The sequence below is a fragment of the Flavitalea antarctica genome (genome assembly GCF_054461535.1).
Window position 1 is genome coordinate 1 of sequence record NZ_JBTLQG010000030.1, and the last position, 57,671, is coordinate 57,671.

At 44.0% G+C, this 57,671-nt stretch carries 46 protein-coding genes and 2 tRNA genes (1 of these 48 running past the window's edge); 20 read left to right on the top strand and 28 right to left on the bottom strand.

What is annotated here, in order from left to right:
- Window positions 1-163 precede the first annotated feature (163 nt).
- The 3 genes from ACX0G7_RS20790 to dnaA form a co-directional block, all read right to left on the bottom strand.
- Window positions 164-237 (bottom strand) — tRNA-Pro (locus ACX0G7_RS20790).
- Between the two features lie 167 nt (window positions 238-404).
- Window positions 405-495, bottom strand: a tRNA-Ser gene (locus tag ACX0G7_RS20795).
- A 93-nt stretch (window positions 496-588) separates the two neighbouring features.
- Window positions 589-2,022, bottom strand: coding sequence for a chromosomal replication initiator protein DnaA (gene dnaA / locus ACX0G7_RS20800; protein WP_458925449.1), 1,434 nt, complete (start codon window positions 2,020-2,022; stop codon window positions 589-591).
- A gap of 656 nt (window positions 2,023-2,678) precedes the next feature.
- Here dnaA and ACX0G7_RS20805 point away from each other — a divergent pair.
- Window positions 2,679-4,247, top strand: a complete 1,569-nt coding sequence (locus ACX0G7_RS20805) for an NAD(P)/FAD-dependent oxidoreductase (RefSeq protein ID WP_458925450.1) — start codon at window positions 2,679-2,681, stop codon at window positions 4,245-4,247.
- Here ACX0G7_RS20805 and ACX0G7_RS20810 read toward each other — a convergent pair.
- Complete coding sequence (locus ACX0G7_RS20810; RefSeq protein WP_458925451.1) at window positions 4,210-5,265, bottom strand: zinc dependent phospholipase C family protein; 1,056 nt, start codon at window positions 5,263-5,265, stop codon at window positions 4,210-4,212. The genes ACX0G7_RS20805 and ACX0G7_RS20810 overlap by 38 nt on opposite strands.
- 206 nt (window positions 5,266-5,471) lie before the next feature.
- Here ACX0G7_RS20810 and ACX0G7_RS20815 point away from each other — a divergent pair, with 206 nt between their 5' ends.
- The 4 genes from ACX0G7_RS20815 (at window position 5,472) to ACX0G7_RS20830 (ending at window position 9,302) form a co-directional block, all read left to right on the top strand.
- Window positions 5,472-6,407 (top strand): ABC transporter ATP-binding protein, encoded by a 936-nt coding sequence (locus ACX0G7_RS20815; protein ID WP_458925452.1) that lies wholly within the window; start codon window positions 5,472-5,474, stop codon window positions 6,405-6,407.
- A 9-nt stretch (window positions 6,408-6,416) separates the two neighbouring features.
- The gene (locus ACX0G7_RS20820) at window positions 6,417-7,724 is read left to right on the top strand and encodes an ABC transporter permease (RefSeq protein WP_458925453.1); all 1,308 of its coding nucleotides are present in this window, start codon (window positions 6,417-6,419) and stop codon (window positions 7,722-7,724) included.
- 156 nt (window positions 7,725-7,880) lie between these two features.
- Window positions 7,881-8,756 (top strand): coiled-coil domain-containing protein, encoded by an 876-nt coding sequence (locus ACX0G7_RS20825; RefSeq protein WP_458925454.1) that lies wholly within the window; start codon window positions 7,881-7,883, stop codon window positions 8,754-8,756.
- 414 nt (window positions 8,757-9,170) lie between these two features.
- Window positions 9,171-9,302: a hypothetical protein gene (locus ACX0G7_RS20830; protein WP_458925455.1), complete on the top strand. Its 132-nt coding sequence runs from the start codon at window positions 9,171-9,173 to the stop codon at window positions 9,300-9,302.
- Between the two features lie 114 nt (window positions 9,303-9,416).
- Here the strand turns inward: ACX0G7_RS20830 and ACX0G7_RS20835 are convergent, their stop codons facing one another.
- Window positions 9,417-9,839, bottom strand: coding sequence for a carboxypeptidase-like regulatory domain-containing protein (locus ACX0G7_RS20835; RefSeq protein WP_458925456.1), 423 nt, complete (start codon window positions 9,837-9,839; stop codon window positions 9,417-9,419).
- A 127-nt stretch (window positions 9,840-9,966) separates the two neighbouring features.
- The gene (locus ACX0G7_RS20840; RefSeq protein WP_458925457.1) at window positions 9,967-10,965 is read right to left on the bottom strand and encodes a sugar phosphate nucleotidyltransferase; all 999 of its coding nucleotides are present in this window, start codon (window positions 10,963-10,965) and stop codon (window positions 9,967-9,969) included.
- Window positions 10,966-11,174: 209 nt separating this feature from the next.
- Here ACX0G7_RS20840 and ACX0G7_RS20845 point away from each other — a divergent pair, with 209 nt between their 5' ends.
- The gene (locus tag ACX0G7_RS20845; RefSeq protein ID WP_458925458.1) at window positions 11,175-12,455 is read left to right on the top strand and encodes a serine hydroxymethyltransferase; all 1,281 of its coding nucleotides are present in this window, start codon (window positions 11,175-11,177) and stop codon (window positions 12,453-12,455) included.
- Between the two features lie 55 nt (window positions 12,456-12,510).
- Window positions 12,511-12,930, top strand: coding sequence for a DUF4293 domain-containing protein (locus ACX0G7_RS20850; protein ID WP_458925459.1), 420 nt, complete (start codon window positions 12,511-12,513; stop codon window positions 12,928-12,930).
- 47 nt (window positions 12,931-12,977) lie between these two features.
- Here ACX0G7_RS20850 and ACX0G7_RS20855 read toward each other — a convergent pair whose 3' ends face one another.
- Entirely contained in the window at window positions 12,978-13,436 is a 459-nt protein-coding gene (locus ACX0G7_RS20855) for a hypothetical protein (RefSeq protein ID WP_458925460.1), read from the bottom strand.
- Window positions 13,437-13,887: 451 nt separating this feature from the next.
- Between ACX0G7_RS20855 and ACX0G7_RS20860 the strand changes: the two genes are divergently transcribed.
- The gene (locus tag ACX0G7_RS20860; protein ID WP_458925461.1) at window positions 13,888-14,766 is read left to right on the top strand and encodes a T9SS type A sorting domain-containing protein; all 879 of its coding nucleotides are present in this window, start codon (window positions 13,888-13,890) and stop codon (window positions 14,764-14,766) included.
- Between the two features lie 127 nt (window positions 14,767-14,893).
- Here ACX0G7_RS20860 and uvrA read toward each other — a convergent pair whose 3' ends face one another.
- A complete protein-coding gene (gene uvrA / locus ACX0G7_RS20865) occupies window positions 14,894-17,719 on the bottom strand; it encodes an excinuclease ABC subunit UvrA (protein WP_458925462.1) in 2,826 nt (941 codons plus the stop codon).
- Between the two features lie 264 nt (window positions 17,720-17,983).
- Between uvrA and ACX0G7_RS20870 the strand changes: the two genes are divergently transcribed.
- A complete protein-coding gene (locus ACX0G7_RS20870) occupies window positions 17,984-18,565 on the top strand; it encodes an RNA polymerase sigma factor (RefSeq protein ID WP_458925463.1) in 582 nt (193 codons plus the stop codon).
- 396 nt (window positions 18,566-18,961) lie between these two features.
- Here ACX0G7_RS20870 and ACX0G7_RS20875 read toward each other — a convergent pair whose 3' ends face one another.
- The 5 genes from ACX0G7_RS20875 to ACX0G7_RS20895 form a co-directional block, all read right to left on the bottom strand.
- Window positions 18,962-20,899 carry a protein-disulfide reductase DsbD family protein gene (locus ACX0G7_RS20875; protein ID WP_458925464.1) on the bottom strand — a complete coding sequence of 646 codons (1,938 nt, stop codon included), beginning with the start codon at window positions 20,897-20,899 and terminating at the stop codon, window positions 18,962-18,964.
- An 82-nt stretch (window positions 20,900-20,981) separates the two neighbouring features.
- Window positions 20,982-21,434, bottom strand: coding sequence for a protein-disulfide reductase DsbD domain-containing protein (locus ACX0G7_RS20880; protein WP_458925465.1), 453 nt, complete (start codon window positions 21,432-21,434; stop codon window positions 20,982-20,984).
- 75 nt (window positions 21,435-21,509) lie between these two features.
- Window positions 21,510-22,235, bottom strand: coding sequence for a phosphoribosylformylglycinamidine synthase subunit PurQ (gene purQ / locus ACX0G7_RS20885; protein WP_458925466.1), 726 nt, complete (start codon window positions 22,233-22,235; stop codon window positions 21,510-21,512).
- A 37-nt stretch (window positions 22,236-22,272) separates the two neighbouring features.
- Window positions 22,273-23,259 carry a DUF6427 family protein gene (locus tag ACX0G7_RS20890; protein ID WP_458925467.1) on the bottom strand — a complete coding sequence of 329 codons (987 nt, stop codon included), beginning with the start codon at window positions 23,257-23,259 and terminating at the stop codon, window positions 22,273-22,275.
- 109 nt (window positions 23,260-23,368) lie between these two features.
- Window positions 23,369-24,898, bottom strand: coding sequence for a hypothetical protein (locus tag ACX0G7_RS20895; RefSeq protein WP_458925468.1), 1,530 nt, complete (start codon window positions 24,896-24,898; stop codon window positions 23,369-23,371).
- A 259-nt stretch (window positions 24,899-25,157) separates the two neighbouring features.
- Between ACX0G7_RS20895 and ACX0G7_RS20900 the strand changes: the two genes are divergently transcribed.
- The 5 genes from ACX0G7_RS20900 to ACX0G7_RS20920 all read left to right on the top strand — a co-directional run bounded on the left by ACX0G7_RS20900 (window position 25,158) and on the right by ACX0G7_RS20920 (window position 29,775).
- Window positions 25,158-27,146 carry a KUP/HAK/KT family potassium transporter gene (locus ACX0G7_RS20900; protein ID WP_458925469.1) on the top strand — a complete coding sequence of 663 codons (1,989 nt, stop codon included), beginning with the start codon at window positions 25,158-25,160 and terminating at the stop codon, window positions 27,144-27,146.
- A gap of 78 nt (window positions 27,147-27,224) precedes the next feature.
- On the top strand, window positions 27,225-28,007 hold the full coding sequence (locus tag ACX0G7_RS20905) for an alpha/beta hydrolase (protein WP_458925470.1): 783 nt from the start codon (window positions 27,225-27,227) through the stop codon (window positions 28,005-28,007).
- 1 nt (window position 28,008) lies between these two features.
- The gene (locus ACX0G7_RS20910; protein ID WP_458925471.1) at window positions 28,009-28,821 is read left to right on the top strand and encodes an alpha/beta hydrolase; all 813 of its coding nucleotides are present in this window, start codon (window positions 28,009-28,011) and stop codon (window positions 28,819-28,821) included.
- A 296-nt stretch (window positions 28,822-29,117) separates the two neighbouring features.
- Complete coding sequence (locus ACX0G7_RS20915; protein WP_458925472.1) at window positions 29,118-29,570, top strand: hypothetical protein; 453 nt, start codon at window positions 29,118-29,120, stop codon at window positions 29,568-29,570.
- Window positions 29,571-29,574: 4 nt separating this feature from the next.
- Complete coding sequence (locus ACX0G7_RS20920; RefSeq protein ID WP_458925473.1) at window positions 29,575-29,775, top strand: helix-turn-helix transcriptional regulator; 201 nt, start codon at window positions 29,575-29,577, stop codon at window positions 29,773-29,775.
- A gap of 276 nt (window positions 29,776-30,051) precedes the next feature.
- On the opposite strand, the gene ACX0G7_RS20925 is transcribed toward ACX0G7_RS20920, so the two are convergent.
- From ACX0G7_RS20925 to ACX0G7_RS20935, 3 genes are all read right to left on the bottom strand, one after another.
- Complete coding sequence (locus ACX0G7_RS20925) at window positions 30,052-30,960, bottom strand: S66 peptidase family protein (protein WP_458925474.1); 909 nt, start codon at window positions 30,958-30,960, stop codon at window positions 30,052-30,054.
- A 98-nt stretch (window positions 30,961-31,058) separates the two neighbouring features.
- The gene (locus tag ACX0G7_RS20930; protein ID WP_458925475.1) at window positions 31,059-32,081 is read right to left on the bottom strand and encodes a S66 peptidase family protein; all 1,023 of its coding nucleotides are present in this window, start codon (window positions 32,079-32,081) and stop codon (window positions 31,059-31,061) included.
- Between the two features lie 26 nt (window positions 32,082-32,107).
- On the bottom strand, window positions 32,108-32,539 hold the full coding sequence (locus ACX0G7_RS20935; protein WP_458925476.1) for a VOC family protein: 432 nt from the start codon (window positions 32,537-32,539) through the stop codon (window positions 32,108-32,110).
- A gap of 265 nt (window positions 32,540-32,804) precedes the next feature.
- On the opposite strand from ACX0G7_RS20935, the gene metG reads away from it, so the two are divergent.
- Window positions 32,805-35,018, top strand: coding sequence for a methionine--tRNA ligase (gene metG, locus ACX0G7_RS20940; protein ID WP_458925477.1), 2,214 nt, complete (start codon window positions 32,805-32,807; stop codon window positions 35,016-35,018).
- Here the strand turns inward: metG and ACX0G7_RS20945 are convergent.
- The gene (locus ACX0G7_RS20945; RefSeq protein ID WP_458925478.1) at window positions 35,011-36,354 is read right to left on the bottom strand and encodes a glycerate kinase type-2 family protein; all 1,344 of its coding nucleotides are present in this window, start codon (window positions 36,352-36,354) and stop codon (window positions 35,011-35,013) included. The two genes, metG and ACX0G7_RS20945, sit on opposite strands and share 8 nt — an antisense overlap.
- A 359-nt stretch (window positions 36,355-36,713) precedes the next feature.
- On the opposite strand from ACX0G7_RS20945, the gene ACX0G7_RS20950 reads away from it, so the two are divergent.
- The 4 genes from ACX0G7_RS20950 to ACX0G7_RS20965 all read left to right on the top strand — a co-directional run bounded on the left by ACX0G7_RS20950 (window position 36,714) and on the right by ACX0G7_RS20965 (window position 41,655).
- Window positions 36,714-39,119 (top strand): 3-hydroxyacyl-CoA dehydrogenase NAD-binding domain-containing protein, encoded by a 2,406-nt coding sequence (locus ACX0G7_RS20950; RefSeq protein WP_458925479.1) that lies wholly within the window; start codon window positions 36,714-36,716, stop codon window positions 39,117-39,119.
- Between the two features lie 49 nt (window positions 39,120-39,168).
- On the top strand, window positions 39,169-39,837 hold the full coding sequence (locus tag ACX0G7_RS20955; protein WP_458925480.1) for a peptidase M10: 669 nt from the start codon (window positions 39,169-39,171) through the stop codon (window positions 39,835-39,837).
- Between the two features lie 70 nt (window positions 39,838-39,907).
- Window positions 39,908-40,804 (top strand): ABC transporter ATP-binding protein, encoded by an 897-nt coding sequence (locus tag ACX0G7_RS20960; RefSeq protein WP_458925481.1) that lies wholly within the window; start codon window positions 39,908-39,910, stop codon window positions 40,802-40,804.
- Between the two features lie 68 nt (window positions 40,805-40,872).
- Window positions 40,873-41,655, top strand: a complete 783-nt coding sequence (locus ACX0G7_RS20965; RefSeq protein ID WP_458925482.1) for an ABC transporter permease — start codon at window positions 40,873-40,875, stop codon at window positions 41,653-41,655.
- Window positions 41,656-41,843: 188 nt separating this feature from the next.
- On the opposite strand, the gene ACX0G7_RS20970 is transcribed toward ACX0G7_RS20965, so the two are convergent.
- Entirely contained in the window at window positions 41,844-42,764 is a 921-nt protein-coding gene (locus ACX0G7_RS20970) for a TIGR01777 family oxidoreductase (RefSeq protein ID WP_458925483.1), read from the bottom strand.
- 157 nt (window positions 42,765-42,921) lie between these two features.
- Entirely contained in the window at window positions 42,922-45,039 is a 2,118-nt protein-coding gene (ftsZ, locus tag ACX0G7_RS20975) for a cell division protein FtsZ (RefSeq protein ID WP_458925484.1), read from the bottom strand.
- A gap of 329 nt (window positions 45,040-45,368) precedes the next feature.
- Between ftsZ and ACX0G7_RS20980 the strand changes: the two genes are divergently transcribed.
- Window positions 45,369-45,509 carry a hypothetical protein gene (locus ACX0G7_RS20980; RefSeq protein ID WP_458925485.1) on the top strand — a complete coding sequence of 47 codons (141 nt, stop codon included), beginning with the start codon at window positions 45,369-45,371 and terminating at the stop codon, window positions 45,507-45,509.
- Between the two features lie 339 nt (window positions 45,510-45,848).
- Here ACX0G7_RS20980 and ftsA read toward each other — a convergent pair whose 3' ends face one another.
- The 9 genes from ftsA to ACX0G7_RS21025 form a co-directional block, all read right to left on the bottom strand.
- A complete protein-coding gene (gene ftsA / locus ACX0G7_RS20985) occupies window positions 45,849-47,219 on the bottom strand; it encodes a cell division protein FtsA (RefSeq protein WP_458925511.1) in 1,371 nt (456 codons plus the stop codon).
- A 162-nt stretch (window positions 47,220-47,381) separates the two neighbouring features.
- Entirely contained in the window at window positions 47,382-48,386 is a 1,005-nt protein-coding gene (locus tag ACX0G7_RS20990; RefSeq protein ID WP_458925486.1) for a cell division protein FtsQ/DivIB, read from the bottom strand.
- Window positions 48,387-48,580: 194 nt separating this feature from the next.
- Window positions 48,581-49,966: a UDP-N-acetylmuramate--L-alanine ligase gene (gene murC / locus ACX0G7_RS20995; protein WP_458925487.1), complete on the bottom strand. Its 1,386-nt coding sequence runs from the start codon at window positions 49,964-49,966 to the stop codon at window positions 48,581-48,583.
- A complete protein-coding gene (murG, locus tag ACX0G7_RS21000; RefSeq protein ID WP_458925488.1) occupies window positions 49,963-51,075 on the bottom strand; it encodes an undecaprenyldiphospho-muramoylpentapeptide beta-N-acetylglucosaminyltransferase in 1,113 nt (370 codons plus the stop codon). Before murG ends, murC begins: the two co-directional genes overlap by 4 nt.
- Before the next feature lie 45 nt (window positions 51,076-51,120).
- On the bottom strand, window positions 51,121-52,368 hold the full coding sequence (locus tag ACX0G7_RS21005; RefSeq protein ID WP_458925489.1) for an FtsW/RodA/SpoVE family cell cycle protein: 1,248 nt from the start codon (window positions 52,366-52,368) through the stop codon (window positions 51,121-51,123).
- A 66-nt stretch (window positions 52,369-52,434) separates the two neighbouring features.
- Window positions 52,435-53,775, bottom strand: coding sequence for a UDP-N-acetylmuramoyl-L-alanine--D-glutamate ligase (murD, locus tag ACX0G7_RS21010; RefSeq protein WP_458925490.1), 1,341 nt, complete (start codon window positions 53,773-53,775; stop codon window positions 52,435-52,437).
- Between the two features lie 5 nt (window positions 53,776-53,780).
- Window positions 53,781-55,061 (bottom strand): phospho-N-acetylmuramoyl-pentapeptide-transferase, encoded by a 1,281-nt coding sequence (gene mraY / locus ACX0G7_RS21015; protein ID WP_458925491.1) that lies wholly within the window; start codon window positions 55,059-55,061, stop codon window positions 53,781-53,783.
- 5 nt (window positions 55,062-55,066) lie between these two features.
- Window positions 55,067-56,533 (bottom strand): UDP-N-acetylmuramoyl-L-alanyl-D-glutamate--2,6-diaminopimelate ligase, encoded by a 1,467-nt coding sequence (locus ACX0G7_RS21020; protein WP_458925492.1) that lies wholly within the window; start codon window positions 56,531-56,533, stop codon window positions 55,067-55,069.
- A 9-nt stretch (window positions 56,534-56,542) separates the two neighbouring features.
- Window positions 56,543-57,671 carry the 3' portion of a penicillin-binding protein gene (locus ACX0G7_RS21025; protein WP_458925493.1) on the bottom strand. The gene runs 1,013 nt beyond the window's last position, so the window shows 1,129 of its 2,142 coding nt (coding positions 1,014-2,142); the start codon falls outside the window, past its right edge; it ends in the stop codon at window positions 56,543-56,545.

The window sequence follows — 57,671 nt, forward strand, 5'->3', positions numbered from 1 at the left end:
CCGTATCCAAGTGTTAATCTGTTTTATCCGCAAAAAAACACCTTCATTCAAAATCCCCCAAATTTTCTACCTGATCCAAAAAAGGCGAAAGTTTTTATACCGCTCGCGGCAGAGTCATGTAAAGTAAAAAAAGGCGGCACAATAGCCACCTTTTTCACTTTAGTCGGGGCGGCAGGATTCGAACCTGCGGCCTCCAGGTCCCAAACCTGGCGCGATACCGGGCTACGCTACGCCCCGATCCTGTTATCGCTTTTTTATATTAGACTCTTACTCTGCAATCATTGCCACCTACAAATCTAACTCTTCACTTTCCCACCGGCGGACCGCGTCCGCCATAGCTCGCCTCATACAACCCTCATCCTGTTTATCAACATACCCGCCTGGCAAAAGTCGGCGAGCGACGGCGGAGAGGGAGGGATTCGAACCCTCGGTACAAGTTTAAGCTCGTACAACGGTTTAGCAAACCGGCCCTTTCGGCCACTCAGGCACCTCTCCGAGCCCTTTTTTCGGGAGGGCAAAAATAGGGAAAAGTATTGTCAATTGTAATTGTTGAACGACTATTTCCGAGTTTTTTTTTAGAGAGCCCTTTTACATAGCAGCCAACTGAACCTTTTGCTGTAGTTCAACCACGCTTTCGCGGAATGTGCTATCAGTGTCCATCAGGTCCTTCACTGTCTGGCACGAATGGATCACTGTTGTATGATCACGTCCGCCAAAGTGTTCACCGATGGTTTTCAGCGAATTTTTTGTAAAAGCTTTGGCGAGATACATGGTGATCTGCCTTGCCTGGACAATTTCCCGCTTGCGGGTCTTCTGAAGAAGTTTATCGTAAGGAACATCGAAGTATTCGCATACCATTTTCTGGATGGTCTCGATGGTTATTTCTTTACTGCTTGTCTTCACAAAATTTCTCAACACCCTTTTTGCCAGGTCGAGGTCGATTTCCCGCTTGTTGAGCGAAGACTGTGCCAACAATGAGATGAGCGCTCCTTCAAGTTCACGCACATTGCTGTTTATATTATAGGCAAGATATTTGACCACTTCACGCGGCATATCCAGCCCATCATTTTTCATTTTGCGTTCCAGGATCTCGATCCGGGTCTCATAATCCGGGATCTGGAGATCAGCACTCAAACCCCAGCGGAAACGGCTTAATAATCTTTCCTGGACACCTTCGAGATCTTTTGGCGGCTTATCTGATGAAAGGATCAGTTGCTTGCCACTCTGATGCAGGTGGTTAAATATGGCAAAAAATGCATCCTGTGACTTTTCAGCACGATTGAAGAACTGGACATCATCAATAATCAGTACATCAACCAGTTGATAAAAATGTATAAAGTCATTGATGGCATTGTTGCGGCTATGATCCTGGAACTGATTGATAAACTTTTCAGAACTAACGTAAAGCACCACCTTGTTTGGCATTATTCTTTTTGTCTCATTGCCGATGGCCTGGGCAAGATGCGTTTTACCCAAACCTACACTACCATATATAACAAGTGGATTGAAAGAACTCGACCCCGGTTTTTCAGCTACTGTTTTACCTGCCCTGCGCGCAACCCTGTTTGAATCTCCCTCTATGAAATTGTCAAATGTATAAATCGGATTCAATTGCGAATCGATCTGCATTTTTTTCAGACCGGGAATTACAAATGGATTCTTAACAGGATTATGTATGATTAAGGGGAAATCCATTTCATTATTTGAAAAGGTTTTATACCCATGTGCAGGAACATCCATTGTAAGCGGTTTGTGGGCATGATTGCCACTATCAACCATTATGCGATATTCTAACTGAGCATCTTTGCCAAGAACACGACGCAAAGTTTTTGCCAATAAATTCACATAGTGTTCTTCAAGATACTCATAAAAGAACTGACTCGGAACCTGTATTACAAGAATGTTAGATTTTAATTCAACTGGCGTGATTGGTTCAAACCAGGTTTTGTAATGCTGCCATTCGACAATATCTTTGATTATTTCCAGACAATTACTCCAAACTTTATCGAAGGACTTAGCCATTATGTAAGAGCGATTTTTAGATTGAGTTAAAGCTTTTTACTCCTCCATTAACACAATTTCACAAGACTCAGATAATAAGTTCTCCACAAAAAATTAACGTAGGGGAGCGAATATCAAAACTTTTTTTTGAAAAAAAAATTTTTTATTCCCCTGGTTGTTAAACTATACAAGCATGTAGTGAAATCATATTTTGTAAACGTTTGGATGTTAATGTACGCACTGGACTGAAACACTGACTGGTAGCGGGTTTTATTAAAACCGTCGTTTAAGAAAGAAATAAGAAAAATAAGTCAGCATAATATCTTTTTAAAATAGTCTTGACAATTATCAAGTAAAAAAACGGTTATGGATTTATGCAACAAAATGTGTTTAGAAGGGACTTTAAAACACGAAAAAAAAATCTAAATACTAACCAGAAGTGCGACGGGATTTTTTTTTCTATATCTCTTGAAGATACAAATTATTTTAGTCGGCGGAAGGTTAAAATTTCATTTTAAAAAGAAATAGACAAACCCCAAGCTTTGCGATGTTTTCATCTGGATTTTGCAAAAAAAATCGAAACTTACTCCATAACTATTTACAATTCAATAAGGCAAAATCGGGAACGATAGATAGCGTATTTTTGCAGCAATATTTTAGGATAAATACCTAACCACATGCAGAAATCAGTGTCTTTAAAATTGCTTCCCTCAGAAGCAAATGATCACAATGTTATACAACAGTATGCTGCTCAATCACTCAGCATACCAACCAGTGAAATTTCCGGCTTCGTCATCAAAAAAAAATCAATCGACGCTCGCGGTCGACAAACTTATATTCTACTCAATCTGCTGATATATATCAATGAACCCTTCCATGATGAAAAAGTGATCAGGATCAATTTTCCCGATGTTACCCACTCACCCCAGAAAGTAATTATTGTCGGTGGCGGCCCTGCAGGGCTGTTTGCGGCACTTAAGCTTATTGAAAATGGCATTCAACCGATAGTTCTTGAACGGGGGAAAGATGTGAGGGCCAGGCGGCGCGATCTTGCCGCGCTTAATAAAGATGGGATAGTGAACCCTGAAAGTAATTATTGTTTTGGCGAAGGAGGAGCTGGAACATATAGCGACGGAAAGCTATATACACGCAGCACGAAAAGAGGAGATTTACAACGAGTGTTATCCCTTTTGTTTCAATTCGGTGCACCCGAATCAATTTTGTACGAGGCTCATCCACATATCGGTACCAATAAGCTTCCCCAGATCATCACTGCCATGCGAAAACAGATTGAAGATGTGGGAGGATTGTTCCTGTTCGAAAAAAAAGTCACCGACTTTATTATGCAGGACAATCATATCAGTGGTGTAATAGTATCAGGCGGTGAGCAGTTTCATGCGGATGCGGTGATCCTGGCAACTGGTCATTCGGCACGTGATATTTTCGTGTTGCTTCATCAGAAGAACATACTCGTGGAATCAAAACCTTTTGCGTTGGGTGTCCGGATCGAACATCCTCAACAACTCATCGACTCGATCCAGTATCATTGCCCAACGCGCGACGAAGCACTACCACCTGCCGCTTACAGTCTTGTACAGCAGGTCAGTAACCGTGGCGTATTTTCCTTTTGTATGTGTCCCGGCGGCATTATTGCGCCAGCTGCCACAAATCCGGGAGAGATTGTAGTCAACGGTTGGTCACCTTCAAAACGTAATAATCCATTTGCGAATAGCGGTATGGTTGTATCTGTTGAACCTAAAGACTACTTCGATGGAAAAAATAATGACCCGCTGGCCGCAATGAAATTCCAGGCAGCGGTTGAACAGAAGGCTTATGAGGCGGGTGGAGGCAAACTTGCTGCCCCTGCACAACGCGTAGTTGATTTCGTAGAGAGAAAAATTTCGGCGTCTCTACCGGCTTGCTCATATCTTCCTGGTATCCATTCAGCAGACATAAGCGCTGTTCTGCCGGCATTTGTCAGCGATGCTTTACGCGCTGCACTTCCTTTGTTTGGAAAAAAGATGCGCGGTTATTTCACCAATGAAGCAGTTATTGTTGCAACTGAATCAAGAACTTCCTCCCCGGTCCGTATTCCGCGTGATCCTGTTTCACTGCAACACCCACAGGTGAAAAATCTTTACCCCTGTGGTGAGGGAGCAGGCTATGCAGGCGGTATTGTAAGTGCTGCAATGGACGGCGAACGCGTGGTTAGCGCGATCCTTTCCGTGCTGAGTCCGGCTGGCTAACAGGTTTTTCTTTTGTTTCGCTATCTGTATTCTTCTTTGCAATCAGCTTTTGCTTCCTGATAAGCGTATTTTTTTTATGGTAAATTTTTTCCGCCCTCAGATCACGCATGTTATGGACATTTTTATCCGATATGATCTCCAGCGAAGGCTCCCCGGCATCTACCCAGCTGGTGTACCAGAAATCAGCCACGAGGTTCACAGCCAACAGTAACTGGGCATTAACGCTCTTGCCTATGCGCTGATAATATGCCTTTGCAAACTCGGTATTGTAGCTTTTAACTGTCTTTCCGTTCCTTACCTGGATCCGGTACTTTGTGTCACCGGGAAAATTTTTGGCTGTCAGCTCCTCTTTTTTCAACATATCATCTACCAGGAGGTATGAGGACCGCAGCGCGCCCCAGATCGCCTGTTCCGGATCTTTGAGGTAGGTAACCTTGTATGGTGTGTACAATTCAAACTGATCAATGTATAATTCAGGCATCATTGATTCCCATAAACTATGCAGGCCAGGCTGCCCCGTTAGCTGGCCATCGTAATTCAGGGTAGTATGCAGAGGCACATGTGCATCTGCCACATAATGTGCAAGATCAGCCGCGTGAAAAAGGATCGAATCCTTGTCCCAGGATTTGAAGGCTGCAGTCAGCCTGTTTTTGGATTCAATCACCTGGTAAGGCAGGTATCCGTATTTTGAAAGTGAATCTTTGCCATATTTTGCCACGGCCTCTTCAAACTTAAAGGGCATTTTCCAGGCGCCCAGCTGATCGGGATCATAGGCTTCAAAATCGACAAAGTGTTTTGGGGCCTCAAGAGAATCCTGGTCTCTCCGCAAGTCGGCTCTTACCGATTCTTTCACCAGGTAACCGAGGTTCTGATGGAAAAACACTGCCATCGAGTTGGGCAAAAGATAAACAGCCAACTGATTTACAGATCGGTGCACGAGAAATCCCCAGCTTGTACAACAAAAGCTGATGATCACAATAAGCGTTAAAGAACAATAGCGGTAAAATGATTGTTTCATAGCAGTGACAAATAAAACACAAATCCTCCACCGGGGAGTTTCGAATTTGTAAAATTTCTTTTTTAAAAACAAACGAAGGGATGTCTAAATAATTTTTCGATCACTCAATAATAAAAACCGAAATTGCGATGCACTCATCCTTAGTTTGTGTATTATAATAAAATCACTGGGTCAAATGCCAGCCTCCCTCACTAAACCTTACTGAAATGAATATTCTCGAAGTAAAAAATCTTAAAAAATATTATGCTACCCAGAAGGCAGTGGATGATATAAGTTTCACGCTCGCGCCGGGCAGCATATTCGGGCTGCTGGGACCAAACGGCGCAGGTAAAACGACGCTGATCCGGATGATTACCGGTATTTTCTATCCCGATGAAGGTGAAATACTTTTCCAGGGTAAGCCATTTAATGTAGCTGATCATGTGATCAACATTGGCTATATGCCCGAAGAACGCGGGTTATATAAAAAGATGAAGATTGGTGAACAGGCAGTTTACCTAGCACAACTGAAAGGACTTAGCAAGTCAGACGCCCTGCGAAAAGTAAAAGAATGGTTTGTTCGTTTCCAGATGGAAAGCTGGTGGAACAAAAAAGTCGAAGATCTGAGTAAAGGAATGGGGCAAAAACTCCAGTTTGTTACTACGGTTTTACACGAACCAAAACTGATTATCCTCGATGAACCCTTCAGCGGTCTCGATCCGGTTAACTCAAACCTCATCAAGGACCAGATCTATCAACTCGCAAAAAACGGAAGCAGTATCATATTCTCCACACATCGCATGGAACAGGTGGAAGAGATCTGCGATCATATCATCCTTGTAAACAAAGGTAAAAAAGTGGTCGACGGCACCGTGCATGATGTCAAACAGCGGTATAAAGAAAACCTCTATTCGATCAGTGTTGACCATCTGCCTGCCATCACAGACTCTTCGAAGTTCGAGGTGATCGGCCACAAAGACAAACATACTCTGATCGTTAAAATACTGGATGGCTACAGCTCAAATGATGTGTTAAGGCATTTCATAGACGGGCAATCCAATGTAAACAGCTTTCATGAAATCCTGCCTTCCCTGAATGATATCTTTATCAAGCTTGTTGAAGGAACCCCACTTACCCGCCAATTTCAAAAAGTAACTGCTTAAAACAACTTCATGAATAAAACCTGGCTAATTGTACAAAGAGAATATTTCTCCAGGGTACGTAAAAAATCATTTTTGCTCACAACCATACTGGTACCTCTCGTCATTATTGGTTTTTACGCGGCTATCATCGCCATATCTGTGAGCGACAACTCCGAAACCGTCAAAGTTGCCGTACTTGATGAAGCCAACCTGTTCAACAGTAGTGTGCCGAAGAGTAAAAATGACGTCATTGTCTATGACCTGATCAAAAGCGAAAATGAACAGGCCTTTAAATCGAAGTACAAAGCTTCCGGATATAACTACTTTCTTTATGTGCCAAAGATCGATTTGAATAAACCGGTTGGGATCAGGCTGCACAGTGAATCGGCAGTAAGCCTGGGTAATAAAGGAAAAATTGAGAAAACAGTCAACCAGGCGATCGAAGCGAAAAGGCTGGAGGAAGCTAATATCGACCCGGAGAAATACAAAGCGATTAATGCAGATATCAACCTTCAGAATATAATTGACTCCGGGAAGGGCGAAAAAAAGAGTGTTGCCGGTGTGGCCTATGCTATCTCCTTTGCCTGCGGACTTCTCATTTATATGATCCTGATGATCTATGGTACTATGGTGATGCGGGGTGTGATGGAAGAAAAAACAAACCGGATCGCAGAGGTGATCGTCAGTTCAGTTAAGCCATTCCAACTGATGATGGGCAAGATTCTCGGGATTGGTGCAGTAGGCATCACGCAATTTGTTATCTGGATCATCCTGCTTGCGGCATTACAGCTGCTGATGCCTGTTCTTTTCCCTGCAATGGGCCAGGAACTTGCACAACAGGCGGCTGCCGGTGCCACACAGCCTGAATCCTCAGGCATGTTACTTACCATCACTGAAGGGCTGAGCTCGATAAATGTTCCGCTCAATATATTTTGTTTCCTGTTTTATTTCGTTGGTGGATACCTGTTATATGCTTCACTTTTCGCAGCAATCGGCAGCGTGGTAAGCGAAGACCAGTCAGAAGCACAGCAACTGGTTTTCCCGGTAATGATGCCAATTATACTCGCCTTCGTCATTATGACTAAAGCGATCGCAGAGCCTAATAGCAGTCTTGCAGTTTTCGGCAGTCTTTTTCCCCTAACCTCTCCTATCGTAATGATGGCGCGGATAAATTATGATGTGCCTGCCTGGGAACTTATATTGTCGATGCTCTTCCTGGTAATCGGCTTCCTGCTGTTCACCTGGCTCACCGCAAAAATTTACCGCACGGGTATCTTATTATATGGCAAACGGGTTACCTGGAAAGAAATGGTGAAGTGGGCGTTTAAAAAAGCTTAATAAGTTATCCTCCTGATAGATCGCCGTGGAATTTTAGTTAATTCCGCGGCTTTTTTTTGCAAATTCTCGAAAAATACGGGCTGGAAAACATTTTACGAATTTTATCGTATTTGTGTACGAAAACAATCGTAATTTGAAATCCTAAAGTCATCAACCATGAAAATACATATCAGACAAAGCCATCGTCTTATGGCTATCGGCGCAGCTGGATTGCTGTCGGTTACACTTATCGCCTGGAACCAGGGACCTGAACCAGGGAGAAACGATACCACGTTTTACCGGGACACTGTTCCTGCAAAAAATCCAAAAACCGCAGAAGCGCGTGATCTTGATAAGGAACTTGAAAAGCTTGACCGCGAGATTGAAAAGCTGGAAGAGTTAAAGGTCCGGAACTGGGAAGAAATTTCAGAGAATATCCAGGAGCAAATCAGCCGCATCGATGCAGAAGCAATGAAAAAGCAGGCTGAGCTGGCGATGAAGTCTGTTGACCTGAACAGGATAAACCTGGAGGCTCAAAAAGCGATGAAGGCGATTAATCTTGAAGCCATGCAAAAAGAGATCAATGAGGCAATGGCCCATGTGAATCAGGATGCCATGGTGATGGGAAAAGCTATGTCAAAAGCAAAGGCTGAGCTCGACAGGGAACTTGCCGAACTGAAAAAACTGAATACCGTGGAGATGGATAATACCATCAAGGAAATGAAAACCGAACTTGAAAAAGTTAAGATAGAGCTGGACAATGAAAATATTGACCTCAAAACGGAGATGAATAAGGCCAGGACCGACATCCGAGAAGCAAACAAAGAATTACGCGGATACCAGGAGATGATCTATGCAATGGAGAAAGAAGGCCTTATCGATACAAAAAAGGATTATAAGTTAAGCTACCGCGATGGTTCTGTTTATATAAATGACAAAAAGCAAACAGATGCTGTAACTACGAAATACAAGAAGTATTTCAAGGATGACGTTAACATCAGCAAGAAGGACGGGCGATTCAACATCTCCATCAGGACCGAAAAATTTGATTAAACGAAATAATTCTCACCATTTTTTTTCTCTCATGTGACTGTTAGAAAACGGGGCTGTTCTCAGCCCCGTTTGTGTTTAGAAAATGAGGCGCGAAGAAAGTGATGAGTTAAGAGTTATGAGTGATGAGTAAGTTTTGAGTTGTATAGTAGTTAGGAGGTCTCAAGGGGGATAAGGATGAATGAGCTTCGATTAGCACGGTCGTGAGTGCGCCCAGGCTGCCAGGTGTAAGCGCACATAATGTATCCTAAGCTAATCATCAGTCTTGGCTGGCTTGGGCTGAAATGAAATAGGTATCTTCAATGAATTGTTCATTGAATCTAAGACGGTGACTTACCCGTCATTACTGCGGCGGTTAAATAAAAAGGAAAAGAATTAAAAAAAAGAGATGCAGTTGAAAGTAGTACGAGCAAAAAAATGAAAGGAATTAAAAAACAAATAAGTAAAAACAATGAAGTAGAAGAACGACATGAAATTGAAAAACCTATCAGGGTGCAAGGCGTGGAAAAGAAAAACATACTGAGTTTAGAGTTCGGCCCCCATCAATAAAAACCCGACTCTATAACTTAATATCCACTTATAACTTATTCATCACTCATAACCCTCAACTCATCACTTTCTTCACGCTCATCACTTTCTTCACGCTCCCCTCTTGCTTCACCACTAGTTAAAGTCCATCATCCTCATCATGGGATGGAAATAGTCACTGTCTTCTCCCTTGTCTTCTGATTTAAGATCGATGTTCAGTCTTAACGAAAGACCTTCTTTAATAACAATTCCTTCGCGGCGGCAGCTTTTATACCCCTTTTTTTCGAGGACGATCGTGATTTCGCCTGAAGGCATCTGGTTAACCTTGAAGTTTCCGCTCGCATCAGTAGTGTACTCTCTTTTATCACTGACACGTGAACCGGTGACAACAACAAGTACCCCGGCAACCGGTTTCTTGGTTGAAGCATCCGTTATGCTGCCATGTAATACGGGTTCTGATTTTCCATATGCAACATCTATCGGAAACTCATCGGCCTTAGCTAAAAGGCTCAATGGCAGGAAAGAAAGGGATAGAAGAATATATTTGACGCCTTTCATATAACAGGTTTTGCGGGCATTTGACATAAAGACAACAACAATTAGGGATATGTTGCACTTCGTCTATGAAAGTTACTTCAATTATTTCACCACACAAAGCAGCCTGAAAATTAATTTGGACAACTTATCATGATTCACCGAGATCAATCTCAGTGTTGTCGCCGATATTCAGGCTCCGGGCCTCCCCTTTTACCTCCGTATCGCTCCCGATAAGCGAATGCGTCAAAACGATGTCGTACAGGTCTGCAAAAGAACCTATGATAGAATTTTTTACGATCGAATAGCTGACCGTTGTTTTTTCCCCGATCGTCACATTCGGACCGATGATGGAATTTTTTATGTCGCAGCCGGTTGAAATACTTACCGGTGGAACTATGATCGTATTCTCAAACTGGTGATCATCGGCAATAACACCTCCGAATTTTTTGAGGAGAATTGCGTTTGATTCAAGCAGGGTTTCTTTTTTACCGCAGTCGAACCAGTTTTGAACTTTAAAAGATTTGAATTTTGCTCCCTGGCTGATCATGCACTCAATGGCATCCGTAATGCTGAATTCGCCCCGGCTGCGAACACCGTTCCTGATATTATTTTCAATGCAGTCAAATAATATAGACGTCTCTTTTATCCGGTAGATCCCTACCAGTGCCATGTTTGACTTAGGTATCTGGGGCTTCTCAACCACCCGGCTGATAAAACCATCTTCGCCGATTTCCGCCACGCCGAAATCACGCGGATCATCTACCCTTTTCACTGCCAGCACTGAGTGTGGAAGTGCCAACAGTTCCCTGACATCATATTCACAGATCGTATCTCCGAGAACAACAAAAATCTCGTCGTTCGCCACCAGTTCCCTGGTGAGCTGAATGGCATGGGCAATTCCGTGCCGGTCTGCCTGGTGAATAAAGTGACTTTGCAGGTCAGGATACTTTTCCCTGATATAATCCTTGATTTTTTCTCCCAGATAACCAACGATAAAAATAAATTCAGTGATACCTGCTTCCTTCAACTGGTCTACGATAATACTGAGAATAGTTTTCCCGGCAAGTGGTATGAGCGCTTTGGGTTGTGTATATGTATGAGGTCGTAGCTTCGTTCCTGCGCCTGCTACTGGGATAATTGCTTTCATTTGATTTGTGTTTGACACCATGGCCATCTGAACGATACGATAGCCAGACTACTAATCCTTGAAGCCATTCCTGGTGTTTAAACTGGTAAGACCCTCGCTTAAGGCGTGTGAAAATAGTGAATTTTGATAAGAAATAATCTTGGGGGTTATTTCCTTAGGTTTATTTTTGCCGTGAATTTTGAAGGACCTACTAATAATATAAAGAAAATATGCAAAAGGACACCCAGGTATTTGATCTCATTCGTAAGGAACTTGAACGCCAGCGTCGTGGCATTGAACTGATTGCTTCGGAAAACTTTACTTCTTTGCAGGTGATGCAGGCGATGGGTGGAGTGATGACCAATAAATACGCTGAAGGTTACCCTGGCAGGAGATATTATGGTGGATGTGAGATTGTTGACCAGACTGAACAACTCGCCATTGACCGGATAAAACAGGCATTCAACTGTGAATATGCTAATGTACAGCCACATTCAGGTGCACAGGCAAATGCAGCGCTGCTACTGGCCATAATCCAACCCGGTGACAAGATCCTGGGACTTGATCTGAGTATGGGTGGGCATCTTACCCATGGATCTGCGGTCAATTTTTCCGGCAAATTATACCAGCCTCATTTTTATGGCGTCAAAAAAGACGATGGCCTGGTTGACTATGATATGATGGAAAAGGTTGCCAAAGCTGAAAAGCCAAAGCTTATCATCTGCGGCGCATCGGCCTATAGCCGCGACTGGGATTATGAGAGAATCCGGTTTATTGCAGACGGTATAGGCGCTTTCGTTATGTGCGATATGGCGCACCCCGCCGGACTAATAGCAAAAAACCTGCTTAGCTCGCCTTTTGACTATTGTCATTTTGTTACTTCGACTACCCACAAAACCTTGCGTGGGCCGAGAGGTGGCGTCATCCTGATGAAAAAGGATTTTGAAAATCCTTTTGGTCAGAAAGATAACAAGGGTAATGTCAAAATGATGAGTAACCTCCTGGACATGGCCGTTTTCCCGGGCACGCAGGGAGGTCCGCTCGAACATGTGATTGCAGCAAAAGCGATTGCCTTCGGCGAACTCCTCAGCGATGAATTTACCTCCTATGCAAAACAGATTGTGGCGAACGCCCAGGCTATGTCGGGCCATTTTGTTTCAAAAGGATATGATATTGTTTCCGGCGGTACCGACAACCACCTGATGCTGATTGACCTCCGGAACAAAAATATCAGCGGTAAAAAAGCAGAACAGGTGTTGGGCAAAGCAGATATCACGCTTAATAAGAATATGGTGCCTTATGATGACAAGTCTGCCTTTGTCACCTCGGGTATCCGGGTTGGCGTACCAGCCATTACCACCCGTGGGATGACTGAAAAACATATGGCCACCGTAGTCGATTTCATTGATAAGGCGCTAATGAATGCAGATGATGAGGCGTTACTGGAGAAACTCGGCAAAGATGTGAACGCGTTTATGGAACAGTTTTCCCTGTATCCGGAGCTTGGATGATAGTTGATTGAATTGTTAGTTCGGAAATAATCGAAACCAATAATATTTTATCCCAATGATTCAACGTATTCAATCGATCTGGCTGTTGTTAGCCGCAGCGGCATGTTTCCTTACGCTAAAACTTCCCTTCTACAATGGAAATGTGATCCAGCCTGATCAAACCCGCCGGTTCGAACAGCTGACGGCAATGAGCAATATCTGGCTGATGATCCTGACTTTTCTACTTGGTACCGGTATTCTTGTGATCATATTCCTGTTCAAGGACCGGAAACTCCAGATGAGGCTCACGATTGTTGCAATAATTCTGTCAGTAATTAATATAGTGCTGTTCTTCGGCGAGTTGAAAAAGTTCGTGGAAGGGGCTTTCAATCTTACTTCACCGGTAGTATTTATAGTGCCCGTTTTCCTCGTACTCGCTGCCCGTGGGATTTATAAGGACCAAAAACTGATAAAAAGTCTGAACAGGCTAAGGTGAGAATGAGTGGAGAGTTATGGGTGATGATTGATAAGTTATTGCGGGCGTTAGCGGCCGAGTTCAAATTCATAGGACCTGATCCAGCGGCCATTTTCCATTTTATTATTGGTAACCTTTACCCGGATAGGTTGTTGCCCGTCGTCGAAAACGGTATGCTTTGAATCTTTGAAGTCAAACACGTCTTTGGTGGCATAACCCTTGCTGAGCATGGCTGCCATCATTTTCTGGTATTCGTTCCGGTTATAAGTGCGGTACGTCAGCACCCGGCTTTTGATATTTTTCAGATTCACATCTATATAAGATAGTGCGCGAACCCAGGTCGGAGACTCCTCGTTTCTTTCCAGGTGACTATAATAATATTCCTCGCTTACGGAGTCGACGTCCTTTTGCATGAGCCGGTAGCCTTTTTTCTTCATCAGCGTATCTATCCCGAAACGGTCCATGTTCACAAGAGCGACAAGTTCGTTCATGCTTACTTCCTGGGCGATGACAAAGGCAGGGAGCATAATAATAAGCGTTAATAATAGCCGTCGGAACATGTCTGGTGTTTCTGCAAAGAAAACCGAATACATGCTGATATTATGTTAAAACACGACAAAGCAGTTGTGGCGCTCTTACCGGGAGTCAAAAGGATGAGTTTTATTGGTGTCCGGGAAGACCCGGAAAGTTGGAAACCGCTTCCTTGTTTGCAGGTTTAACCTTCTATCTGTAAGCGGTTTAAGGCAAAATGAGCTTTAAAGAAAAAAATTTTCACCGGGGACTTGCAGATCATTTTTATTTGTTCTACTTTAGCCTCAGATAATCCACTCCACAGAAAACTAACAGATCCTCTCCTACTTAAACAACTACTGCCAATCTTCCTACATTAAAGGCCATCAAATCCTCCTTGTGGTAAACTCCGACTTTACATTCATTTGTATTCGAAACCACTTATATAAATATTTAACTTTAATGTACATGAAGAAATTTTACTCTATTATCGCATTTTTAATCCTCTCTACGGTCTTCTCCTCCACGGCTTTCTCGCAACCGGTTTGTAGAGCTTTCGCAAACATTTCCGAAGATCTCAGTATCAACAGATGCAAGGTAGACATCCTCGTACTGGAGTCATATTGGTTTGGAGCACAGGTCAGGATTTATGCAGGCAATACTGAAGTAACCGCTGGTGCCCCGGTGTTTGTTAGCGCTACAGGCACTGCCAGTGTTCCCTATGTTTGTGGTAACCTTAATACTATCACAGCGATTGAATTTGAAAAAGATGGTAACAAATGCGGAGAGAACGGTGAGATTGAGATTAATCAGCGTATCGTTCTTCCAATAGTTCTCGGAGCTTTTAATGCAACCCTGAGAGGAAATGAGGTTGCATTGAACTGGACCTCACAGCAGGAAGCAATGAGCTCGCATTTTGAAGTTGAAAAAAGTGGCGATGGTAAAAGCTTCACCACAGTTGGTACTGTAAAAGCTGCAGGGTTCTCGATTAATCCCCTCAACTATAGTTTCACAGACAAAAGTTTCAGCGGTGCAGGTTTTTACAGGCTGAAAATGGTTGACCTGGATTACAAGTTTAAGTATTCCAAAGTGGTTTATGTAAACGGCGGATCTTCTGCTTCAACTACACTGTCTGTTTTCCCTAACCCGTTCCGTTCTGATGTTCAGTTGAAAGGAATCAACGCTTCGGATGTAAACAAAAATAACATCCGCGTATTCAACGTGGCAGGTAAGGAAGTGAGCTACCAGGTAACAGGAGCTAACTCAATAGCAATCGATGCAAATCTGCCAAAGGGTGTTTATATCCTGCAGGTTAAGGATCTTCGCTACAAACTGGTAAAAGAATAATTTACTTTAAGCTAAATACTCAAAAAGGCCGGGGTTCTTCGAAACTCCGGCCTTTTTGTTTTTGAATTACTGACGTTGATTCACGTAACTGAGTTAAACCTTCATTTTGAGAATTGACACTGTCTGACTAGAGGTAGTTCGCCGTCTGGCTACCGGCTATTTTCTTCAAGCCTTCTGGCACACCCGAATAAATGATCTTTCCCCCTGCATCCCCTGCTTCCGGTCCAAGATCTATGACCCAGTCAGCGGACCTGATCACATCGGTGTTGTGTTCGATCACGAGGATGGAATGCCCCTGGGCAATTAAGGCCTGGAAGGATCCCAGCAATTTTTTGATATCATGAAAATGCAAACCGGTTGTCGGCTCATCGAAAATGAACAAGATATGACCCTGGGCCTTCCCTTTAACCAGGAAAGAAGCGAGCTTTACCCGTTGGGCCTCGCCACCCGATAATGTATCGGATGACTGGCCAAGTTTCACATAACCAAGACCAACATCACTTAATGGTTTTATTTTTGGGAATATGTCCTTTTCATCCTTGAAAAATTCCAGGGCCTCATCCACACTAAGCTCCAGCAATTCATAAATGTTTTTCCCTTTGTAGGTCACTTCAAGCACCTCTTCCTTAAAACGCTTACCGCCACATGATTCGCAGGTTAGGTGAACATCAGCTAAAAACTGCATTTCCACAACCTGCTCACCTTCACCCTTACAGGTATCACACCGGCCGCCATCAACATTAAATGAAAAATGTTTCGGCTGAAACCCGCGCATCTTGCTTAGTGGCTGCTTTGCATATAAATCACGTATCTCGTCATAAGCTTTTATGTAAGTTACCGGGTTACTTCTCGAAGATTTTCCGATCGGGTTCTGGTCAACCATCTCTATCTGCGAGATATAATCAAGGTCTCCGCTGATCACCTTATGTAAACCAACCTTGTCGCTGAATTCACCTTTCAACTTTCTTAAAGCAGGGTAAAGCACCTGTTTTACAAGCGTTGTTTTACCACTGCCACTCACACCACTCACCACGCATAAAAGATCCAGCGGGAAAACGGCAGTTACATCCTGGAGATTGTTTTGTCTTGCCCCTTCAACCGTTATCGATCTTTTCCACTTACGTACCTGGGCAGGAGGTTCAATCTTCAGTTTACCAGTCAGGTATTTACCGGTAAGACTTGCCGGGTTTGCGACGATCTCGTCATAGTTACCACTGGCAACCACTTCACCACCGAGGTGGGAAGCAAGCGGGCCCATGTCGATGATATGATCCGCTTCCCGCATCATCATTTCATCATGCTCCACAACGACTACTGTATTACCAAGATCCCTGAGTTCCTTTAAAACCCGGATCAGTCTCTCGGTATCCCGGGAATGAAGACCTATCGATGGTTCATCAAGTATGTACAAAGAATTGGTGAGATTGGACCCAAGCGAACGGGTCAGCTGTATCCTTTGGCTCTCTCCACCGCTCAGGGAATTGGCAAGCCGGTTAAGCGTAAGATAACCTAAACCCACATCAAGCAAAGTCTTTAACCGGTGATTGATCTCAATAAGGATTCGTTTTGAAACCTGCACCTGGTATTCCGTAAGGTTGAGCGTCTCAAACCAGGCAGATAAATCTTTTACCTGCATTTCACACAACTCACCGATATGCTTACCCGAAACCTGCACATACAAAGCTTCCTTGCGCAGGCGATACCCATTACATTCCGGGCAACTTGTGCGACCACGATACCTCGATAATAATACCCGGTATTGAACCTTGTAAAGATTTTGCTCTACTTCTTTGAAGAAAGCATTTATTCCTTCTACATACTCGTTCCCTTCCCAAAGTACCTTATACTGTTCTTTGGTAAGATCCATGATCGGTTTGTGAACAGGAAAATTGAATTTCTTTGCGGCCTTGATAAACTGTTCTTTCCAAAGGCTCAGCTTTTCCCCTCTCCAGGGAGCAACTGCATTTTCGTACAGGCTTAACCGCTTGTCAGGTATTACCAGGTCGGAATCAATACCCAATACCATACTAAAGCCTTCGCAAACCGGGCAGGCTCCAAACGGGTTATTGAACGAAAACAGATTGGGAACCGGCTCCTCGAAAACTATTCCGTCTAGTTCAAATTTGTTGGAAAAGTTCAGCCGCGTACCAGCGTTTATTTCCAGCGTTAGTTCACCTTCTCCTTCATAAAATGCGGTGCCAGCAGAATCTGCGATCCGGTGCAAATCGTCTTCATCGAATTCTTTGACGACAAGCCTGTCAATCAACAGGTAAGTATAAATATCAGGCTGCCAGTCCGGTGTTTCCAACAAATCTTCCAGTCTTAGTACTTCGCCCGTGCCGTTGGATTTCGGTTTCGGCGCCTGGTATAGTCTTGAAAAACCTTTTTGTATCAGTATGTTGAGTTCTTCGGTTGTCTGTCGGTTTGCGTGTTGCCTGAAGGGTACAAGAATCAGCACTTTATCATCTGTCTTCAATCCACTGATTGTTTTGACCACATCCGCTACATCATCCTTTTTGACTTCCCTTCCGGAAACCGGTGAAATAGTTTTACCCGCCCTGGCAAACAACAAACGCAGGTAATCGTAAATTTCGGTCATACTTCCCACGGTAGAACGGGGCGTTCTTGTAACTACCTTTTGCTCTATTGCAATCGCGGGGCAAAGACCTTTGATAAAGTCAACATCCGGCTTACTCATCCTTGCCATAAACTGCCTCGCATATGCGCTTAAGCTTTCGGCATATCGGCGCTGCCCTTCGGCAAATAAAGTGTCTATGGTAAGTGAAGATTTTCCGGAGCCTGAAACGCCGGTGACTACGATCAACTTATTACGGGGAATTTCTACTGAAATATTCTTCAGGTTATGAACCCTTGCACCTTTTATATATATGTTATCGGAAGATCTAAGAACTGATTCGCTTACTGCTTTTGGCTTTTTTGTCTTAACTGGCATATCTTAAATGCAAATTTATCCCTTCATGGCTGGTTTTTAAGTAGAAATATTCATGGAGATTGGGTATAATCTCTAAAAAGATTGCTAAAGTTTTGTTTTCTGCAAAAAGTTAATATCTTTAAACGGTAATTTGTACAATAAATACGAAAACTAAACTCATCGCCTATCGAGATCCCCACTTCTACTTTTTAAGAAAAGCCGTTTCCGACAAAATCCATTATTACAATTTTTAATATCCTATCACCTTCAAAACCCGTAGAAGTTATGAATTCTTTACGTACTAAGACCGATCACGAACTCATCCACGATTTCAAGGATGGTAATTTGTATGCGCTGGAAACTTTAGTTATCCGCCACAAAGACAAGATGTACACCTCTATTTTGTTCCTTGTAAAGGACAAGTATCTTGCCGAAGACATCTTCCAGGACGTTTTAATCAAAATTATCGACACAATCCGCGGTGGCCGTTACACTGAAGAAGGAAAATTCCTTCCATGGGCAATGCGTATCGCACACAATCTTTGTGTAGATCATTTCCGTAAAGTAAAACGCACTCCCGCTATCAAGACCAGCGATGATCGTGACATTTTTGAAGTAATCAACTTTACCGAAGACGGTGCAGACGTTAAAATGATGAAACGCCAGAGCCACGATCGCGTAAGACAGATGCTTGATTTGTTACCCGAAGATCAACGTGAAGTAATCATTCTACGTCATTATGCTGATTTAAGCTTCAAGGAAATCGCTTCTCTTACAAACTGCAGCATAAATACTGCGCTTGGAAGAATGCGTTATGGACTTATCAATCTGCGTAAGATGATGACCCAGAAAAAAATCGCGTTATAATCAGTACGAAGAATTATAATTAGATTAAAGTACATGTTTTCTATTAAATTTTAACACCGGCCGTAAAAAGGGAACGGATCGAATGCTTAAATTTGAAGAAAATTATACGCCACGATATTGTCATTCTGTGGCTCCCTCTAGACCCTTTCACTAGAATTGCTTGCTGTTTGGAAGGTTGTTACAGAATGACGCCTAATTAAAGACCTCAGTCGAAAGCTGAGGTCTTTTTGATATATACAAACCTCTGAAACCATTGAAGGAGTTATGAGTTGAGAGTTATGAGTTATGAGTGAGTTATGAGTAAGTTATGAGTGAGTTATAAATAATAATAAATGGTACTTATAACTGAATTTTTCCCAATTCATAACTCACTCATAACTCATAACTCCCAATTCATCACTTCTTTAACGCCTTAATGCCACAATTCAGCCACTCCGCAAACTCAGCGGCATTAGGAGTATAGCCCTTAGTCCTGGTCAGCACTTTCTCATCAGGACTTATGATGGCATACTGCGGTTGAGCAACAGCGTTGAAGTTTTCAGATTGGAAAGTGGCCCATTTATCGCCTACAGTAAGGATTTGCTTAATGGACTGGTTTTTTGTCTTGTAATTTATCTGGTCGGCAGCAGGCAGTGTTTTCCGCTCGTCAACATATAATGATACTACCACAAATTCGTTTTTCATCAGTGCCCCTACCTTCTCATCGGTCCAGACATTCTCTTCCATCCGACGGCAATTGACACAGGCCCACCCGGTAAAATCTATCAGTATTGGCTTGTTCAGTTTTTTTGCGAGGGTTAGCGCTTCTTCATAGTCACGTAAAGGCTCAATCCCTGTTTCACAATTTACCGGCTTAGCATAAACGCTATAACAAAGCGGGGGAGGAAAACCACTGATCAATGACAGATTCGCTGCTTTTGAGTTCGTAACACCGGGGATAAGATAAAGGGTAAAGCCCGCAAACAGGGCTATAAACACCCACCGGGTCGCGCTGAACTTTCCAACAGGGCTATCATGCGGGAACTTTATCTTACCCAGCAGGTACAACACCAGCAATATCCCGATGATTATCCACGCACCTATAAAGATTTCTCTTTTGACAATTCCCCACTGTTCAACAAGATCGGCATTAGATAAAAACTTAATAGCCATTGCCAGTTCCAGGAAACCCAGCACTACCTTGACAGTATTGAGCCAGCCACCGGATTTTGGCAAAGATTGTAACCAACCCGGAAACATGGCAAAAATGGCAAAGGGAAGCGCCAGGCCAAAACCGAAGCCGCCCATGCCGAAAGTAAGTTGCATGGGCCCGCCGTTGCTGGATAAAGCGCCTACCAATAATGAACCCAGTATAGGACCGGTACAGGAGAAGGAAACAATGGCAAGCGTTAAAGCCATAAAGAAAATGCCTGCCAGGTTAGATCCACTGGATTTGGCACCAGCTGTATTAGACACACTTCCGGGTAAGGTAATTTCGAAATACCCGAAAAAAGAAATGGCAAACACTACAAACACCACAAAAAACAGCAGGTTGAGCCAGACATTCGTGGAGATGTTATTCAGGATCTCCGGGTTGCCTTCACCGATCAGGTGAAACGGAAGGCTGAGTAAAATATAGATCAGGAAAATGAACCCTCCATAAACCAAAGCGTTCCTTATGCCTTTCGAACGACTCTGAGATTGCTTTGTAAAAAACGACACTGTAAGCGGTATCAATGGGAACACACAGGGAGTTAACAGGGCGATAAATCCTCCCAACAAACCCAGCAGAAAGATCCCGAATAAGCCCTTGCCTGCAGTGCCTTCATCGCCACAATCACTAACGGGATTGTTCAGATCGAAACTGCTGATCAGAATCCGGGTTTCGGATTTTGTTCCACCCTCAAGTGTAACAGAAAAAGGCAGTGGATTTAGCGGATAAAAAGCTTCGCCTCTTCCATAGGTATAACTCATGGTACCGATAAGCGTTTCGGGGACTTTACCCGGAAATTTTATGGTAAGCGCAAAACTGGCCTCCCCATTGTATACTTTAAAAGGCGCATTATCAAAAAGGACAGATTTTATTACTTGCGGTTTACCCTTTTCTTCAAAAGGTTTAAGTTCCTGGATTGAGGAATCTGAGAAATCCACCTCCATTGCAGGAACCTCGCTTATCACCTCGTTAGGACCATAAAGATCCCAGGCCGGTGCACCTGCTGTTGTGAAGTTTAGTTTATATGTATTGTCAGCGATTTTCTGACTGGTCACTTCCCATTTAAATATGGCCGAATCCTGCGCGCTGACCGTTGTAAATACAAATATTACACAAAGAGTGAAAAGTAAAAATCGTTTCATTTACCTGGGATTAACACCTAAAAAAACAAACGAGTTCTTCATATGAAGAACTCGTTCCAATATTATTAAGAGACGAAAAACATTATTCGCCAATGTTTACAGCGAAAGGAATTTCGGTAGGTGGCAAACATTGTTTATCATCACAAACCATAAACTCAACCTTACCGGCCAGATTCGTTTTTGCAGTGCCACGAACCTTTACCGTCTGGATGAAGTTGACAGACTTTTCATAGAATCGCACTTCCGATTTAAAAGCATCTTCATACACTTTCTTCATCTTACCAACTTCCTTAACGTTTCCATCAAAGCTTAGCAATGGATTTTTCGTGAATTTGAAAGCGGTTGGCTGAGGCCCCTCGCCGGCATCCTGCGCATACATGTGCCAGTTAGGATTGATGTCAGCGGTCATATGGATCTCATAGGTTTTATCTGCAATTTTTTTCGCAGCAAAAGTCCATTTGACCTGTTTCCCTGACTGCGCCATCGTTATCAGACCCGAAAAAACCAAAAAACCGATAAGTAAAAAGTGCCTCATAATCTACGTTTAGTGATACAACTCCTATAACTCAAATCCGGACTCAAAATTCTATCTTATTATGCTAATAAAAGACTAAATATTGACCAGATCTGTTACAGGTTTTACAATTCCGGCTGGCTTTAAGGAAAAAAGAGATTCCAAGATCAGACGGCCATCGGTATTCCCAAGACTGGAAGAACAGGCACGCTCAGGATGGGGCATCATACCAAATACATTTCTCTCTTTGTTGCAAATGCCGGCGATATTGCGTGTGGCACCATTTGGATTAACAATCCCATTGGGATTAACCTCGGTGGTGATGTTTCCATGTTCGTCGCAATAACGGTAGAGCACCTGGCCGTTAGACTCCAGTTCATCAAGGATATGCTCATCAGCATAATATCGGCCTTCTCCATGCGCCACCGGTAGTTTGTACACTTTGTCGGCATCAGGTGTCCGCAGGTAAATATTTTTACAAATGAACTGTTGATTTGCGTTCCTGAGCAGCACTCCCGGAAGCAGGTGTGACTCGCATAAAATCTGGAATCCGTTACATATACCTAGCACTTTTCCGCCGTCTTTTGCGAATTCGATAACGCTTTGCATCATTGGGCTGAACCGGGCAATTGCGCCACAACGTAGATAATCACCATACGAGAAACCACCGGGCAACACGATACAATCATCCTTGGTAAACGCAGCCAGTGACTTGTCCTTGTGCCAGAGCATCAAAACTTCCTGGTTAAGGTCATTTTGAAGTGCTTCCTGCATGTCTCTATCGCAATTGGACCCTGGGAAAACTACAACTCCGAATTTCATTCTAAGAATTTGGTTGAAGAGGTCAAAGATAAGAAAATCAGGGAAGGAAATAATTTACGTAGACAGCAAAAGCGAAAATGACCCAGTGCATCGTCAATGGAAACCACTTGTTTACAGGATAATAATAGGCGGCGGCGTGGAATGCGGCCAGCGGCATCACCGAAAGCGCCCAGTTAACATAGTTGTTCTCTCCCCCATTTACCACGATAATAAGCAGGGACATTATGAGGAATAATAACAAAAGGCTCCAGTTTTTTCTACCCTGGATCAACATCTTGTTGAGGTTATTCTGCACAAAAACGCCCCCGATAATAAACGGCACCACCAGCAATATGATGCTAAAGGTGACAGCGAGGGAAGATGGCATGGTGGGCAGCCTGAAAGAGATAGTAGGAAGCATCTGGCGCCAGTGCCACTGGTCCTGGAAGTATAATATCAGCAACAGGAAATAATACGGAGCACTGATGCCCAACAGACCGATCAGCCACTCCCGGATGCGGAATGGCCGCATGATAAAAAGGGCCAGTAACAGCAGCAATACAAATACTATCGCAGGCTGGTATAACAGTGTCACCACACCCATTATCATCCCGATATTAAAAATAGAGGCTACCGGTTTTGGGGTGTTGTATAGGTTGGTCATCCTGTAAAATATCCAGATCAGGAACAGGTTGATAATAAGCGGAGCTGAGAAATAGTTCCATTCAGGAAACAGGGAAGTCAGCAGCAAGTATGACATGGCCGGGAGATAGTTCGGCCGGGGCAGCATTTTTAGCTCGTTGCAGATCCTGTTAAACAATGTTGCCTGTAAATACAGCAATACGAAGCTGATCAGGGAATAAATAGCGGCCGGCAGTTTGAGCGGCTCAAGAAAATCAAGTAACCAGGTGTAAAGATAATGATCATCACCTGGGTGACGTACGGGTCCGGATGGGTTCAGGAACATGCCAAATTTTAGCAACATTCCGTATATGATCAGTATTACCGCATTGCCCTGGTTTTTTTGCCTGAAAATGCCAATCACAGAGGATATTTAGCTCAATATTACAATTAACTCCATCAAATTCAATGCATCGCAGGAAAAATGAACTGATTATTTCAGATTGCTAACTGGAACTATTTAGCTGTAACAATTAAAACTCGATTTTGGCGAAGGTCAGGTAATTGCGGTTCTGGCAGGGGACGACCATCGCTCTTGCACTGATCTGTTTTCCATACCTTGGCATAAACTCAACCCCTCTTTCGAGATTCTTCAGAGTCGGGCGACGGGTGACCTTACCATCGGGGCTGATGCTATGATCATTCAGCATTAGGGTCCTTTTCTCGTACTGGTTAAACAGGAAATGAAGCTCTCCACCAGTATTCATGATCTGGTTGGATATCAAAGCATCGCTCTCATCATCATATTGCGTCTTGGGTATTATGTTGGTCCATTCCACACCGCCATCCTTGTCAAAGGAGATGATCATAATGTTTTCAGCATGGTAACGGGTAGATTGGTTGCCTCCAAATCTGTTCCAGGCGGATCCATATGGATTATAGAATGGCGAATAATAACTCGGCGAACTGAACCCTCCGCCCCACGGATTGTTCCAGCCCATATAATCCCACCTGTTAAAAGAGTTCCCTCTTGAACTGGTGTAGTTGGATTCGCTCACCAGGAGATAGCCGCCGTCTTTCCTGGTAATGATATTTTTAATGAAAAAGTCATTGAAAGCGAGTCTGACATTCGCGTCGGGACCCTTGGCGGTCTTCCGCAGATCATCTGAGAATGCGATCACAGTTTCCTTGCGGATACCATTAATTGCTTTATCCCAGACCACGGTGTACAGCCCCTCGATGTTGCCTTTTTTCTGTTTGTAAAAGAAACCGCTGAATAAAAACCGTTTGTTGGTATTGTCTACCTTGATTTTGATCTCATCAAGGATACGGTCGCCGGTTTTGAGATCCTGGATGATGAATTCTTCCTTATCAGCAGGTTTTATAATAAGTTTCAAATCGGAAATAAAGTCGCTGTTTGACTTGCGGACAAACTTCCCGAACACCATTGCCCCTTCATTATCAACCAGGAACTCCGTGAAATAATCGTTCTTTTCCTCCATCGGCATGCTCATCCGGTGTTTTGTCTGCAGCTTCAGCTCTTCATCAAACAAAAGGGTCGTAAAAATGAAATTCTTTTGGTTTTTGTTGTTGATCTTGAAGATCATCACCTTCTTTTTATCATCGCTGAAGACGGTGGTATAGATCTTATTGTTAGCCGAGAAGCCAATCTTAGTTGTATCCAGTTCGATAGGATCAATCATCATTTTACCCTGGCTGTTCAATTTCACCGCCATGCAATAAAGAATGTTCCTTTCCTGGTACTGGTAGATCATCCAGGCATGGTCCGGGTGAGGGATAAAGTCAACGTTCACCCAACGGCTGCTGTTATTCAGGTTGATCCTGTCGATCAGCTTCATTTCTCCATCGTAAACGCAGATATCGTTCTCGCTCCGGTTGTTTTTGAAGATCAGGATGTTGTTGCCCACCTTGCCGATTATGTCAAAGTTTGTCCTGCGGCTGTCCTCACGTTCGGGCTGGGAATAATATATCCTTTGTGAAATGCCCGCAAACGAGAAGAATGATATAAAAAACAGGGAAAGAAGGAAAGGTCTCAAATACATACAGGCTGGTTTCATCGTTGACAGGTATCTTCATGCCAAATTAAGGATTACAATACGGCTTCCCAAAATTTGACACCATTTTTAGGCTTTTATAATATACGTAAAATTATGAGATGGGATGGGTGGAGATAGTGTTGGCAGGCAGTTATAAAACATCTGTTAAATAGTTTTTTTCCGTATACCTTTGTGAAGCGCCAGTGACCCTGGCGCAATTTTGTTAACAAACCCTTTCACCCTAGCCACACTTAACTATTTTATCGTGGGCAAACAGACGAACAAGGTCACTGCAGCTGGACTTATTATAGCGCTCGGGATTATTTACGGGGACATAGGAACCTCTCCACTCTACGTTTTCAACGCAATTATTTCTGACAGAACGATTTCCGAGTCGCTGATAGTCGGTAGTCTATCATGTATCATATGGACGCTCACCCTGCAAACAACAATCAAATATGTAACACTGGTTCTGAAGGCTGATAACCGGGGGGAAGGTGGCACCTTCGCGCTTTATGCCCTGGTAAGGCGACAAAAAAAATGGCTGGTGTTACCCGCCATGTTGGGAGGTGCGGCCCTGCTTGCAGATGGTATCATTACCCCACCAATTTCAATCACCTCGGCCATAGAGGGGCTAAGGGAACTTCCTGTACTGCGTGAACTCGGAACACAGGATAACACTATTGTTATCATTGTGATCAGTATACTTGTCCTGTTCTTTTTTCTTCAGCAATTTGGTACCACCGCAATAGGAAAGTTGTTTGGGCCCATCATGTTCATATGGTTTACCATGCTGGCCATTCTGGGTGTCTACCATATTTTTGATGACCTTTCTATTTTCAAGGCATTAAGCCCATACTACGCCATTAATTTCCTTGCAACATACCCCAGCGGTTTTTGGCTCCTGGGAGCGGTGTTTTTGTGTACCACTGGTGCCGAAGCACTGTATAGTGACCTTGGACATTGTGGCCGGGCTAATATCCGCACTTCGTGGTTTTATGTAAAAAGCTGCCTGCTGTTGAATTACTTCGGCCAGGGAGCTTACCTGCTTGCCAATTACCGTGGTATCACCGTTAATGAGGCTGCCAGGAAATTGCAGGGCATCAATGCATTTTATGACCTGATGCCGCATTGGTTTATTATACCTGGTGTTGTAATCGCCACCACCGCAGCCATTATCGCCAGCCAGGCAATGATCTCGGGATCGTTTACCCTTATCAGCGAAGCAATGCGCCTGAATCTCTGGCCAAAATTCAAGATCAGGTATCCTTCTGAGGAAAAGGGCCAGCTTTTTATTCCGGCTGTCAACATGCTGCTTTTCATTGGTTGCGTTGGCGTGGTTCTCTATTTCCGGGAGTCCAATAAAATGGAAGCCGCTTACGGCCTCGCTATTATCGTTACGATGATATCGACGACAATACTTTTTGCGAACTATCTCATCGGAAAACGTGTGCCGGCCGTATGGATCTATGTGTTCCTGATAGGTTACTTTATCATTGAATCGGCTTTTCTTGTCGCCCTGCTTCAAAAATTCACACATGGCGGTTATATAACGCTGATCATGGGAGGAGTGATGTTCGGGATCATGTACGTCTGGTATAGAAGCAGGAAGATCAAAAACAGGTATGTTGAATTTGTAAGGCTGGAACATTATATCCCCCAGATCCAGGAACTGAGTAATGACAGAACAGTTCCAAAATACGCCACTCACCTGGTATATCTGACGAGTGCAAACAATCCGAAAGAGATAGAACATAAGATCATTTATTCCATCCTCAATAAAAAACCAAAACGTTCAGATATTTACTGGTTCGTGCACGTCGATACGCTCGACGATCCCTATACCTGTGAATACAAGGTGGACCATATCATTCCAAATGATATCATCCGTGTAGAATTCAGGCTCGGTTTCCGCATGGAACCGAAAATCAATCTTATGTTCCGGAAAGTAGTCGCTGACCTGGTAGCAAATAAGGAAGTGAATATCACGAGCCGTTACGAGTCACTGGAAAGAAATAACGTAGTGGGCGATTTCCAGTTTATCGTCATGGAAAAATACCTGAGCCAGGATAATGAATTACCGTTTTTCGAACGCGTAGTAATGAAGCTGTACTTCTGGCTGAAAGAACTCAGCTTGTCTGAAGAAAAGGGATTCGGCCTGGATACCGCCAATGTTACTATCGAAAAATTCCCGCTCATTGTGGCCCCGGTAACAAACCTGAAGTTGAAAAGAATACACCCGGTTGAGTTGTGAGTTTGGAGTGATGTCTTAACACATCATCCGGCACTCATCACTCATCACTCATCACTCATCACTCAGAACTCTATTCCCATGTTTTGGGTATATACCTTAGCTTCCTTAATTGGCTTAAGTATACTGATCTACTTCATCCAGGATCGGTTTATTTTCAAGCCTGAAAAACTTAAACAGGATTTTCAGTTCAAATTCGACCTGCCTTTCCGTGAATTGTTTTTTGATGTGGGGCCCGAAGTCCGCATAAACGGGCTGCATTTTTACCGGGAGGATCCCCTGGGACTTGTGTTTTATCTGCATGGTAATACCCGCAGTATAAAGGGTTGGAGCAAATATGCAAAAGATTTTTATCGCTACGGCTATGATGTTGTACTTGCTGATTACCGTGGATTCGGTAAAAGCACCGGGAAAAGAAGCGAGGCTGACCTGTTAAGTGATATGCAATTTGTTTATCAAAAACTTGCCGAGCAATACACTGAGCATCATATCCTGGTATACGGAAGGAGCCTTGGTAGCGGATTTGCGTGTAAGATCGCTTCAGAGAACAAACCAAGATACCTCATACTTGATTCGCCGTATTACAATCTATTGAAGGTAGTGGGAAGATTTCTTCCGCTTCTGCCGGTCAAATGGGTATTGCGATATCATCTCCGGACCGATAGATGGATCCGACATGTGAACTGTCATACTTATATTATCCACGGTACACGAGACTGGTTGATCCCTATCCGTCATAGCGAGGCCTTACAAAAGATCAGCCCCAATAAAATCACGCTGATACGAATTGAAGGCGGCGGGCATAATAACCTAACTTCGTTCCCCGAATATCACAACTTTATCAGGGATATTCTGAAGTATTGATATGAACAGAAAAAAAGTATTTCGCTGGCTGAGAATTGTCATACTGATTTATGCCACGATAGGTATCCTGATATATTACCTGCAGGATTATATCCTGCTTCATCCAAAAAGTCTTCCCCCCGATCATAAGTTTTCATTTTCGCAGCCTTTCAAAGAATTGAACATTCCCTACAGTGAAAAAGCGAAGATGAACATTGTTCAGTTTAAAACACCGGATACCGTTGTTAAAGGTGTAGTGCTCTACTTCCATGGTAACCGTGAAAATATCAACAGGTACACCGGCATCGTACCGCTGGTTACAAAACATGGATATGAAATATGGATGATAGACTACCCGGGCTTTGGAAAGAGCACCGGAACTTTCTCCGAACAGGTATTGTACGACTGGGCGCTGACTTTTTATAAACTGGCAAGAGCGAGATTTGCACCAGACAGCATCATTATCTATGGCCGTTCACTTGGCTCCGGTATTGCTACGCAGCTGGCTTCAGTGAGGGACTGTAAAAGGTTATTACTCGAAACGCCATACTATAGTATGCCTTCGGTTTTTGAGAGTTATATACCGGTTTATCCCTTCAATAACATTATTCACTACAGGTTCCCTACCTGGGAATATCTTCAAAAAGTTGATGCGCCTGTTTCAATATTTCATGGTGAAGATGATGGTGTGATACCACTCCGGAACGCTAAAAAACTTCAACCATTTCTTAAACCCGGTAGCGAGTTTACAGTAATAGAAGACGGGAGCCATAACGACCTCTTCCGGTTCAAAGGCTACACCTCAAAACTGGACTCATTACTTAGCTTGCCGTGAAATTATCTGCGAAGCATCTGATCAAAGATGGCCATGGCTCCATAAGTCATCCCGGCATTGTCAGTTTGACCTTCAATTTGGTGGGGTAAAATCCAGGGTCATAATCGTCTTTTTTTGCATGGAATGCCAATGCTGTTTAGCCTTAGCAAGTAGTGGGCTATTAATTAAAACGGCCTTTAAAGAGCTGCTCTCAACATCCTTTTTTAAAGGACCCGATAAAAAATTTCCCCAAAAAAATGTAAAACCTGTTTGATATAATGTAAAGTTTACTTTACTTTGTGTCAAATAAAATTGATATGAAATCTAACTTGTTGATCCCATCCAGGTATAAAATTTTGGGCCTGGTGATATTAATCCCCTCATTGCTGCTCGGTTTTTGGTGGCGGTTTTACGAATTTGAAGTGGGCTTTCTTACCATTAAGTCAAGTAAGGAGGGCACCTCGGTTTTCAAAGACCTTCAGTTAAATTTCACCGATGAGATTGCGCTCGCCGGCATCATTGCAGGCCTTTTACTGATTGCATTTTCAAGAGAAAAACATGAGGACGAATTCATCAACCGGATCAGGCTCGAGTCACTGCAATGGGCAGTACTTGTGAATTATGTTCTGTTGATCATTGCTGCCTTCCTGGTGTATGGATGGTCTTTCATAGACGTTATGATGTACAACATGCTCACTGTACTGATCATATTTATTTTGCGGTTTCATCTGATCCTTTACAAAAACAAAACTTCCGCGGACCCAAACTAACATTATGAAAAACACAGTAAAAGTGCAGCGGGCGATATTAAATATTACACAGGCGGATCTTGCGGAACGGATCAGTGTATCCCGTCAGACGATCAATGCCATTGAATCAAATAAATATGTACCCTCAACTATTCTTGCCCTAAAAATTGCCAGGGTTTTTGATACCACTGTGGATGCCATATTTACCCTGGAACCAGGAGACTGATATCAATGAATCAGGTTCAACAACAACAATTGGCTGTTATCAATTACTATCGGAAAAATTACTGGGCAGGTATTCAAAATGGTGCCATTTCATTGCAGAGCCGTTCCTCCGCAACACTATTAAAATGCGGAACCATTCCAATTCAGAGCCATTCCATTGCAGAGCCATTCTAATTCAGAGCCCGTCCAATTCAGAGCCATTCTAATTCAGAGCCCGTCCAATTCAGAGCCATTCCAATTCAGGGCCATTCCATTGCAGAGCCATTCCATTAAAGTACTATTCTGCCAGGGTGACCTTCATTTTTCCGACTTTTAGCTCATAACTAACTCCGATTTTTAGTGCATAATTTTCTTTGTCGTGACTCACCGGGAAACCAAAACATACGGGGTATTCATAATCTTTTACATGGTCGTGGATCAACTCATTGATTGTTTTACCAAAGGGCCTACCGGTGTCTTTCATATCTGTAAAACCTCCAAGAATGAGTCCTGCCAGCTGATCCAGCTTACCACTTCGTTTTAATTGCACAAACATCCTATCTACACTGTATAACTGCTCCCCGATATCCTCGAGGAAAAGAATTTTTCCCTTGGTTTTTAGTTCTGACGGTGTCCCCAGTATATGAACGATAAGCGCCAGGTTACCACCCACCAGCTCACCTGTTGCTCTACCTTTGTTATTAAACACATGGGGAACATGGTTATAAACGGCAGGTCTGCCCTCCATTGCATTTTTGAGTGACTGTACATATTCGTTCATATAACCGTCATCATTAAACGCAGCAGCCATCGGGGCATGAAGCGTTGCTATTTTGAACTTGCGGTTAATATGTGCATGCAATACTGTTACATCGCTGAACCCTATTATCCATTTGGGTTGTTTTCTGAACTTGCGGAAGTTAAGACTGTCTATGATCCTGGATGTACCGTAACCACCCCTGGCACAAAGAATGGCGTTAACCTCGTCATCATCGAGCATTGACTGAAGATCATCTAGCCGCTCTTCGTCGGTTCCCGAAAAATAATTTTCTGAATTACTTTCGAGCGTCTTCCCCTTTTTGACCTTATAACCCCAATCCTTCAAAACCTGTATGCATGTTGCTGCCTTCTCTGCTTGCATGAAACCTGCAGGACATACAATTCCAATGGTATCGCCTGGTTTAAGATATGGGGGGATGCGGATCATATTATCGCTTTGTATATAATTAATGAATTGCTACCGGTTTGAATTGCTACCGGTTGGTTACTTCTCAGCTGATAACGGGGATGGATCCATCGATCTCGTTATTCGCTCACTTCTTTCAATGTTGCACTTTTGCCGTTTACATCCAATTGATGTCTCACTCCACATTTCAAGGCATAATTGTTCTTTTGATGGCCCACAGGAAAATCAAAACACAATGGATAATTGAAATCACGGATCTGGTCCCAGACAATCTCGTATAAGGTTCTGCCAAAATCCTCCCCGGGATCATCTGGTTTTATTTTGAAGCCTCCAATAATGATGCCGGCAAGGTTATCAAGCTTTCCGCTTCGCCTGAAATGACGGAACATGCGGTCGATGCTATAAAGATTTTCGTTGGTGTCTTCTAAAAATAACAGGCAATTTTTTGTATTCAGTTCAGATCGGGTTCCGGTAAGGGTTTCAAGCGTTTTCATATTCCCTCCCACCAATATTCCGGTACCCTTTCCCTTTCGGTTTTGGGGGTGCGGTGGCACACTGTAGACCCTCGGCTTCCCGCTTAGTGCATCCCGGATTGACAGGATTGTATCAACCTGGATGGGATCCGCCAGATTCCAGACTTCGGGAAAGCTATTGCACATTTTGGAATGTATAGAAGCAACCTGGTAATTCGCTGCGAGATGACTATGGATCACCGTTATATCACTAAACCCGATGATCCATTTTGGCTTCGATCTGATACCATCGAACCTGATCCTGTCAATTGTTCGCACTGCTCCATAACCTCCGCGGGCGCACATGATTGCCCGCACATCGGGGTCGTCAATCATATCCTGCAAATCCAACATGCGTTCGTGATCGGATCCGCCAAATGTGAAATCCCGCCGCCCCACGGTGTTTCCTATTTTTACGCGATAACCCCAGCTTTCCATCAGGCTTATGCTGGGTCTGATGTCTTCCAGTGAGATAAAGCCGGCAGGACAGGTTATACCAATGATATCGCCTTTTTGCAGATATGGCGGCACAGTAAAAGTTGTATTTACATGCACAGGGTCTTTGGCAAGAGATAAAGCCGGAATTGACAGGGCACCGGTGAAAAAAGAAAGGAATGCTTTTCTATGCATATTTAAAAGTAAAAAAAATCAGTGACTCAGGTGAAGCTACCTGTGCGTTCAAGCTGGGGATTCCATGCTACTTCCCAGAGATGATCATCCGGATCCGCAAAGTATCCGGCGAAACCACCATAAAAAGTATCCTGCGCTGTCTTAACTATTTTGCCCCCGGCTTTTGAGACCTCGTTTAACACTTCAATCACCTCCTGCTTTGATGAGACATTGTGTCCAATTGTGAACTCAAGCGGACTGGACTGGCCAATTGGTATATTCGTATCAGCGGAAATACTTGTTTTTGGCCATAAGGCAAGTGTTAATCCATTCTCGAGATTGAAAAATGCTACTGCACCGTTGTCAAATTCTTTTCCGACAATTCCCTTTGTGGCCAGACCCAGCCCCTTGTGATAGAATTCTACCGACTTTTCAAGGTCCTTTACACCAAGCGTTAATACGGTTATCCTTGCTTTCATATTTATCTTTGGTATTGAATTGAAATCTGAAACCCACATTAAATGTAACCAGTAATTCATTCCGATAACCAGCCCTGGTGACCAAACTATTTTGCGCTGCACCGAATTTCCAGAGGTGATGGGTTCTGTTGTCCACCACTCCTACTCGCCCTTACAGATCAGCTCCGAAAGAACCCACGCCTGCAAAAATTGGGGCGTTGAGATGGATTACGGTATTTTTGCGGACTCAACCGGTCAGACCCTGTTGATATAACCCGTCTTTATTATGACAGATTACAAGCGAATTTTGGTTACCTCTGCCCTGCCCTATGCGAATGGGCCCGTTCACATTGGTCACCTTGCGGGATGCTACCTGCCATCTGACATCTATGTCAGATATCAGCGTGCAAAAAAAGCCGATATCAAATATGTTTGTGGAACGGATGAGCATGGAGTTCCTATCACCATTCGTGCAATGAAAGAAGGAATCAGTCCCCAGGAGGTTGTTGATAAATATTATACAATTATCAAAGACAGCTTTGAACAGATGGGTATCTCGTTCGACATCTTTTCACGGACAACAAACAAAACCCATCACGAAACGGCTTCTGATTTTTTTTCCACTTTGTATGATAAAGGATTGTTCGAGGAAAAAGAAACCGAACAATATTTTGATGAAAAGACCAATACCTTCCTGGCTGACCGATATATTACCGGTACATGTCCCGTTTGTGCAAACCCAAATGCATATGGCGACCAGTGTGAAAGGTGCGGAACAAGTCTCAGCCCCGAGCAACTGATTAATCCTAAATCAACATTAAGCGATGCAATACCGGTTAAACGGAAAACAAGACATTGGTATTTTCCTTTACAACAGTATGAACCATGGCTGAAGGAATGGATAATCGAAGGTCACAAAGAATGGAAAAACAATGTTTACGGCCAATGTAAAAGCTGGCTGGATGCTGGTCTGCAGCCAAGGGCAATGACACGTGACAGCAACTGGGGCGTAAAGGTACCTTTGGCTAACGCCGAAGGCAAGGTGCTCTATGTTTGGTTTGATGCACCTATAGGTTACATTTCTGCGACCAAAGAGCTGACTGACCAATGGGCAGACTATTGGTGTAAAGAAGATACCAAACTGGTTCATTTTATAGGAAAGGATAACATCGTATTTCATTGTATTATTTTTCCGGCCATGTTAAAGGCCCATGGAGGTTTTGTGTTGCCGGACAACGTACCCGCAAACGAGTTCCTGAATATAGAAGGTGAAAAGGTTTCGACCAGCAGGAACTGGGCAGTATGGGTACATGATTATATCACGGATTTTCCGGATCAGCAGGATGTGCTACGTTATGTACTCTGTGCAAATTCACCGGAAACTAAGGATAACGATTTCACCTGGAAAGACTTCCAGGACAGGAACAACAGTGAACTCGTTTCCATATTCGGGAATTTTGTTAACCGGACCTTTGTCCTGATGCATAAGCTTTGCAATGGCAAAGTTCCGCCGTTACATGCAGATGTCACAACCGGGCGGGATCTCCAGATGCTTGGTGAATTCGACACAACAAAAGCAAAAGTAGAATCGTTGCTGGAGCAATATAAGTTCCGGGATGCATTGTTCGAAGTGATTGACCTTGCAAGAAAGGGGAACAAATTCATGCAGGAAAGAGAACCCTGGATCATCGCCAAAAAGCTGGGTGAACAACCTGAACTCCAAAAACAGATAGATAACTGCCTGCACATTTGTTTGCAGCTGACTGCCAACCTTTCTATTCTTATCGCGCCTTTCCTGCCATTTACAGCAAAAAAGATGCTCCACATGATGAAGGTGGTGGACAAGATGCTTGATTGGGAAAACGCAGGCAAAACGAAATTGCTCAGTGTAGGTTATTCACTTCGCCCACCCGAATTATTGTTCCGTAAAATCGACGATGCAGAGATATCGGCCCAGGTTGACAAACTTAAAGCGGGACTGGTTAAGCCACCATCACCGACAAACGAACCCGACGGCTCAAAGGAACAATTGAAAACCGGATCAGCAATGGATAAGGAAATAGCAGCGAAAAATCAAAACGAAGCTGGCGGAAAATCGCCTGAAGCTAAAGCAGGTAATGAAGCAACAGCCATGACGGAGAAGGAGAGTGAGACCCGGAACCCCGAAGTAAAACCTGAAATAATTTACGACGATTTCGGCAAGCTGGATCTTCGGGTGGGCAAGATCGTTAGTGCAGCTAAAGTTGAAAAAGCGGATAAGCTTTTGAAACTATCAGTTGATCTCGGGTTTGAGACCCGGACTATTGTTTCCGGCATTGCCCTGCACTTCAAACCTGAAGATATTGTGGGTAAGCAGGTAGTAGTTGTGGCAAATCTTGCTCCACGCAAAATGCGCGGTATTGAAAGCAACGGGATGATCCTGATGGCCGAGGACAAGGCCGGTCAACTACATTTTGTAAACCCCGACAACAATATCGACCCGGGTTCAAAAGTCACTTAAACAAGTCATCAGTTGTGGTAACTAACCCTATTACAATATCCATAACATTCGTCTGTGTGGGGCCGGTCTTAACCAGCCCCTCATATTTCTCAAAGAAATGATAGGCATCATTTTCTTGTAAATATTGTTCAGCAAGGTGGCTGTCACCGGCCATCTTCAGCCTGTTCACCAGCGCCGCTTCAATGAAAGCCCCTGTCGCATCCGTAGGGCCGTCGGAACCGTCAGTGCCGCCTGAGAGTATCACGGGTATCTGCCCGGGATCAATATCTTTTTTTATCAGTTCACAGAGTGCAGCCAGGGCAAAATGCTGATTTCTGCCACCTAATCCTTTTCCGTGAATGGTAACCGTGGTTTCACCGCCCATCAACAGGCAGGCTGGCCTTGTACCACCATATAACAGGCAGGCCTCAGCGAAAAGCCTCGCCTGCACCTCCGCTTCTCCTTCAAGAGCATGATTCACTACCAGTGTATGATAACCTCTTTCCGCAGCGGCACGCCCCGATGCCCCGAGAGCGACAGCATTTGTGCCTATCAGCATATTGCTCGTTTTTTCCAATGCCTCATCCCCGGGTTTCGGTGTTTCGGGTATCAGCCCATGAGCACCATCGTTTAACCGGCGGATAATCGCGGAAGGCACTTTTGTGGTAAGATGATACCTGTCCAGGATTTCGATAGCCCCGAAGAAAGTAGAAGGGTCGCCAACTGTTGGTCCGCTGGCTATAACGGAGAGCTGATCACCGTTCACATCACTTAAGATCAGCGACACAAGGTTAGCAGGATAGATCTTTTTTGCCAGCTGTCCGCCTTTGATCGTCGAAAGATGTTTACGGATGCAATTGATCTCATCAATACTTGCCCCCGAGGCAAGTAACAAACTTACCAGCTGCTGTAACTCTTCCAGCGACACACCGGGGGGAGTATCCGAAAGGAGCGCCGAAGCTCCACCACTCACGAGGAAGATGACCAGGTCATTTTCCCGAAGGCCCTCAACCAGCTTTACAAGCTTTAACCCTGCGGCAATCCCATTACCATCAGGCACCGGGTGTCCTGCTTCCAGGCATTCAATTTTCTGCAAGGGAAGCGAATGTCCATACTTTGTGATCACCAGGCCGCTGCTTAACACGGGCATTAAGATTGACTCAATGGCCTTTGCCATCGCAGCACTTGCCTTTCCCGCGCCAATTACTATTACCCGTCCCAGTCCTGATCTCGCAAACGATTGCTCCCCGACAACGAGGCGATCGTTGGTCAGGTGAACATGACCAGGAATAAGCCGCGCAGGTTGAACCGCTTCGACCCCTGCCATAAAAATTTCTTTCGCATGTTGGGAAGACATAAGCCAATGTTATTAAAGATTGATCAATAAATCGCTAATTGCCCGGGCCTATGGCAGAAAATACATTTTTGTTATATCTTCGGAGTAAATAGTTGTTTAACTAACTAATTTGGTTAATCGAAGAGGTTACGGATTGGTTGCGCAGTGGAAACGGAATAGGTTGATTGAAGAGCTTACGGATTGGCTGCAAAGTGGAAACGGAAGAGGTTGATTGAAGAGTTCCTGGATGTTAGTGACGACTGCCTCGAATTAAAAATGCTACCAAAGTAATTGACATAGTTGCTGCCTGTGAAAAAACGATTGTTATTGCGGTTTTTGCAGCTATGATAAGTGCCTGGCAAAAATTAAAATATTATCAGATGAAAAGAATTATCAGGAAAGTTGCTGTACTCGGATCCGGCGTAATGGGGTCGAGAATTGCATGTCACTTCGCAGGAATCGGTGTGCCTGTTTTGTTATTGGATATGGTTCCAAAAGAATTGACCCCTGCTGAACAGGCAAAGGGCTTAAACCCGGAACATCCCGCAGTCAAAAACAGGATTGTTAATGACGCGCTTGCTGCAGCAGTCAAATCAAACCCTTCCCCTCTTTATTCAAAAGATGCGCTGAAAAAAATAACAACCGGCAACTTTACGGATAATATGAAGGACATCGCCTCATGTGACTGGATCATAGAGGTGGTTGTGGAAAGACTCGATATCAAACAACAAATTTTTACTGAAGTTGAGCGATATCGCAAGCCGGGAACACTGATTAGTTCAAACACTTCGGGTATTCCGATTCACATGATGACGGAAGGGCGATCTGATGACTTCAAAAAACATTTTTGCGGAACACACTTTTTCAATCCACCACGATATCTCAGGCTGCTGGAAATAATTCCAACGCAATACACTGATCCCGCGGTTGTGGATTTTCTGATGAACTATGGTGATTTACACCTTGGAAAAACGACAGTGCTTTGTAAGGATACCCCTGCATTCATTGCAAACAGGATTGGCGTTTATGGTATAATGGCAATCTTCGGTCTTGTGGAAAAGCTTGGTTTGTCAATCGATGATATCGACGCATTGACAGGTCCTGTTATTGGCCGTCCAAAATCAGCTACGTTTCGTACAGCAGATGTAGTCGGTATCGATACCCTGGTGAAGGTCGCAAAGGGAGTGGCAGATCATTGTCCGGGTGATGAACAAAAAGCCGTATTTCAAATCCCCACCTGGCTCAACAAATTAGTTGAAAACAAATGGCTTGGCGATAAAACTGGCCAGGGTTTTTTCAAGAAGATGCCACCCAATGCGAAGGGAGAAAAAGAGATCCATGTGCTGAACCTGTCTACCATGGAGTACGAGCCAAGAAAGAAGCCGAAGTTCGCTACGCTGGAAGCTGCTAAACCCGTCGAAGATCTTAAGGAAAAATTGAAGATCCTTGTTAGTGGATCTGACAAAGCTGCTGAGTTCTATCGCCAGTTTCATTGGGGCCTCTTTTCTTATATTTCGCACAGGATTCCGGAAATCTCCGATGAGCTATACCGCGTTGATGATGCCATGATGGCTGGTTTTGGCTGGGAAATAGGAGCTTTTGAAAGCTGGGATACGCTTGGTGTTGAAGCGTCGATCAAAAAAATGAAGGAAGCCGGCTTTACCGTTGCACCATGGGTGGAAGAAATGATTGCATCCGGAGCAACCACTTTTTATAAGGTTGAAAACGGACGTCGCCTGTTCTATGATCCGGCGACCAGATCGTATAAGCCATTGCCTGGTGCTGATGTTTTTATAGTGATGAAGAACTTCTCCAATCAACTCGTATGGAAAAACAGCGCATGCAGAACCTATCATCTCGGAGATGATGTTCTTGGGCTGGAGTGGTACACCAAGATGGGCAGTATTGGAGGAGAAGTGCTCGAAGGCATACAAAAATCTATATCACTTGCAGAAGAAAAATACAAAGGGCTTGTCATTGCCAATGATGCGCAGAACTTTTCAGCCGGTGCGAATGTCGGAATGATCTTTATGCTGGCCGTGGAGCAGGAATATGATGAGCTTGATATGGCCATCAGGTTGTTCCAGAATACGATGATGCGCGCGAGGTATTCAAGCGTTCCTGTTGTGGTGGCACCACATGCGCTTACACTCGGTGGTGCATGTGAATTAAGCCTCCATAGCGACAAAGTTTGCGCTTCCGCTGAAACTTATATTGGTCTGGTTGAGCTCGGGGTCGGCCTGATCCCGGGTGGTGGCGGAACCAAGGAATTTGTGTTGCGTGCCGCAGATGAAATGCACGAAGATGAACCGGAAACCATCACCCTGAAAAACCGTTTTCTTACAATAGCCACTGCAAAGGTGGCAACCTCGGCCCATGAAGCTTTTGATCTTGGAATGTTAAGAAAGGGCCAGGATGAGATCGTTTACAACCAGGCAAGGAGAATTGCAGAAGGCAAACGAAGCGTTACCGAGCTCTACGACAGCGGTTATACAACACCGGTACAACGCAAAGACATTAAGGTCCTGGGCCGGTCGGCCCTGGGGACCCTGCTGGCAGGAGTTAACGGAATGTGGCGCGCAGGTTATGCTACTGATCATGATGCGTTGGTTGCAAGAAAGCTCGCTTATGTAATGTGTGGCGGCGACCTGAGTGAACCAACCCTCGTTTCGGAACAATACCTTCTTGACCTCGAACGGGAAGCTTTTATGAGCCTTTGTGGCGAAAAGAAATCCCTGGAGCGGATCCAAAGTGTTTTAAAATCAGGCAAACCCGTCCGTAACTAATTCTCCGACGCTGCGACTAACTCATAATAATTCTTTAGATTGAATGACTATGGGTGAAGCGGAACTATCCAACAGAACAGGCGAATTGATCATCCGTTCGGTGCTTATCTTTTATGGTGATGCTGCAAACGCTGACCTGGCAAAAAGCCTGGGCCTGGATGTTATGCAATTCTGGAATGAGCCGCAGGCCTCAGTGATCATAAAAAATAAAACATACCTGGTCCGTTTCGAGGTCTCAGGCATTTTTGAACCTGCCCTTGAACCGGAAAAAGTCTGGTACAACGACGATCCCAGGCTGAATTTTTTTCGGATAGAAGAATATGCCGCCGGTAATATTTCTTTTGTCGATGGCCTGGGATGCAATACCGGCTATTTCAAACTTCAGAACCTGCAGCAAACGCCAACCACCATCGCTCACGAGTACGGGCATACTATCGGTCTGCCCCATCCGGAGGTCCTGGATATCAGGGGCCAGGGGATACCAGGCATTATGTATCCACGCGGCACATGGTGTGACGCACCGATGCAGTATGATCCACTTGCAGCTGCAGGGGCCTATGGGGGCGTCATGGACCCTGCCCACCGCAAAGTGCTGAAGAGTGATATAGAAGACCTTAAGTTGTATAAACTCGACTTCGATATACGTGGATTCGCAAAACTGGGCGAGTTTTCCAGTCGCTATCACCAGAAACATCAGGACCCCGGTCAAACAAACTAAAGCAACAACTCCCAATCAAGACAAATAAGCAATTCAGCATAAGCGTCATCTTACCAGGCAAAAATCATTTATGGCTATACTCAAAGTTGAAAATCTCCAGAAAAATTACGGCAGCATACAGGCATTAAAAGGGGTAACCTTTACTGTACCGCAGGGCGCCGTTTTTGGCATTCTCGGACCGAACGGAAGTGGCAAAACCACCCTACTCGGGATCATCATGGATATACTCCGGGCAACTGCCGGCACCTTTCAGTTGTTCGATGAAACTCCTGGTCCCCAGCATCGCAGACAAATCGGCACCCTGCTTGAAACGCCAAATTTTTATCATTACCTGAGCGGCGAAAAAAATCTTCGTATCGCGGCGTCCATAAAAGGTAAAGGCGAGAATGATATCGAAAGAGTACTTGAACTGGTGGATCTTACCAAAAGGAAAGGTTCTAAGTTCAGCACCTACTCACTGGGTATGAAACAAAGACTGGCCATTGCTTCTACCTTACTCGGGAATCCCCAGGTGCTCATATTTGATGAACCAACCAATGGTCTTGATCCTGTGGGAATAGCAGAAACCAGGGAGCTGATAAAAAAATTAAACCGGGAAGGCAAAACGATCATTATGGCCAGTCATTTACTGGACGAGGTTGAAAAAGTCTGTACGCATGCGGCCATTCTTCAGCGGGGCGTGTTACTTACGCATGGTCACGTGGATGAGATCCTGATCAATGAAGATATTGTGGAACTCGGAACGGAAAATAAAGAACACCTGCAACAGTTAATGGCTTCATACCCTCATAGTATCTCGACAAGGGAACATGGTATTTACCTCGACGTTGTATTTGCTTCAGGAAAGGCTTCACTTGCACAAATCAATGAATACTGTTTCAATAATGGTGTTGTGTTGAACCATCTTCGCCTGAGAAGGAAAAGCCTCGAAACAAAGTTCTTTGAACTTACCAGCAACAACAATTAATTAAACACTTAGCGATACACAACTTTTTCAGCCCCAAACCACCCGGACTCACCTGCAACAGCATTTATATGATCAATAATTTAAAAACAGAATGGCTCAAGATCAGGAATTATAAAGCTTTCTGGATCTTCCTGAGTTTATACCTGGTCAGTATTATCGCCATTAACTATATTGCCTATACCGTATACCAGCAAACCGTTAAGGAAGAACCAATGGCCGCGGCGATGATCAGTGATCCTTATGCTTTTCCTAATGTATGGTTAACGGTCAGCTATATGGGTAGCTGGCTGCTGTATTTCCCGGGTATTATCATCATCCTGCTTACTTCAAATGAATTCACTTTCAAAACACACAGGCAAAACATCATTGATGGCTGGTCGCGTAAAGATTTTGTGCACACAAAATTGCTGCTGGTAGCCATCCTGTCTATAGTTGTTATGATCATAACCGCGGTAACCGCAGCTGTTTTCGGTATCGCCAGTGGTGAATCATTTTCGGCGGATGGAATGGTGAATATCTTTTACGTGTTGCTCCAGTCGCTTTCCTACATTTCCCTTGCATTGTTACTTGCTGTGTTATTTCGCAGAAGCGGGGTTGCGCTGATTGTATTTTTCCTGTATGGATTGATATTTGAAACGATCATCTATGGATTGATCAACCGGTATGTTCACCAGCAGGCGGGTTATTTCCTGCCGCTGCAGGGCACAGACGTCTTACTTCCCATGCCATTCGGCAATAAGATTTTCTACAGCCATGCTCCTGAGCCTTATGTCCTGGTGATCTCGTCGTTGATCTATCTCGGGCTTTACTATTTTTTCCTGATGCGCAAATTTGAAAATGATGACCTTTAATGTAGTGGAGAGTTAAGAATTATGAGTTATGAGGGAGTTATGAGTTAAAAGTGAGTTATGAATTGCAGGAGCATCACTCTCCACTGGTGCCCACAGGTACATAGAGTTGTTCAATAAATTTTGTTTTCGGCTGAGTGAGCAATTCTGTTTATCAAGGGCGCCACAGATGCCATCGGTTTGGTCAACCATTATTTCAGGAGTTCGGTTAGGGCGGCATCAATGGAAGGATATAAAAAGGTAAAGCCCTGCCTTTTCATTTTGTCGGTACTTACGGTCGTACTTTTAAGTATTTCAACCGTTCGTTCGCCCAGCATAATTTTTAGTACAAACACTGGCACGTTCACGGGAATATAAAAGCTTCCCTTGCTTTTTTTTGCAAGTTTGAGCATTAATTCCTTATTGGAAACAGGATGTGGCGCTACTGCGTTGTAAACTCCGCTAAGCCTGGTATTTTCAATTGCATATATATATTGCCGGCACATATCTTCGATGTGGATCCAGCTGATAATTTGCTTCCCGTTTCCCAATATACCGGCAACACCCATGCGAACCGGCTTGATAAATTCGGCAAAGGCACCGCCATCATTACTTAATACTATCCCGGTTCTTAGTTTCACCAGCCTTATCAGTGAATTATTTAGCGGATCAAGGCTTTTTTCCCACAGGTAACAGGTTTCACCAAGAAAACTATCATCATGTTTATCCTCTTCTTTAAAGGGTGACGGATTAGGAACAACCGGATCCTCCCCATACCAACCGATTGCGGAAGCCGATATAAAAGCTTTCAATTTGTTGGGAATCTGCTGCAGCTTAGCTACCAGTAGTTCGCCGCTTTTTACCCGGCTGTCAATGATCTCCTGCTTTCTTTTAGCGGTCCATTTCCTATCAGCCACACCAGCCCCGGCCAGGTGAACTATATAGTCGGCTTCCTTCAGCGCGGTTTCATCTATGGTGCCCTTATCAACATCCCAGCCTGCATAACGAAGGTTATGCTCCGGCCCGAGAGGTTTGCGGGTGACTACAATGACCTGGTATCCTTTTGCAACCAGCATTTTTGTGAGCATTTTTCCGATCAAACCGGTGCCACCTGTTATCAGTACTGTTTCCATATAAAGTATTTGAGATCCGTCGCTATTTAAAATCAACACCCAAATCCACTACAAGGCACAAATGGTCCTGGTTCAATATACCGAAAAAAATCCCTCCCGTAAGACACGGGAGGGATACAACTAAAAATAACAATCTATCGTAAGAATCTTGATTGATCTAGTCGGGCTTTTTACCGTCCAGAAAAGTGTTGATGGTTGATATCTGGGCCTTATTGTTCTCATCGGCCTTTACTTCGTAGTTGCTATAGAAATTTTCAACATTGTTGATGGTTCCGTATAGCTCAAGATTACGGCGGATATAAGCCGGCACAGTTTCAAACTCATTGTTAGGATCTGCAGCATTGATATTGAATGACAGATTACGTAATTTCTGGATTCTCTCTGCTGCACGTCTTTTTTGTTCCCCTACTTCGTCCTGCATCGCAGGTTCCTCAGTAGAAGCAGTTGTCTTAACATGGTTTGGAGTTTGGTGGGCCCCAGGCTCTTCCGCCGCCGGAACTTCACTTCTGAATACCAGCTGCATTGGTTCAAGAGAAGGATCTTCTTCCTTGAATGGTTGCTTAACCGGTTCTTTAGTGATCTCCTTTAATGAATGGTTTTCAGGAACGGACCTTTCAGGTTTCGGTTCAGCATAAATATTGGCTGGTTTGGACAGGTATCCTCCGGACGCTGCAGACGACGAAGAATTATTTGATGAAGCCGGCTGTTGATAACCGGTAACAGGATTGATATTGAGGTCAACAGGAACGGTCGCTTGCGAATGTATTAATTCTGTTTTGTCCTCAGCCTTGTTTTTGTCCACAGTATTTTTACGGTCGTCCTGGTTAGTAAAAAGCACAACCTGTGGTGCCTGGGTACCGGGTTGAGTGACCGCAACCAGGGGTTTCCTGATCTCCGCAACAACCGGCTCTTCCTCTGGCATCACCAGGTGATGGTATACCGGGACGTCCGGTGAAGGAGTATTGGTTACGGGTGGCTGTTCTGCAACCTTTGGAGCTTTATCACCAGGGATAGTTACGGGAGATTCTTGCATAACCGGTGCATTGGCGGATTCCCGCATAACCGGTGCCATCATGGGCTCATGCATTGAAGATGCATTCGCCGCTTCCTGCCGCGCCGCATTCATTGAGACGTTCATGGATTCCTGCAAAGATGCAGTGACCGGCTGATCCGGAACGAGCTTCTCCACTTCCTGTTTCATCCGGAGTGTTTCTGCTGCAGTTTCCGCAGTCGGAAGTATCAATGGCATAAGCACCTTTCCGTTCCTTTCTTTGACCGGTGTTTTAGCCTCGATCTTGTCAAACGGATCTTTATATTCGAAACCCGTAGCGATTAAAGTGATTCCCACTTTATCACCTAAGGTGTTATCATAGCCCAATCCGAGGATCACATCGGTACCTTCCCCCGCGTGGCTTAACAGGTAATTCTGAATGATCTCTACCTCATCCATCGTGAACTCATGTTCGCCTTCCGCCGAATTTATATTGATCAGGATCCATTTTGCACCCTTGATGTCATTGTCATTAAGCAATGGCGATGTCAGCGCCTCTTCAATACAACGCTGCGCCCGGTTTTCACCACCAACGGCAGCGCTTCCAAGAATAGCTACTCCGCCGTTCCGCATTACTGTGCATACATCCGCAAAATCCACATTGATCTGACCGGTACTGTTGATCACATCAGTGATACATTTTGCAGCTGTGGCCAGTACATTATCAGCTTTTGCAAATGCTTCTTTCATTTTCAGATTACCAAACTGGTGACGCAGTTTATCATTACTGATCACAAGCAGCGTATCAACATACTCTTTCATTACGTTGATACCGGCTTCTGCCTGCAACTGTCTCTTCTTTCCTTCATACGAAAATGGAGTAGTAACAATACCAACAGTTAATATACCAAGGTCTTTACAGATTTTGGAGATGATCGGGGCTCCGCCTGTGCCGGTGCCACCGCCCATACCTGCTGTAATAAATGCCATTTTGGTGTTCACTTCCAGGATGCTTTTTATTTCCTCCAGGCTTTCCTCTGTTGCCTGTTTACCAATTGCAGGATTTGCACCGGCACCTAAACCCTGTGTAAGATGCGGTCCCAGCTGAATCTTGTTTGGCACCCGGCTCTGATGTATCGCCTGCGCATCAGTGTTACATATGATGAAATTTACTCCATCAATGTTCTGACTGAACATGTGGTTTACAGCATTACTGCCACCACCACCTACACCAATCACTTTGATGATAGATGATTTTTCCTTTGGTAGATCAAAATGAATCATAGCTTTAGAATTTTAGCCCCGTGTCGCCCTCCTCGTTCCCGGAAAGCTTATGAGACCACTTTTTACAGGTTAGTATAAATGAACTGTTGACTTAAGAACCCAATGGGTAAGAGCTCCGTGTTTGGAAATCGTTGTTTGTTTGATGCGTTTTCCGTTGTTGATGTTGTTGTTTGCTTTGTCGATTTGATGTTTGCTTTGTCGATTTGATGTTTGCTTCTGTTGATTTGATGTTTGTTTCTGTTGATTTGATGTTTGTTTCTGTTGATTTGATGTTGTTTTAATGTCGATGTTCTAGTTACTTAAGTTTAACTGATTAATTGCTTGTGTTGATGTTGTTCGCTTCTGTTGATTTGATGTTTGCTTCCTTTGATCTGATGTTTGCTTCTGTTGATCTGATGTTTGCTTCCTTTGATCTGATGTTTGCTTCTGTTGATCTGATGTTCGCTTCTGTTGATCTGATGTTTTTCTAATGTTGGTTCTTATTGATTCTGTCGTTGTTGTTGTTTGTTTCAGTTGATTTTGCTTTCACTACCAACATAAGGCCAACTTTGTGTTCGTGACAAAGAAATACTGAGAAAATCCTGTTATTTCGAAAATAATTTCGACCTACCCGAAAAGCACAGTATACTAAATCAACAGATCACGCAATAATCATGAATAAAAAATTCATCTCGATAAATCCGAACTTATATCGAATTAAGAATTCAACACCCCTCAAATAGATTCATAGCCTCTCCATAAAACTTCACTTATCACTAACTTCCACTCACAACTTTACTCATCACTCATAACCCATCACTCATCACTTCTCACAACGCTCTGTCGTCTTCCTCTTTAAACAGATCAATGATCCCGTCTTTAATTTTTGTCCAGAAGTCTTTTACATTTTTTCTTGGCTCCACATCTACTACTTGCGGTGTTTCTTTCAGCAATACTTCTCCTTCCGTTTCCTGCTTCAGCAACTCCTTCGGGATTGCCACCTTTTTGAAACCATTGTTGAACTGTTTACGATTATGTTCATAATCGCTGTAACCTTTCAATATGAGACCAATACATGTTGAATATGTTGGTTTTGCCAATTCTTCAATGTGACCGACCGCCAGGTGTTCTGTCGGATAACCGATTCTTGCGCTGCAGCCCGTGATGTATTCGGTAAGCTGGCGAAGGTGCATAAGCTGTGATCCGCCCCCCGTCAACACTATACCCCCATTCAGGGTACGGTTGTCCATCCCGATCTGCTGGAGATGGTAGGCTACAAACTCCATGATTTCTTTGATACGGCACTCAATGATCTTGGCCAGGTTTGTAACACTGATCTCTTTAACCGGCATTCCGCGGAGACCTGGAATAGTAATGAATGCGTTTCGGTTTGACTCATCAGGTAAGGCTGAACCGAACTGAACCTTCATCTGTTCGGCCTGGGTTTTTAAAACGCCAAGACCGGTTTTAATATCCAGTGTGATGTTTTCACCTCCGAACGGAATAACAGCAGTATGTTTTAGAATCCCTTCATAAAAAACCGCCAGGTCAGTGGTACCACCACCGATGTCAACAATGGCAACACCCGCTTCCATATCTTCAGGCCCCATTACAGCTGCCGCAGAGGCAAGAGGTTGCAATACCAGGTCCTTCGCTTTGAGGTTACTTTTTTCGACCGCGCGGTTGATATTCCGGATGGCATTTTTATCACCGGTGATGATGTGAAAATTTGCACCCACCTTCACACCGCCATATCCAATCGGGTTAGGTATGTTCTGAAAATTATCAACCGTAAACTCCTGCGCTATAACATCAATGATCTGATCGCCGGCCGGGATATAAGTTTTGTATTGATCAGCGATCAACTGGTCAATCTCGCGCTGTGTAATTTCCTCGTCATTGCTTTGACGCACTATATCCCCGCGTGTCTGAAGACTCTTGATATGATGCCCGGCAATACCTACATACACGTCAGAGATTTCCAGTTCGCTGTTAGATGCGTAACAATTATCAAGCGCCAACTTGATCGCTTTGATCGTTTCGTCAATATTTAATACCTGTCCATGTTTTACGCCATTTGAATTTGAACGGCCGAATCCGATTATTTCCAGTTTGCCATATTCATTTTTGCGGCCGGCAATCGCAGCGATCTTTGTGGTGCCGATGTCCAGGCCTACGATTATGGGTTGATTCTCTTTCATCATTTGCTTTTTAAAGTTAAAATGCGGTGTTGAAGCCGGGGGTATCTTGTTTGATTCGTTTGTTTCATTGTTTGTTTCCATATTTACCGTTTCATTAATCAAATGATGCTGTAAAATGTGCAGTGGACTTGCGGACACTGCACATTATTTCAGAGCCAAATCTCAGTTTCTTGCCGGCAGTTTTGCCTTTGGCGTTGGTTGTACAGGTTGGTTTTTCAGGATGGTAAGATCCTTTGTAGCTCCAGAGTTCGCTGCGCTTATTATAGGGTAAGTAGGATTATTTGAATTAGAGGAATCAGCAATGGCCTGCTGCATTTCCTGTGCAGACTCGATCATTTCCCGGATATTCTTCACGGCACGGATAGAATCTGCTTTACTGATCATCATGGCTTTCCTGATACCGATGACCTGCTGATCATACTGAACATTGATACGGGCATATTTATTAATACCTGTCCTGGCGATCACATCTTTATAAAAGGTCATCAGTTTCTGAAATTTCTTCTCAGGGAAGTCGCCTGAACCAAATTCGATGATGTGATTTCCCACTGTCGGCACCATTTCGAAATTGCGTGAAGGTGTAATGTCGACCTGTGCTATCTGGGCGTTCCAGAATGAGTCGGCGGCTATGTATTTGCTGATTGCCAGAACCCGGCTCATCAACACGCTGTCCCCGGACTTCGGATTGTTCCTTTCATAGGGGTAACCGGTAAACAGTGGCAATTTGAGGGTGAGCTTTTCAGACAAGGGCAAGCGCTTACCTTCGTTATCAACATAGAAGCTGTTTCCACCGTTAGTGAAAAGCCTGGCCAAAGGTTTTCTCTCGACGAGTCTCACCTGCAATGTTTCGTTGTTGTCAAAAAACAACTCAGCGTCTTTTATCCAGACATGTTTTTCCAGTTTTTCTTCCAGCCTGCGCAGGTCAAAAGTCTGTAATGCACGCCCCTTGATTTTTTCGGCACCATCGCTTGTCAGCTGGTTGATGATATCGTTCCTGTCAAGCAACCACTTTCCTTTTCTTTCACCATTTACTTCGATGGCGATACCCTTACAGGTTTTATCGTTTCTTGACCTGATGGCAGCTATCAGCAATACCAGGGTTGCTGAACCAATAATGATCCAGAAACTGATAAATACTAATTTCCTGATATTGCCTTTAATGCTCATTCTACATTTTCAATTTCCCTTGTCGAAGTCCCACCCAACAGTCTGTGCTGACCGTCAGATGGGTACCAGGCAGGCGGGTTAGTAACCCGGTTTAATTTTGTTTCAAATGGTCAAGGTCGTTCAACAAGTTTCTCACCGGCTGAACAACGGGTTAACAAGATCATTCAGCAAGTTTCTCACCGGCTGAACAACGGTTATTTGAGGTCGTTCAACAAGTTTCTCACCGGTTGAACAACAGTATCAATATCACCCGCACCAGCGGTAATGATCAACAGTTTTTCTGAACCTTTTTTAGGCAATAGTTCACTTTCCAGGTAACCCACGATTTCGCCTTTCTCCAGGATCTTCACGCCCTTCTGATTCATCATTCTCACTATCATTTCTGTATTTACTCCCTCAATGGGCAACTCCCTCGCCGGATAAATCGGCAACAACACAGTTTGATCTGCCATGTCCAGGCTCGTGGCAAATTCACTCGCGAAATCCCTTGTCCGCGTAAAAAGGTGTGGCTGAAAAATAACCACACAGTAATGATCTTCAAACAATGAGCGGGCGCCCTCAATCAGGGCACGGAGCTCTTCCGGATGATGGGCGTAGTCATCAACATATACCAGCCGGTCTGTTTTGACCTGGTACTCAAACCTCCTTTTAACTCCGCGAAATGATTCTACCGCTGCTTTTATCTTATCATCACTTATCCCAAGCTGATGTGCGACCGCTATTGCCGCAATCATATTTTCCACGTTATGAGCACCACCCATGTTCAGGATCACATTGTCCAAGGTCCATTTTTTTGCTTTGACAGAAAAACGATAGGTTCCCTGATTCATCACAATTTGTTCACTGTATATATCGGATGCCGGGTTATCCAGGCTATAGGTTATGTGATTGCCTGCATGGAACCTTTCTGATTGTGGTAAGTCCCGTTTGCTGATCAGCAATCCACCTGGTTTCAGCTTACCTGAAAATTCAATGAAGGCGTCCTGCATGGTGGCCTCGTCCCCGTAAATATCAAGGTGATCCGCATCCATGGCAGTGATCACGGCAATATCCGGGCTGAGTTTCAGGAAACTCCTGTCGTATTCATCTGCTTCAATAACACTCACATTTCGTTTATCGCTCCAGAAATTACTATTGTAGTTTACGGAAATTCCGCCCAAAAAGGCATTACATCCATACCCTGAATCGCGCAAAATGTGCGCAATCATGGTGGTGATGGTTGTTTTACCGTGGGTACCGGCAACCGCTATATTAAATGAACTGTGGGTAATGAGGCCAAGTACATCGCTTCTTTTCAAAAGCTGGTATTTGTTATCACGGTAGAAATTGAGTTCCCGGTGATCTTTTGGCACGGCGGGCGTGTATACAACAAGGTCAGCATCTTTTGGTGCCCGTTCCACGTCGTCAGTATAATGAATATCAATTCCTTCTTCAACTAATGCCCTGGTAAGAACCGTTTCGGTTTTATCATACCCACTCACCTGTTTGCCATGGAAAAGAAAGTACCTGGCAAGCGCACTCATTCCGATACCACCGATACCGATAAAATATATTCTTGATATATCTTTTATTTCCTTCATTCGCCGTCGTTTAATAACACTTTTGACCCTCTCAGTACCTCTTTTGCAATTACCTCATCAGCATTTGTTACAGCCAGTTTTGATATGTTTTGTTTTAGTTCTTCCTGTTGGCTTTTGTTTTTTGCAAGTGCTGCAACCACATCAACCAGTTTGCTTGCCGCGTCCTTGTCCGTCACTATTAATCCAGCTTTCTTGTTCACCAGCTTCATGGCATTCACGGTCTGATGATCCTCGGCGGCAAACGGAAAGGGAACAAACACCACCGGTTTCTTCACTACACAAAGTTCAGCAATGGCCATAGCACCCGCCCGCGATACAACGATATCTGCGGCGGTATAAGCATATTCCATTTTTGTGATAAAATCGTTGACCCAGATATTCGGTTGTCCCGCCGCCAGTTCCTTTGCTTTGGAATGGAATGATTTACCGGTCTGCCAGATCAGCTGAAGCCCGTTTTCGCTGAACCTGCCGAGCTTTTGGGCTATCGCCTCATTGATACCACGTGCCCCGAGGCTGCCACCGGTCACCAGCACAATCGCTTTTGCAGGATCAAGTTTAAAAAATGCCACCGCTTCTTCTTTGGTGATATCTGTTTTCACAATTGAATCACGCACCGGATTCCCCGTTATCATTGTTTTTTCCGCAGGGAAAAACTTTTCCATTCCATCGCCTCCGACAAACACCTTTGTGGCTTTCTTACCAAGCAATACGTTTGATTTTCCACCATAAGAATTTGCCTCATGGATATAAGTGGAGATAGACTTCGCCTGGGCATATCGTAATACCGGGAAACTGGAATAACCACCAACACCGATCACTGCATCAGGTTTAAATTCATTTACGATCCTCCTCACCTGGAAAAAACTTTTAGCCAGTTTGAAAGGAAGACCAATATTTTTTATCAAAGAGTTCCTGTTGAAACCGGCAATATCCAGTCCGATGATTTTATAGCCAGCCTGTGGCACCTTCTCCATTTCCATTTTTCCTTTCGCACCTACGAATAGAATATCGGCGGACGGATCAATTTTTTTTATGGCATTTGCAATAGCGACGGCCGGGAAAATGTGCCCCCCGGTACCACCACCTGCTATGATTATTTTTTTTGCCATTTTCTATCGCTATTCTTTTCTGCTGTTCTTTACTCTCTTTTATAATTATGCCTCTTCAGTTTGTACTGATCCATCATTGCCTTCCATCTGCTCTACATTTCTTGCTACGCTCAGAATGATCCCGATCGCAAAACAGGTAAACAAAAAAGAACTACCACCCATACTCACCAGCGGAAGCGTAACACCGGTCACCGGAAACAGGTTAACCGTCACCGCCATATTAATAAGCGCCTGGATCACAAGCGTGAAACTTAGTCCCAGCGCCAGGAACACTCCAAATGCGTAAGGGCATTTTCTGAAGATCCGTATACACCTGTATAAAAACACCAGGTAAATAAAGAGCACAAATGCCCCGCCGATCAACCCATATTCCTCAATAATGATGGCATAAATAAAATCTGAATAGGGATGCGGCAGAAAATTCCTTTGTTCACTGTTACCCGGACCGAGTCCAAAAAGACCGCCTTTTGCGATAGCAATTTTTGCCTGGTTAACCTGGTAGTTTTCGTCTTTGTCAATCTGCTTGCTGTCATAAACGAAGTTCTGCACCCTTTTTATCCAGGTAGAAATTCTACCGGATTCCAATACTGCAGGAAGTTCTTCGCTTTTGCCTGCCTCCTTATCATAATAAGCCGTTGAAACCGCAACCAGCATCACCAGCGGAATCAACGCGATCCCTATCGTAAGCAGAATATGTTTGGTGTTGATTCTTCCGATAAACATCAGGAGCAAACTTGTTGCCCCGATAAGCATTGCTGTTGATAAGTTCGCCGGAGCGATCAGGAGGCAGATGATAGCTACCGGTATAATTACCGGCAAAAAACCTTTTCGAAAATCCTTGATGACATCCTGCTTTTTGCTCAACATGCGGCTCAGGTACATAAACAGCGCAAGCTTCGCAAGATCCGAAGTTTGAAAGGTAAGGTTGATCAAAGGCAACCGTATCCACCGGCTCCCCTCATTTAAGGTTACGCCAAAAAACAGTGTATATATTAATAAGGGGATCGACAACAGGAACAATAACCGGGCCGCTCTCGAATACAATGTATAGTTAACGCGATGCGAAAAATAAATTATAGCAACCCCTAGCCCAATAAAAACAATCTGTTTGAAAAGATATAATTCTGTATTGCCCTTATTGAGCCTGTAAGCCAGCAACCCCGTTGAACTATAAACAACCAGCATAGATACCAATGCAAGCATCAGTACCATGGCCCATATCACCTTATCGCCCTGGGTCTTCTGACCAAGTTCCTTAAGCGCACTTTTCTGTATGGTAGAATAATCGTTCATGTATATCTCATAGCTAAAAAACTCATAACTAACTCATCACTCATAACTCATCACTCATAACTTTCTTCAAAGGTTTCTCACCGCCTGCTTAAACTGCGTTCCCCTATCCTCATAGTTTTTGAATAGATCAAAACTTGCGCAGGCCGGGCTTAGCAATACAACATCACCTTTGTTGGCAAAATGAAAAGCAGTTTTCACCGCTTCTTCCGCACTACCGGTGTTCATGATCAGCTGAACATCGTTTTGAAAGGCCTCATGGATCTTTCGGTTGTCTGTACCGAGACAAACTATCGCCTTCACCTTTTCTTTCACCAGTTCCGTAAGTACGGAGTAATCGTTGCCCTTATCAATACCACCAAGGATCAGGATGGTCGGCTGCTCCATGCTTTCCAGGGCGTACCATGTACTGTTCACGTTCGTGGCCTTCGAGTCATTGATAAAGTCAACTCCTCTTACGGTACTCACATGTTCCATCCTATGCTCCAATGATTCAAAGTTCTGCATGGCGTCACGGATCTTTTCTTTCCGTACCCCGATCAGAACAGCTGCTGTACATGCTGCCATAGTGTTGTATTGATTGTGTTTACCCTTAATTGCAAAGTCATAAATACTCATTTGTACCTTTTCTTCTCCGGTTGCAATGGTCATCTGGCCGTTCTTTAAAAATGCGCCTCTGTTAGTTTCGTTATTCATACTGAATGGTAATGGGTTAGAATGGATAGTAAAATTCCTGATGTATTGCATGGTCACCGGATCATCTTCGCAATAGATAAAATAGTCACTGCTGGTCTGATTTTCCGTAATCCTGAACTTGCTTTTGATATAATTTTCAAACTTGTAATCGTACCTGTCAAGATGATCCTCCGTAATGTTTGTGAGGATCGCTATATCCGGTCTGAACTCATGAATATCGTCGAGTTGAAAACTACTCACTTCCACTATATACCATTCCTTCGGATCCACTGCAACCTGCCTCGCAAACGAAAAACCAATATTGCCAACCACTGCACAATCAATCCCGGCCTTAGCGCAGATCTGCCAGGTAATGGTGGTTGTTGTTGTTTTACCATTGCTACCTGTGATCGCCGCAATCTTACTATTGCCCTTATACCGGTAAGCCAATTCAATCTCAGAACTTATTTTTATTCCTTTCGCACGGATCTTTTTCACCAGTTCATTTTTCTCCGGGATTCCCGGGCTCTTTATGATCTCACTGGCCGACAGTATAATGTCTTCACTGTGTTTACCTTGTTCGTACCTGATATTATTAGCCTCCAGTTCAGCGATAAATCTTGCAGGTATTGTTCCGCCATCGGATAGAAATACATCGTATCCTTTTTTCACTGCAAGTATCGCTGCCCCTACTCCGCTTTCCCCTCCTCCCAATATGATCATCCTGTTGCTCAAGCTGCTTATCTCATTTTTAAGGTGACGATGGCGAAAATGATACAGAGAATTGTTACGATCCAGAACCTGGTTACGATTTTACTTTCATGATAACCGAGTTTCTGGTAATGATGGTGAAGCGGGCTCATAAGGAATATTCGTCTGCCCTCTCCGAATTTCTTTTTCGTGTATTTAAAATAGGTCACCTGTATACTCACACTAAGCACTTCCACCAGGAACACGCCGCAAAAAATAGGTATCAACAGTTCTTTACGGACGATGATCGCAAGAGCAGCAATTACACCACCAAGCATAAGGCTGCCCGTGTCTCCCATAAACACCTGGGCGGGGTATGAATTATACCACAGGAATCCGACACAAGCCCCGATCATAGCGCCAATGAATATCGATAACTCACCAAGGTTGGGGATATACATGATGTTCAGATACTCGGCAAAACGCAGGTTACCGCTCGCATACGCAAATATTCCAAGACAGGCGCCAATAATGGCGCTCACCCCCGTCGCGAGCCCATCCAGGCCATCAGTAATATTTGCACCATTGGATACTGCCGTAATGATAAAAATCACAACGACCACATATAATATCCAGGTGAGGCCCTTGACCGCTTCAGGCAAAAACTTTGAATACCTGAACTCATGATTTCTCACAAAAGGAATGGTAGTTATCGGCTCTTCCACTACTACGAAGACTCTTTCTTTTCCATCGAACATTACCTTCCTGACGACTGATGTATCAGCCGGCAGGGTTTCCCCGATATATTCACGCCAAACACTGGTATTTGGATTGAAATAGATTGTTAGCCCAACTACAAGACCAAGAACAACCTGTCCCAATATCTTAAACCATCCCGCAAGTCCATCATCGTCGCTTTTCTTATAATTACCCCCGGCCTGCTGCGCGCGTTTTTTTGATCTCAGCTTCAGGAAGTCATCAATAAAGCCAATCATCCCCAGCCAGATGGTACTGAAGATCATCAGCCGGATATACGCTTTATTGAGATCAGCAAGCAATAAGGTAGGAATCAGGATCGCCATGATGATGATCAGGCCGCCCATGGTTGGTGTACCTTTTTTCTGCTGTTCTCCGGCTAAACCCAGATCACGGACACTTTCACCGATCTGCTTTTTCCTGAGGTAGTTGATCAGTTTTTTGCCAAACAAAGCCGATATCACCAGGGACAGAATGACAGCGAGTAACACCCGGGAAGTAATGAACTGAAACAGTGCACTTCCAGGATATTTGAACCCTAACTGTTGTAACCATTCTGTGAGATGATAGAGCATATAAATTATTTTTCAAGCATAGTAAACAGTTCCATCAACACCTTCTTATCATCAAATGGATGCTTAACCCCTTTAATTTCCTGGTACTTCTCATGACCCTTCCCGGCTATCAGCAATATGTCTTCCGGTTTGGCCAGACTGATTGCAGTTTTTATGGCTTCGCGGCGATCAACAATAGAAATCGATTTTCTTTTTGCGGCTGTATTGAGCCCGCGTTCCATATCCTTAAGTATCTCCACCGGATCTTCACTGCGTGGATTATCAGAAGTAAAGATCACGCGGTCACTGTATTCACAGGCTGCTTCCGCCATGATCGGTCTTTTTGTTTTGTCACGATCCCCACCGCAGCCAACAACCGTAATGATATTTTCGTGACCCTTGCGCAATTTTTGGATGGTGGCCAGCACATTTATCAGGGCATCCGGAGTATGTGCATAGTCAATAATGCCTATCACTTTATCAACCGGCGAAATGATATAATCAAATCTTCCTTCTGCACCCGAAAGAGCACTGAGTTCCAATAATATTTCTTCCTTGTTTTGTCCCAGGCATATTGCTGCCCCATAAACAGCCAGCAGGTTGTAGGCATTGAATTCACCGATGAGACGGAAATGAACTTCCTGCTCATTGATGGTCATGTATAACCCGGTCAAACCATTTTCAAGTATCTTCCCTTTGAACGCCGCCATGGTGTGCAGGCTGTAGAAATATTTGGTTGCGAGGGTGTTCTGAAGCATCACAGCGCCTCTTTTATCATCTGCATTTGAAATAGCGAATGCGCCTGAAGGAAGATTATCAAAAAATGATTTTTTCACCCGGATGTATTCATCAAATGTCTTGTGATAATCGAGATGATCATGCGTGATGTTGCTGAAGATACCCCCTGTATATTTCAAACCGGCAACACGTGATTGATGCAACGCATGCGAACTGGTCTCCATGAAAACATGCGTGCAGCCTTCATCAGCCATCTGCTTAAGCATCGCATTCAGACTAATCGCATCCGGCGTGGTATGAGTAGCTTCGATAACCCTGCTACCGATATGGTTTTGCACCGTGCTAAGTAACCCGCATGTGTAACCGAGTTTAGTATAGAGCTTATACAGTAAGGTTGCAATAGTCGTTTTGCCATTTGTTCCGGTGACGCCGACAAGCTTCAGCTTTTCAGACGGCTGACCAAAAAAGTTATGAGCCATGTATCCCGCAGCCGAAGCACTGTCCTGCACATGGATATAAGTAATACCATCCTTTGTTGTAACCGGCATCTGCTCAAGAATAATGGCAACCGCCCCTTTTTCTATGGCAGTGTCAATAAACTGATGACCATCCGCAGCCACTCCCCTGATGGCAATAAAAACACTACCCCCGGTCACCTTACGTGAGTCGATCTGCAGATCCTTTACTTCGATACCGGTATTTCCCGAAACCGACCGGATTGCCACCTTGTATAATATGTCCTGTAATACTGCCACTGCTGACTTTTAATTAAGCTCCAATGTTACCTTTTGATTTTTTGTAATTCCAGCGCCCGGATCTATGCTTTGTTGTTTGATTTTTCCTTTTCCCTTTGCCATCACCTTTAAGTGCAGACTTTCAAGCAGGTATACCGCATCCCTTAATCCCATACCCCGCAGATCGGGCATTATTGCCTTCCTGATTTCATTCTTCTTCAATACAGGGTTGTAGTCAACTGCATATACCCTTGCATAGTCTCCATTTAAAACTGAATCCGAATAACGCAGCTGCAGATGGTTCATAACCTGCCTGATATCCGTTGAAGCCCCGGCGAAATAATAGTTACTGCTGTCCTTTGAAGGCAGATACTCCGCTTTATTTTTTCTTTTGTTGGCATTAAGAGCAAACAATTTATCTGAAACCTCTTTAAACACGGGACCGGCAACAGCGGCTCCATAATAAACCTTTGCAAACGGTTTGTTTTTGATAACCACGATGCACGAATACTGCGGATCGTCTGCAGGAAAATAACCGGCAAACGAAGACTGGTAGATATGATCAGCATAACCCCTGTTTCCGTTGGCAACAAGTGCGGTTCCTGTTTTTCCTGCTACGGTATACCCAGCACCCTTGAAAAGTTTGTACCCTGTTCCTTTTCCTTCCGTACCACAAACTCCCACGAGGGCTTCCTGCAGTTGCCTGAGTGTTTCAGGGCTGCATATGCTTTCTTCTAAAACCTCCGGGCTGTTTTCTTTGACCACAATACCGGATTCGCTGATCTTATTGATCAGGTATGGCTTCATCATTTTACCGTTGTTGGCAACAGCGTTATACAACATCAGCGTTTGCAGCGGGCTTACCAACACCTCGTATCCAAAGCTCATCCATGGAAGTGAAGTGGCGCTCCATGTCCTTGATTTTGGTGTTTTCACTACAGGAGCTGTTTCTCCTATCAGGTCTATGCCCGAAGGTTGGTTGAACCTGAGCCGGCGAAGATGACTGACAAATTTCTCCGGCGTTTTTGCATAATGCGCCATGACCATCTTTGCCATACCAACATTGGAACTGTATTCAAATGCTTCCTTCAATGTTCCGTCATGAGGCTTATGTGGTTCGCTGTCATAAACCGTCCTTGAAAATACTCTCCAGCTTCCT

Bases quoted from the DNA above. Each gene is read 5' to 3' on its own strand.
- dnaA (WP_458925449.1), bottom strand. From the start codon at position 2,022: ATGGCTAAGTCCTTCGATAAAGTTTGGAGTAATTGTCTGGAAATAATC.
- ACX0G7_RS20805 (WP_458925450.1), top strand. From the start codon at position 2,679: ATGCAGAAATCAGTGTCTTTAAAATTGCTTCCCTCAGAAGCAAATGAT.
- ACX0G7_RS20810 (WP_458925451.1), bottom strand. From the start codon at position 5,265: ATGAAACAATCATTTTACCGCTATTGTTCTTTAACGCTTATTGTGATC.
- ACX0G7_RS20815 (WP_458925452.1), top strand. From the start codon at position 5,472: ATGAATATTCTCGAAGTAAAAAATCTTAAAAAATATTATGCTACCCAG.
- ACX0G7_RS20820 (WP_458925453.1), top strand. From the start codon at position 6,417: ATGAATAAAACCTGGCTAATTGTACAAAGAGAATATTTCTCCAGGGTA.
- ACX0G7_RS20825 (WP_458925454.1), top strand. From the start codon at position 7,881: ATGAAAATACATATCAGACAAAGCCATCGTCTTATGGCTATCGGCGCA.
- ACX0G7_RS20830 (WP_458925455.1), top strand. From the start codon at position 9,171: ATGAAAGGAATTAAAAAACAAATAAGTAAAAACAATGAAGTAGAAGAA.
- ACX0G7_RS20835 (WP_458925456.1), bottom strand. From the start codon at position 9,839: ATGAAAGGCGTCAAATATATTCTTCTATCCCTTTCTTTCCTGCCATTG.
- ACX0G7_RS20840 (WP_458925457.1), bottom strand. From the start codon at position 10,965: ATGAAAGCAATTATCCCAGTAGCAGGCGCAGGAACGAAGCTACGACCT.
- ACX0G7_RS20845 (WP_458925458.1), top strand. From the start codon at position 11,175: ATGCAAAAGGACACCCAGGTATTTGATCTCATTCGTAAGGAACTTGAA.
- ACX0G7_RS20850 (WP_458925459.1), top strand. From the start codon at position 12,511: ATGATTCAACGTATTCAATCGATCTGGCTGTTGTTAGCCGCAGCGGCA.
- ACX0G7_RS20855 (WP_458925460.1), bottom strand. From the start codon at position 13,436: ATGCTCCCTGCCTTTGTCATCGCCCAGGAAGTAAGCATGAACGAACTT.
- ACX0G7_RS20860 (WP_458925461.1), top strand. From the start codon at position 13,888: ATGAAGAAATTTTACTCTATTATCGCATTTTTAATCCTCTCTACGGTC.
- uvrA (WP_458925462.1), bottom strand. From the start codon at position 17,719: ATGCCAGTTAAGACAAAAAAGCCAAAAGCAGTAAGCGAATCAGTTCTT.
- ACX0G7_RS20870 (WP_458925463.1), top strand. From the start codon at position 17,984: ATGAATTCTTTACGTACTAAGACCGATCACGAACTCATCCACGATTTC.
- ACX0G7_RS20875 (WP_458925464.1), bottom strand. From the start codon at position 20,899: ATGAAACGATTTTTACTTTTCACTCTTTGTGTAATATTTGTATTTACA.
- ACX0G7_RS20880 (WP_458925465.1), bottom strand. From the start codon at position 21,434: ATGAGGCACTTTTTACTTATCGGTTTTTTGGTTTTTTCGGGTCTGATA.
- purQ (WP_458925466.1), bottom strand. From the start codon at position 22,235: ATGAAATTCGGAGTTGTAGTTTTCCCAGGGTCCAATTGCGATAGAGAC.
- ACX0G7_RS20895 (WP_458925468.1), bottom strand. From the start codon at position 24,898: ATGTATTTGAGACCTTTCCTTCTTTCCCTGTTTTTTATATCATTCTTC.
- ACX0G7_RS20905 (WP_458925470.1), top strand. From the start codon at position 27,225: ATGTTTTGGGTATATACCTTAGCTTCCTTAATTGGCTTAAGTATACTG.
- ACX0G7_RS20910 (WP_458925471.1), top strand. From the start codon at position 28,009: ATGAACAGAAAAAAAGTATTTCGCTGGCTGAGAATTGTCATACTGATT.
- ACX0G7_RS20915 (WP_458925472.1), top strand. From the start codon at position 29,118: ATGAAATCTAACTTGTTGATCCCATCCAGGTATAAAATTTTGGGCCTG.
- ACX0G7_RS20920 (WP_458925473.1), top strand. From the start codon at position 29,575: ATGAAAAACACAGTAAAAGTGCAGCGGGCGATATTAAATATTACACAG.
- ACX0G7_RS20925 (WP_458925474.1), bottom strand. From the start codon at position 30,960: ATGATCCGCATCCCCCCATATCTTAAACCAGGCGATACCATTGGAATT.
- ACX0G7_RS20930 (WP_458925475.1), bottom strand. From the start codon at position 32,081: ATGCATAGAAAAGCATTCCTTTCTTTTTTCACCGGTGCCCTGTCAATT.
- ACX0G7_RS20935 (WP_458925476.1), bottom strand. From the start codon at position 32,539: ATGAAAGCAAGGATAACCGTATTAACGCTTGGTGTAAAGGACCTTGAA.
- metG (WP_458925477.1), top strand. From the start codon at position 32,805: ATGACAGATTACAAGCGAATTTTGGTTACCTCTGCCCTGCCCTATGCG.
- ACX0G7_RS20945 (WP_458925478.1), bottom strand. From the start codon at position 36,354: ATGTCTTCCCAACATGCGAAAGAAATTTTTATGGCAGGGGTCGAAGCG.
- ACX0G7_RS20950 (WP_458925479.1), top strand. From the start codon at position 36,714: ATGAAAAGAATTATCAGGAAAGTTGCTGTACTCGGATCCGGCGTAATG.
- ACX0G7_RS20955 (WP_458925480.1), top strand. From the start codon at position 39,169: ATGGGTGAAGCGGAACTATCCAACAGAACAGGCGAATTGATCATCCGT.
- ACX0G7_RS20960 (WP_458925481.1), top strand. From the start codon at position 39,908: ATGGCTATACTCAAAGTTGAAAATCTCCAGAAAAATTACGGCAGCATA.
- ACX0G7_RS20965 (WP_458925482.1), top strand. From the start codon at position 40,873: ATGATCAATAATTTAAAAACAGAATGGCTCAAGATCAGGAATTATAAA.
- ACX0G7_RS20970 (WP_458925483.1), bottom strand. From the start codon at position 42,764: ATGGAAACAGTACTGATAACAGGTGGCACCGGTTTGATCGGAAAAATG.
- ftsZ (WP_458925484.1), bottom strand. From the start codon at position 45,039: ATGATTCATTTTGATCTACCAAAGGAAAAATCATCTATCATCAAAGTG.
- ACX0G7_RS20980 (WP_458925485.1), top strand. From the start codon at position 45,369: ATGTTGTTCGCTTCTGTTGATTTGATGTTTGCTTCCTTTGATCTGATG.
- ftsA (WP_458925511.1), bottom strand. From the start codon at position 47,219: ATGAAAGAGAATCAACCCATAATCGTAGGCCTGGACATCGGCACCACA.
- ACX0G7_RS20990 (WP_458925486.1), bottom strand. From the start codon at position 48,386: ATGAGCATTAAAGGCAATATCAGGAAATTAGTATTTATCAGTTTCTGG.
- murC (WP_458925487.1), bottom strand. From the start codon at position 49,966: ATGAAGGAAATAAAAGATATATCAAGAATATATTTTATCGGTATCGGT.
- murG (WP_458925488.1), bottom strand. From the start codon at position 51,075: ATGGCAAAAAAAATAATCATAGCAGGTGGTGGTACCGGGGGGCACATT.
- ACX0G7_RS21005 (WP_458925489.1), bottom strand. From the start codon at position 52,368: ATGAACGATTATTCTACCATACAGAAAAGTGCGCTTAAGGAACTTGGT.
- mraY (WP_458925491.1), bottom strand. From the start codon at position 55,061: ATGCTCTATCATCTCACAGAATGGTTACAACAGTTAGGGTTCAAATAT.